This window comes from Streptomyces sp. NA04227, from assembly GCF_013364195.1.
Lineage (GTDB): Bacteria > Actinomycetota > Actinomycetes > Streptomycetales > Streptomycetaceae > Streptomyces.
Window position 1 is genome coordinate 7,068,295 of record NZ_CP054918.1, and the last position, 57,671, is coordinate 7,125,965.

The 57,671-nt window shown below is 72.6% G+C and carries 43 protein-coding genes and 1 pseudogene (2 of these 44 only partly in view); 26 read left to right on the top strand and 18 right to left on the bottom strand.

Annotated elements, in window-relative coordinates; genetic code table 11:
- From HUT18_RS29860 to HUT18_RS29880, 5 genes are all read left to right on the top strand, one after another.
- A protein-coding gene (locus HUT18_RS29860) for a radical SAM protein (protein ID WP_254879114.1) crosses the window boundary here: on the top strand, positions 1–1,193 show its 3' portion. The gene continues 178 nt to the left of window position 1, outside the view; 1,193 of the gene's 1,371 nt are visible here — the last part of the coding sequence; the start codon falls outside the window, past its left edge; the stop codon is at positions 1,191–1,193.
- Between the two features lie 151 nt (positions 1,194–1,344).
- Positions 1,345–1,779 (top strand): SRPBCC family protein, encoded by a 435-nt coding sequence (locus HUT18_RS29865; protein WP_176103643.1) that lies wholly within the window; start codon positions 1,345–1,347, stop codon positions 1,777–1,779.
- 144 nt (positions 1,780–1,923) lie between these two features.
- Positions 1,924–3,198 carry a helix-turn-helix domain-containing protein gene (locus HUT18_RS29870; RefSeq protein WP_176103644.1) on the top strand — a complete coding sequence of 425 codons (1,275 nt, stop codon included), beginning with the start codon at positions 1,924–1,926 and terminating at the stop codon, positions 3,196–3,198.
- A 159-nt stretch (positions 3,199–3,357) separates the two neighbouring features.
- A complete protein-coding gene (locus HUT18_RS29875; protein ID WP_176103645.1) occupies positions 3,358–4,875 on the top strand; it encodes an aldehyde dehydrogenase family protein in 1,518 nt (505 codons plus the stop codon).
- Positions 4,875–5,321: a DUF779 domain-containing protein gene (locus HUT18_RS29880; protein ID WP_176103646.1), complete on the top strand. Its 447-nt coding sequence runs from the start codon at positions 4,875–4,877 to the stop codon at positions 5,319–5,321. Before HUT18_RS29875 ends, HUT18_RS29880 begins: the two co-directional genes overlap by 1 nt.
- A gap of 218 nt (positions 5,322–5,539) precedes the next feature.
- Here the strand turns inward: HUT18_RS29880 and HUT18_RS29885 are convergent, their stop codons facing one another.
- Entirely contained in the window at positions 5,540–6,193 is a 654-nt protein-coding gene (locus tag HUT18_RS29885) for a response regulator transcription factor (RefSeq protein ID WP_176103647.1), read from the bottom strand.
- The gene (locus HUT18_RS29890) at positions 6,190–7,566 is read right to left on the bottom strand and encodes a sensor histidine kinase (protein WP_176103648.1); all 1,377 of its coding nucleotides are present in this window, start codon (positions 7,564–7,566) and stop codon (positions 6,190–6,192) included. The genes HUT18_RS29885 and HUT18_RS29890 overlap by 4 nt, the downstream gene beginning before the upstream one ends.
- 133 nt (positions 7,567–7,699) lie before the next feature.
- Between HUT18_RS29890 and HUT18_RS29895 the strand changes: the two genes are divergently transcribed.
- Both HUT18_RS29895 and HUT18_RS29900 read left to right on the top strand, forming a co-directional pair.
- Positions 7,700–8,608 carry an ABC transporter ATP-binding protein gene (locus HUT18_RS29895; RefSeq protein WP_176103649.1) on the top strand — a complete coding sequence of 303 codons (909 nt, stop codon included), beginning with the start codon at positions 7,700–7,702 and terminating at the stop codon, positions 8,606–8,608.
- Positions 8,605–9,480 carry an ABC transporter permease gene (locus tag HUT18_RS29900; RefSeq protein WP_176103650.1) on the top strand — a complete coding sequence of 292 codons (876 nt, stop codon included), beginning with the start codon at positions 8,605–8,607 and terminating at the stop codon, positions 9,478–9,480. Before HUT18_RS29895 ends, HUT18_RS29900 begins: the two co-directional genes overlap by 4 nt.
- 142 nt (positions 9,481–9,622) lie before the next feature.
- Here the strand turns inward: HUT18_RS29900 and HUT18_RS29905 are convergent, their stop codons facing one another.
- From HUT18_RS29905 to mutA, 5 genes are all read right to left on the bottom strand, one after another.
- Complete coding sequence (locus HUT18_RS29905) at positions 9,623–10,399, bottom strand: trypsin-like serine protease (RefSeq protein ID WP_254878871.1); 777 nt, start codon at positions 10,397–10,399, stop codon at positions 9,623–9,625.
- Between the two features lie 326 nt (positions 10,400–10,725).
- Complete coding sequence (locus HUT18_RS29910) at positions 10,726–11,793, bottom strand: enoyl-CoA hydratase/isomerase family protein (RefSeq protein ID WP_176103652.1); 1,068 nt, start codon at positions 11,791–11,793, stop codon at positions 10,726–10,728.
- Between the two features lie 99 nt (positions 11,794–11,892).
- Positions 11,893–12,900: a methylmalonyl Co-A mutase-associated GTPase MeaB gene (gene meaB, locus HUT18_RS29915; RefSeq protein WP_176103653.1), complete on the bottom strand. Its 1,008-nt coding sequence runs from the start codon at positions 12,898–12,900 to the stop codon at positions 11,893–11,895.
- A 16-nt stretch (positions 12,901–12,916) separates the two neighbouring features.
- Positions 12,917–15,148 (bottom strand): methylmalonyl-CoA mutase, encoded by a 2,232-nt coding sequence (scpA, locus tag HUT18_RS29920; protein WP_176103654.1) that lies wholly within the window; start codon positions 15,146–15,148, stop codon positions 12,917–12,919.
- On the bottom strand, positions 15,148–17,034 hold the full coding sequence (mutA, locus tag HUT18_RS29925; protein ID WP_176103655.1) for a methylmalonyl-CoA mutase small subunit: 1,887 nt from the start codon (positions 17,032–17,034) through the stop codon (positions 15,148–15,150). Before mutA ends, scpA begins: the two co-directional genes overlap by 1 nt.
- A 573-nt stretch (positions 17,035–17,607) precedes the next feature.
- Between mutA and rsgA the strand changes: the two genes are divergently transcribed.
- The gene (rsgA, locus tag HUT18_RS29930; RefSeq protein WP_176103656.1) at positions 17,608–18,750 is read left to right on the top strand and encodes a ribosome small subunit-dependent GTPase A; all 1,143 of its coding nucleotides are present in this window, start codon (positions 17,608–17,610) and stop codon (positions 18,748–18,750) included.
- Positions 18,751–18,805: 55 nt separating this feature from the next.
- Here rsgA and HUT18_RS29935 read toward each other — a convergent pair whose 3' ends face one another.
- Positions 18,806–19,573 (bottom strand): alpha/beta fold hydrolase, encoded by a 768-nt coding sequence (locus HUT18_RS29935; protein WP_176103657.1) that lies wholly within the window; start codon positions 19,571–19,573, stop codon positions 18,806–18,808.
- A gap of 197 nt (positions 19,574–19,770) precedes the next feature.
- Here HUT18_RS29935 and HUT18_RS34030 point away from each other — a divergent pair, with 197 nt between their 5' ends.
- From HUT18_RS34030 to HUT18_RS29955, 3 genes are all read left to right on the top strand, one after another.
- Positions 19,771–21,336, top strand: coding sequence for an AlkA N-terminal domain-containing protein (locus HUT18_RS34030; RefSeq protein WP_254878872.1), 1,566 nt, complete (start codon positions 19,771–19,773; stop codon positions 21,334–21,336).
- Positions 21,333–21,869 (top strand): methylated-DNA--[protein]-cysteine S-methyltransferase, encoded by a 537-nt coding sequence (locus HUT18_RS29950; protein WP_176103658.1) that lies wholly within the window; start codon positions 21,333–21,335, stop codon positions 21,867–21,869. The genes HUT18_RS34030 and HUT18_RS29950 overlap by 4 nt, the downstream gene beginning before the upstream one ends.
- A 171-nt stretch (positions 21,870–22,040) precedes the next feature.
- Positions 22,041–23,252, top strand: coding sequence for a DUF5954 family protein (locus tag HUT18_RS29955; protein WP_176103659.1), 1,212 nt, complete (start codon positions 22,041–22,043; stop codon positions 23,250–23,252).
- A gap of 33 nt (positions 23,253–23,285) precedes the next feature.
- Here the strand turns inward: HUT18_RS29955 and HUT18_RS29960 are convergent, their stop codons facing one another.
- The 4 genes from HUT18_RS29960 to HUT18_RS29975 form a co-directional block, all read right to left on the bottom strand.
- Entirely contained in the window at positions 23,286–23,675 is a 390-nt protein-coding gene (locus HUT18_RS29960) for a PPOX class F420-dependent oxidoreductase (protein ID WP_176103660.1), read from the bottom strand.
- Positions 23,676–23,867: 192 nt separating this feature from the next.
- Positions 23,868–24,773, bottom strand: a complete 906-nt coding sequence (locus HUT18_RS29965) for an LLM class flavin-dependent oxidoreductase (RefSeq protein WP_254878873.1) — start codon at positions 24,771–24,773, stop codon at positions 23,868–23,870.
- Between the two features lie 233 nt (positions 24,774–25,006).
- Positions 25,007–25,492 (bottom strand): DUF456 domain-containing protein, encoded by a 486-nt coding sequence (locus HUT18_RS29970; protein WP_176103661.1) that lies wholly within the window; start codon positions 25,490–25,492, stop codon positions 25,007–25,009.
- Between the two features lie 146 nt (positions 25,493–25,638).
- The gene (locus HUT18_RS29975) at positions 25,639–26,649 is read right to left on the bottom strand and encodes a LuxR family transcriptional regulator (RefSeq protein WP_176103662.1); all 1,011 of its coding nucleotides are present in this window, start codon (positions 26,647–26,649) and stop codon (positions 25,639–25,641) included.
- Between the two features lie 494 nt (positions 26,650–27,143).
- On the opposite strand from HUT18_RS29975, the gene HUT18_RS29980 reads away from it, so the two are divergent.
- From HUT18_RS29980 to HUT18_RS29990, 3 genes are all read left to right on the top strand, one after another.
- The gene (locus HUT18_RS29980) at positions 27,144–29,333 is read left to right on the top strand and encodes a protein phosphatase 2C domain-containing protein (protein WP_176103663.1); all 2,190 of its coding nucleotides are present in this window, start codon (positions 27,144–27,146) and stop codon (positions 29,331–29,333) included.
- A 98-nt stretch (positions 29,334–29,431) separates the two neighbouring features.
- Positions 29,432–31,174, top strand: coding sequence for a pyruvate dehydrogenase (locus HUT18_RS29985; protein WP_176103664.1), 1,743 nt, complete (start codon positions 29,432–29,434; stop codon positions 31,172–31,174).
- Between the two features lie 160 nt (positions 31,175–31,334).
- A complete protein-coding gene (locus tag HUT18_RS29990) occupies positions 31,335–31,808 on the top strand; it encodes an ATP-binding protein (RefSeq protein ID WP_176103665.1) in 474 nt (157 codons plus the stop codon).
- Positions 31,809–31,945: 137 nt separating this feature from the next.
- Here HUT18_RS29990 and HUT18_RS29995 read toward each other — a convergent pair whose 3' ends face one another.
- Together HUT18_RS29995 and HUT18_RS30000 are read right to left on the bottom strand one after the other, a co-directional pair.
- Positions 31,946–32,977, bottom strand: a complete 1,032-nt coding sequence (locus HUT18_RS29995) for a DUF2637 domain-containing protein (protein ID WP_176103666.1) — start codon at positions 32,975–32,977, stop codon at positions 31,946–31,948.
- A gap of 331 nt (positions 32,978–33,308) precedes the next feature.
- Positions 33,309–34,181, bottom strand: coding sequence for a (2Fe-2S)-binding protein (locus HUT18_RS30000; protein WP_176103667.1), 873 nt, complete (start codon positions 34,179–34,181; stop codon positions 33,309–33,311).
- Positions 34,182–34,383: 202 nt separating this feature from the next.
- On the opposite strand from HUT18_RS30000, the gene HUT18_RS34035 reads away from it, so the two are divergent.
- Both HUT18_RS34035 and HUT18_RS30010 read left to right on the top strand, forming a co-directional pair.
- Positions 34,384–35,352 (top strand): GntR family transcriptional regulator, encoded by a 969-nt coding sequence (locus HUT18_RS34035; RefSeq protein ID WP_254878874.1) that lies wholly within the window; start codon positions 34,384–34,386, stop codon positions 35,350–35,352.
- 318 nt (positions 35,353–35,670) lie between these two features.
- A complete protein-coding gene (locus HUT18_RS30010) occupies positions 35,671–37,755 on the top strand; it encodes a neutral/alkaline ceramidase (RefSeq protein WP_176103668.1) in 2,085 nt (694 codons plus the stop codon).
- Positions 37,756–37,916: 161 nt separating this feature from the next.
- Here HUT18_RS30010 and HUT18_RS30015 read toward each other — a convergent pair whose 3' ends face one another.
- Both HUT18_RS30015 and HUT18_RS30020 read right to left on the bottom strand, forming a co-directional pair.
- Positions 37,917–38,699, bottom strand: a complete 783-nt coding sequence (locus HUT18_RS30015) for a hypothetical protein (RefSeq protein WP_176103669.1) — start codon at positions 38,697–38,699, stop codon at positions 37,917–37,919.
- Positions 38,700–38,828: 129 nt separating this feature from the next.
- Positions 38,829–40,538, bottom strand: coding sequence for a PucR family transcriptional regulator ligand-binding domain-containing protein (locus tag HUT18_RS30020; RefSeq protein ID WP_176103670.1), 1,710 nt, complete (start codon positions 40,536–40,538; stop codon positions 38,829–38,831).
- A gap of 366 nt (positions 40,539–40,904) precedes the next feature.
- Here HUT18_RS30020 and HUT18_RS30025 point away from each other — a divergent pair, with 366 nt between their 5' ends.
- The 10 genes from HUT18_RS30025 to HUT18_RS30070 all read left to right on the top strand — a co-directional run bounded on the left by HUT18_RS30025 (position 40,905) and on the right by HUT18_RS30070 (position 55,375).
- Entirely contained in the window at positions 40,905–41,840 is a 936-nt protein-coding gene (locus HUT18_RS30025) for a xanthine dehydrogenase family protein subunit M (RefSeq protein ID WP_176103671.1), read from the top strand.
- Positions 41,840–42,535, top strand: a complete 696-nt coding sequence (locus HUT18_RS30030; RefSeq protein ID WP_176103672.1) for a (2Fe-2S)-binding protein — start codon at positions 41,840–41,842, stop codon at positions 42,533–42,535. Before HUT18_RS30025 ends, HUT18_RS30030 begins: the two co-directional genes overlap by 1 nt.
- Before the next feature lie 3 nt (positions 42,536–42,538).
- Positions 42,539–45,055, top strand: a complete 2,517-nt coding sequence (gene pucD / locus HUT18_RS30035) for a xanthine dehydrogenase subunit D (RefSeq protein ID WP_176103673.1) — start codon at positions 42,539–42,541, stop codon at positions 45,053–45,055.
- Between the two features lie 50 nt (positions 45,056–45,105).
- Positions 45,106–46,311 (top strand): XdhC/CoxI family protein, encoded by a 1,206-nt coding sequence (locus tag HUT18_RS30040; protein WP_176103674.1) that lies wholly within the window; start codon positions 45,106–45,108, stop codon positions 46,309–46,311.
- 1,151 nt (positions 46,312–47,462) lie between these two features.
- The gene (locus HUT18_RS30045; protein ID WP_176103675.1) at positions 47,463–49,820 is read left to right on the top strand and encodes a glycosyltransferase; all 2,358 of its coding nucleotides are present in this window, start codon (positions 47,463–47,465) and stop codon (positions 49,818–49,820) included.
- Positions 49,817–51,040, top strand: coding sequence for an acyltransferase (locus HUT18_RS30050; protein ID WP_176103676.1), 1,224 nt, complete (start codon positions 49,817–49,819; stop codon positions 51,038–51,040). Before HUT18_RS30045 ends, HUT18_RS30050 begins: the two co-directional genes overlap by 4 nt.
- Positions 51,041–51,272: 232 nt before the next feature.
- Positions 51,273–51,644: a hypothetical protein gene (locus HUT18_RS30055; RefSeq protein WP_176103677.1), complete on the top strand. Its 372-nt coding sequence runs from the start codon at positions 51,273–51,275 to the stop codon at positions 51,642–51,644.
- Positions 51,641–52,225 (top strand): 2Fe-2S iron-sulfur cluster-binding protein, encoded by a 585-nt coding sequence (locus HUT18_RS30060; RefSeq protein WP_176103678.1) that lies wholly within the window; start codon positions 51,641–51,643, stop codon positions 52,223–52,225. Before HUT18_RS30055 ends, HUT18_RS30060 begins: the two co-directional genes overlap by 4 nt.
- Positions 52,222–53,211 (top strand): xanthine dehydrogenase family protein subunit M, encoded by a 990-nt coding sequence (locus HUT18_RS30065; RefSeq protein WP_176103679.1) that lies wholly within the window; start codon positions 52,222–52,224, stop codon positions 53,209–53,211. The genes HUT18_RS30060 and HUT18_RS30065 overlap by 4 nt, the downstream gene beginning before the upstream one ends.
- Before the next feature lie 70 nt (positions 53,212–53,281).
- Positions 53,282–55,375, top strand: coding sequence for a xanthine dehydrogenase family protein molybdopterin-binding subunit (locus HUT18_RS30070; RefSeq protein WP_176103680.1), 2,094 nt, complete (start codon positions 53,282–53,284; stop codon positions 55,373–55,375).
- Between the two features lie 48 nt (positions 55,376–55,423).
- Here the strand turns inward: HUT18_RS30070 and HUT18_RS30075 are convergent.
- Both HUT18_RS30075 and HUT18_RS30080 read right to left on the bottom strand, forming a co-directional pair.
- Positions 55,424–55,792, bottom strand: a pseudogene (locus tag HUT18_RS30075) (cupin domain-containing protein); the annotation flags it as partial.
- Between the two features lie 102 nt (positions 55,793–55,894).
- Positions 55,895–57,671, bottom strand: partial view of a GNAT family N-acetyltransferase gene (locus HUT18_RS30080; RefSeq protein ID WP_176103681.1) — the 3' portion only. It continues 1,265 nt past the right edge of the window; only the last 1,777 of its 3,042 coding nucleotides appear in the window; the start codon falls outside the window, past its right edge; its stop codon occupies positions 55,895–55,897.

Consider the following 57,671-nt stretch of genomic DNA (forward strand, 5'->3'; position numbering starts at 1 on the left):
TCTCCTTCGACCACGGCACGCTGCCCGAACTCGGCGCCGCCGCGCTGCGCCGCCCGCCGGAGGAGATCGTCCTCACCGGTGGCCCGTACGACCTGCGCCGCACCGTGGTCTCGGTCCGTGTGAACCCGAAGTCGCCCTACCGCGTCGCCGCGGGCGAGGACGGCATGCTCGGCCTCTACCTGGACGGGTCCCGGATCGCCGACGTCGGCCTGCCGCCGATGCCGGACTACTACCGGCACACCCTGGAGAACGGCAAGTCCGTCATGGAGGTCGCGCCGACCATCCAGTGGGGTTACCTGATCTATCTCACGGTGTTCCGGGTCTGCCAGTACTTCGGTGCCAAGGAGGAGTGCCAGTACTGCGACATCAACCACAACTGGCGCCAGCACAAGGCCGCCGGGCGCCCCTACACCGGCGTCAAGCCGGTCGAGGAGGTCCTGGAGGCGCTGGCCCTGATCGACAAGTACGACACCACCAAGTCCTCCACCGCCTACACGCTGACCGGCGGCGCCATCACGTCCCACATCGGCGGCCGGGACGAGGCCGACTTCTACGGCCAGTACGCCAAGGCCATCGAGGAGCGCTTCCCCGGCCGCTGGATCGGCAAGGTCGTCGCCCAGGCCCTGCCCAAGGACGACGTCAAGCGCTTCCACGACTACGGCGTGCAGATCTACCACCCCAACTACGAGGTGTGGGACCGCCGCCTGTTCGAGCTGTACTGCCCCGGCAAGGAGCGCTACGTCGGCCGTGACGAGTGGCACCGCCGCATCCTGGACTCCGCCGACGTCTTCGGCGCACGCAATGTGATCCCGAACTTCGTGGCGGGCGTGGAGATGGCCGAGCCGTTCGGTTTCACCACCGTCGACGAGGCCATCGCGTCCACCACCGAGGGCCTGCGCTTCTTCATGTCGCACGGCATCACGCCCCGGTTCACCACCTGGTGCCCCGAGCCCACCACCCCGCTCGGCAAGGCCAACCCGCAGGGCGCGCCGCTGGAGTACCACATCCGGCTGCTCGACGCCTACCGCTCCACGATGGACGAGTTCGGCCTCTCCTCGCCCCCCGGGTACGGCCCCGCGGGCCCCGGCCGCGCGGTCTTCTCGGTCAGCTCCTTCATGGACAGCCTGGACCCGTCGCGGACCCCGGTGGAGGACGCTCCGGCCGACAACCGGCCCGTGGGGGAGGGTAGTTGAGGTTGAGGTGACGGCCGGGGTGGCCGACCTGGGCGCAGTGGGCAGGCGCCGGGCCGGCCCCGACGCCCACGCCTCCCTCGAATCCATGTCGGTGCGGCGTGCGGTCCCCGTCCTGCGACCGGGCCGTACCGGCACGTCGTAGGATCCTCCGGTGGCTTTCATCCGGCTTGTCCGTACGTCCGCCCACGATCCGTCCGAGACCTGGCGGCGGCTGACGCAGTGGGAGCGGCACGCGGCGGGGGTGCCGTTGACCCGGATCACCGTGCTCGTCGCGCCGCCCGGCGGGAGGGGCACCCGGTTCGTGGCGCGGACCGGGCTCGGACCCCTCGGCTTCGACGACCCCATGGAAGTGGTGTCCTGGCACCCGCCGTCCGGACCCGACCCGGGCCACTGCCGGATCGAGAAGCGCGGCCGGTTCGCCACCGGCCACGCCGAGATCGCCGTGCACCCGGCGGGCGTCGGCGGCTCGCGTGCCCAGTGGCAGGAGGAGCTGCGGGTGCGGTGGGTGCCGGGCTTCCTCGATCCCGTACTGGCCTTCGCGGGGCGGCGGTTGTTCGGCCGGGTGATCGACCGGTTGCTGGTGTGAACGGGGCGCGCGGTGGGGCCGAATGCTCCCGCTCGCTCCGCGCTCGCGCCGGTCAGCCGAAAGACACCGGTGCGCCGGGCGCGGATCTGCGTCACGATGGGTAGCCCATTGCTTCGCGGACGGTGAAGGAGTCGAGGACAGGCCATGTCAGCGCGTGGTGGACTCCGGCAGCACAGGGCGACGCTCCAGGCCCAATGGTCCCGGTACGTACCGCAGTTGGCGGCCGGGGGCGTGGTGGCGCGGGAGTTCTGGCCGGAAGGCGGGACGGGACCGGCGGCCGCACCGTCCGCCGCCGTCCCGCGCGCGGAGGTCGCCGACTCCTGGCGCCGGTCGCTCGGCACCGTCGACCCGGGCCGCGACAGCGCCCCCGACAGCGACGCGGGCGAGATCCGCGCGCGCTGGACCACCTCGCCGCTGCGGCGGCCGGTCACCGAACTGGCCGGGGAGATGCGCAGCATCGCGGACGCCGGATACATCGCGGCGGTCACCGACGAGTCCGGGACGATTCTGTGGACCTGCGGCGGCCGGGTGATGCGCCGCCGGGCCGAACGCGTCAACTTCGCGCCGGGCGGCTGCTGGGACGAGCCCGCCATGGGCACCAACGCCCTGTCCCTCGCGCTGCACAACGGCCGCCCCAGCACCGTCTTCTCCGCCGAACACCTGGTCGCCGCGCTGCACAGCTGGACCTGCTACTGCGCCCCGATCCGCGACGCCCGCGGCCGCACCCTCGGCGTCCTGGACCTGTCCACCACCTGGGACCGCTCGCACCCGCTGGCCCTGACCACGGTGCGCACCCTGGTCTCCAGCATCGAGGCCCGCCTGCGCACCGGCGAGGACAACTCCCGTTCCCCGCACGGCGCCGTGCGCCTGAACTGCCTCGGCCGCGAGTCCGCGCACCGGGACGGCATCCCGCTGCGGCTGCCGCCGCGCCAGTGGGAGATCCTCGTCCTGCTCGCCCTGGAACCCGACGGCCGCCGCCCCGAGCAACTGCGCCAGGCCCTCTACGGGGACCGGCAGGTCAGCGCCTCCACCTTCAAGGCCGAGGTGTCCCATCTGCGGCGGGCCCTGGACGGGGCGCTGTCCAAGGGCACCTACGCGCTGACCCTGCCCGTCGACTGCGACGCCGTCCAGGTCCTGCACGCCCTGCGGGCACGCGACCTGTCGACCGCGCTGCGCCTGTACCGCGGACCGCTGCTGCCGCACTCCGAGGCGCCCGGCATCGTCGAGTGGAGGGCCCGGATCGACGTGGCCCTGCGCCATGCCGTACTGGAGGACGACAGCCCCGAACACGCCCTGCGCTACGGCGAGTTGGTGCCCTACGACCTCCAGGTCCACGAACACGCGCTGCGGCTGCTGCGCCCCGGCGACGGCCGCCGCGGGCTCGCCGCCGGGCGGCTCGACGCGGCCCTGCGGGACTGAACAGCCGCCGCGCCACCGGTCATTGGCGTGCCCACGTCCGCCAACCTCTCACCAACCTCAGCCGTGCACAGTGGCCCCCGGGCGAGGTGCGCGCGGGCGGGCCGCACACGCCGCGCCCGGCAGCCCCGCATCCCCCGCATCGCCCCGAGGAGAGCCGCCATGGTGTACGCGCAGCCGGGAACCGCGTCGAGCCTCGTCACCTTCGACAAGCGCTACGAGAACTTCATCGGCGGCGCCTGGACCGCGCCGGTCCAGGGGCGCTACTTCGACAACACCTCCCCGGTGAGCGGCGAGGTCTTCACCCAGGTCGCCCGGTCCTCCGCCGCGGACGTCGAACTCGCCCTGGACGCCGCGCACGCCGCCGCCGACGCCTGGGGCCGCACCTCCCCGGCCGAGCGGGCCAACCTCCTGAACAAGGTGGCCGACCGTATCGAGGCCGACCTGGAACGCCTCGCCGTCGCGGAGACCTGGGAGAACGGCAAGCCGGTACGGGAGACCCTGGCCGCCGATCTGCCGCTGACGGTGGACCACTTCCGCTACTTCGCGGGCGCCGTACGCGGCCAGGAGGGCAGCATCGCCCAGATCGACGCGGAGACCGTGGCGTACCACTTCCAGGAGCCGCTGGGTGTGGTCGCGCAGATCATCCCGTGGAACTTCCCGATCCTGATGGCCGCCTGGAAGCTCGCGCCCGCGCTCGCGGCCGGGAACTGCGTGGTGATCAAGCCCGCCGAACAGACCCCGGTCAGCCTGCTGTTGGTGATCGAACTGATCGCGGACCTGTTCCCGCCCGGCGTGATCAACGTCGTCAACGGCTTCGGCGTGGAAGCGGGCAAGCCGCTCGCCTCCAGCCCCCGGGTGGCCAAGGTCGCCTTCACGGGCGAGACCACGACCGGGCGCCTGATCATGCAGTACGCCAGCGAGAACATCATCCCGGTCACTCTCGAACTCGGCGGCAAGAGCCCGAACATCTTCCTGCCGGACGTGCTCGACGCGGACGACGACTACCTGGACAAGGCCGTCGAGGGCTTCGTGATGTTCGCCCTCAACCAGGGCGAGGTGTGCACCTGCCCCTCGCGCGCCCTGATCCACTCGTCCATCTACGAGGAGTTCATCGCCCGCTGCGTGGAGCGCACCCGGGCGATACGCGGCGGCAACCCGCTCGACCCGGCCACCATGATCGGCGCCCAGGCCAGCAACGACCAGTACGAGAAGATCCTCGCGTACCTGGACATCGGCCGCCGCGAGGGCGCCGAGGTGCTCACCGGCGGCGGTACGCGCACCGTCGAGGGCCTGGAGGGCGGCTACTACGTCGAGCCGACCATCTTCCGCGGCAGCAACGAGATGCGGATCTTCCAGGAGGAGATCTTCGGGCCGGTCGTCTCGGTGACCACCTTCGACTCCGTCGACGAGGCCCTGAAGATCGCCAACGACACCCTCTACGGGCTCGGCGCGGGAGTGTGGACCCGCAACGGCAACGACGCCTACCGGCTCGGCCGCGAGATCAAGGCGGGCCGGGTGTGGACCAACTGCTACCACGCCTACCCCGCGCACGCGGCCTTCGGCGGCTACAAGAAGTCCGGGATCGGCCGGGAGAACCACAAGATGATGCTCGACCACTACCAGCAGACCAAGAACCTGCTCGTCAGCTACTCGGACCAGAAGCTCGGGTTCTTCTGATGACGGGGTCCGAAGCCGACGGCACCAAGCGCGGCACCGGGCCCGGGCACGAGGTCGTACGGGTCGAACTGACCGATGCCGCCGCCGCGTTGGTGCGCGCCCTGGTCGCGGTCCACGGTCCCGTGATGTTCCACCAGTCCGGCGGCTGCTGCGACGGCAGCGCTCCGATGTGCTACCCGCGCGGCGAGTTCCGGGTCGGCGCCGCCGACGTACTGGTGGGCCTCGTCGAGCGGGACACCCCGTTCTGGATGAGCGCCGACCAGTACGCCCACTGGCAGCACACCCGGCTGACCGTCGACGTGGTGCCGGGCCGGGGCAGCGGCTTCTCGCTGGAGGTCCCCGAAGGCGTCCGGTTCCTGCTCCGCTCACGGCTGTTCACGGACGAGGAGTACGCGCACCTCGCCGGGCAGCCGCCTCTGCCCCGGGGAGACGGCCCGCCCGGTTGAGCGGCGGGCAACGGGCCGGTTCCCCGGCCGGGCGCCGCCGTCCGCTCCGGTGGCCGGGCGGCGGCGCCCCCTTGGTCGTGCGGGGTCCCGGAGTCGGCGCCGGGACCCCGCACCCGGTGGCCGGCACACCTGTACCCGGCACGCAGATCCCCCAACTCCCTGTTGGATCAGGTCTGTTGGCCCAGGCCCGTCCGGATCAACCGCACGCCCGCTCAGTGCTACGGGGCCACCAGGCCCGCCTCGTAGGCGAGGATCACCAGGTGGACGCGGTCGCGCGCGTCGAGCTTGGCGAGCAGCCTGGTCAGATAGGTCTTGGCGGTGGCGACACTGAGGCAGAGCTCTTCGGCGATCTCGGTGTTGGACAGACCCCGGCCCACCAGGGTGAGCACTTCGCGTTCCCGGTTGGTGATGCCGTCGAGTTCCCTTCGCCCGGGCGGCGTCGCGCCGGGGCGGTCCGCGAAATCCTTGATCAGCCTGCGGGTGACACTCGGCGCGATGAGGGCGTCTCCGGCGGCGACGACACGGACGGCGGCCAGGATGTCGTCCAGCGCCATGTCCTTGACCAGGAACCCGGAGGCACCGGCGCGCAGGGCTCCGTAGACATAGTCGTCCTCGTCGAAGGTCGTCAGGACGACAACCCGCGCCGCGCTCGTGCCCGTGGTGATCCGCCGGGTGGCCTCGATGCCGTCCATGCCGGGCATCCGGATGTCCATCACCACCACATCGGGGGCGAGTTCGCCGGTCAGTCGGACCGCTTCGTGCCCGTCGCCCGCCTCGCCCACCACGTGGACGTCCGCGGTGTCGGTGATGACCATGTTCAAGGCCGCGCGAACCAGAGGCTGGTCGTCGGCGAGCAGCACACGGATGCTCATCGGGCTCCCGTCCTCGTAGCGGCTCCGGCCCCGGCTCCGTTCCCGGCACGGGCCCTGGGCGCTGTCGGCACGGGCAGCCGGGCGGTCACCCGGAAGCCGCCCTCCGGACAAGACCCGGCGCTGAACCGGCCGTTCAGCAGGGCGACCCGCTCCCGCATCCCCACCAGCCCCAGTCCGGCGCCCGTGTTCCCGGTGCCGGCCTCTGCCGCCCGCTTCATGTTCGTCGCGCCCTTCTCGTACGTGCCGCCGCCCCGCCCCCGGTCGACGACGTCGACGACGAGTTCGTCCTCGCCGTAGTCGACTCTGACCCGGCAGCAGTCGGCGTTCGCGTGGCGTACGACGTTGGTCACGGCCTCCTGCACTATCCGGAACGCCGCGAGGTCGAGATCCGCCGGGAGCGGACGGGGGGTGCCCTCACGGCTCACCTCCACCCGGACCCCGGCGGCCGTGGTCGTCGCGGCGAGCCGTTCGAGATCCGCCAGGCCGACGGCCGGGCGCAGCGGCGCCGGTGCACGCCGCCGGGGCCCGTCCGGCTCCGGATCCCGGTGGGCGGCGCCCCGCTTCTCGTCCTCTCGGTCCGCTTCGTCCGCCTGCCGCAGTGCGCCCAGCATCCGTCGCAGTCCGGCCAGCGTCTCGCGCCCCACCTGTTCCACGGTGAGTATCGCTGCGCGGGCCTTCGCGGGCTGCGTCTCCATCACCCGGGCCGCGGCACCCGCCTGGAGGGCGATGATGCCGATGCTGTGGGCGACCGTGTCGTGCATCTCGCGGGCGATGCGCAGCCGTTCGGCGGTGACCGCCTCGGCGGCCGCCCTGGCGTGCAACTCGGCGGTGTGGGCCCGGGCTTGATGCACCGAGTTGCCGACGAGCCAGGCGATGACGACGGTCAGAGCGACGAACGGCTCGGAGGCGGTCCCCGATTCGCTTCCGGTGGCCGACCGCAGGAGGAGGTAGCCGGTCAGCACCCCCAGGGCTGCCGACGCCGCCAGGATCGCGGTGCGCCGGGTCCGGGTGGCGGCGACATGGCACAGGGCCAGGTCCGCGCCCAGAAACTGCAGCGGCGGAACCTCGTTCTGCTGCCAGGCCACCGTCGAGACGACCGTACCGGCGAGCACCAGGCCGTACCCCGACGTCGTTCTGTGGCGCAACAGCGCACAGCCGGCCAGAACAAGGAGGAAGGCAAGGGCGAGCAACAGCAGGGCCGCGGGCGAGTCCAGGCCGTCGCGGGGATAGCTCAGGGAGTACTCGTGGCGGGGCGGCAGCACGACGTACTCGATCACCGGCTGTACCGCTGCCGTGCACCACACCAGCGCCGTCCACAGTCCCGGCGGTATGCGCTTGAGCAGCGGCAACGGCGGAGGCGGTGAGGCGGGCATGCCGCGATCGTAAGGGGGTGCGGGCGACCGGTCATCGGCCCCCGGTCGTACAACCTGGGTCGACATCCGCGCCCGGCGATTGTCCACGCGGGTCCGACGACGAGCGGGAACGCCGGACGGCACTGTGGGCACCGTGATCGAAGTCAAGGCACTCACCAAGCGATACGGCGCCACCACGGCCGTCAAGGATCTGACCTTCAGTGTGCGTCCCGGCGAAGTGACCGGGTTCCTCGGGCCGAACGGCTCCGGAAAGAGCACCACGTTGCGGATGATCCTCGGCCTGACCGAGCCCACCGGCGGCTCGGTCACCATCGACGGCCGGCCGTTCCGCGACCGCCCGCGCGGCCTGCGTCATGCCGGCTCGCTGCTCGACGCGCACGACGTGCACGGCGGGAGGAGCGCGGCGGCGCATCTGTACGCACTGGCGCGCGGCAACCGCATCCCGCGGCACCGGGTCGAGCAGGTGCTGCGCGAGGTCGGCCTTGCCGACGCCGCCCGGCGCCGCGTCGGCGGCTTCTCGCTCGGTATGAAACAACGGCTCGGTATCGCCTCCGCCCTGCTCGGCGACCCACCCGTGCTGCTCTTCGACGAGCCGCTCAACGGCCTTGACCCGGAAGGGGTGCAGTGGGTGCGTGGGCTGTTCAGGGGGCTCGCGCGGGAGGGCCGCACCGTGTTCGTCTCCAGCCATCTGATGTCGGAGATGGAGCACACCGCGGACCGCCTGATCGTGATCGGCCGTGGCGAACTGCTCGCCGCCCAGAGCCTCGCGGAGTTCTCGGCCCGTGGCGACCGGCGCAGCGTCACCGTGACCACGCCCGCCGCGGCCGCCCTGCGCGAACTGCTGACCGCCGAGGGCGCCACCGTGCGAGGCGAGGGCGAGCAGCTCACCGTGACCGGCCTGTCCGCCGTACGGATCGGCGAGATCGCCCGCCGCCACGGCCTGCCCCTGCACGAACTCAGCACCCGCTCCGCCTCGCTGGAGGAGGCCTTCATGGAGCTCACCGCCGACAGTGTCCAGTTTTCCGGAGGAGACCCCCGGTGACCGCGCAAACCCCCACGACGACCGACGTCACCGGCGGCGAGCCCGCCGCCCGTGAACCCGGCGTCCGCCAACTCCCCGCCCGTTTCCGTGACGTGGTCGCCGCCGAGTGGATCAAACACCGGTCGCTGCGCTCCACCTGGATCGCGTACGGGGCCACCGCCCTGGCCGTCGTCGGCGTCAACGCCGGTACCGCCTACGACACGTACAGCCACTGGACGGAGCGGACGTCGAGGGACCGTGCGTCCTTCATCGCTGACGGCATCCCTCTTCAGGAGGCGTTCACCGCGAACGGGGCCCTCCTGATGGCGCTGGCCCTCGGTGCCATCGGCGCTGTGGTGATCGTCGGGGAGTTCAGCACGGGAAGTGTCCGGACGACGTTCGCGGCGGTTCCGGACCGGCGTGCGGTGATGGCGGCCAAGGCCGTTGTCGTGGCGGTGGTGACGACCCTCTTCGGCGTGGTCGTCTCCGGGGTCTCGTTCGCCGTGACGCAGGCGATTCTCGAACGCAGGGACGCGGGCGTCTTTCTGGGCGAACCGGGAGCCCTCCGGGTCGTGCTGGCATCGGCCCTGCTCGCCCCGGTGTGCGCGCTCGCCGGACTCGCGCTCGGCGCCGTCGTCCGGCACACGGCTGCCACCCTGATCATCACCGTGGTGGTCGTCCTGGTCCTGCCGCTGTTCCTGACCGACGGCCGCCGCTGGTCGGCGGTGGCCGGGCACACCCTGCCCTACAAGGCGTGGCTCCGGCTCGTGGACATCCACTACGCGCCGCCCGCCTATCCCTGGAGCACCGGCGGGGCGTGGACCGTCTACGCGGTGTGGGCCTGCGCCGCCGTTGTACTCGCCGTCGTCGGTGTCCACCGGCGGGACCAGTGAGGAGCCCGGCACGCACCTGCCCGTCGGGCTAACGGCCGGCTCCCCGTCCGGGCCGCCGCCCACTCCGGTGGCTGGGTGCCGACGCTCCCTTGGTCGTACGGGGTCCCGGAGTCGGCGCCGGGACCCCGCACCTGGCGGCGGGTCAGAGCTTTCCGGCGGCCTCGGCTATCTCCTCGGCGAAGTGCGAGACGTCCGTGTAGATGCCGGGGTACTTCGGATCGCCGCACCCCTGACCCCAGGAGACGATGCCCACCTGGACGAGCGCGCCCGCCTCGTCCTTGCGGAACATCGGGCCGCCCGAGTCGCCCTGGCAGGAGTCGATGCCGCCCTTGCCCACATAACCGGCGCACAGCTCGGTCGTCGGCTTCAGCTTGTCGCCGTACGCCTTCTCGCAGGTGGCGTCGTCGACAAAGGGAACAGTGGCCTTCAGCAGGTGCCGCTGGCGTTCGCCCTTGGCATCGGCGCCCCACCCGGCGATGGTGAACTCGCCGTCGTTGTACGTGTCGTCGGTGGCGATGGGCAGCGTGGGCAGGTCGAGGGGCTTCTCCAGCTTGATCAGCCCCCAGTCCTGGCCGAGCGGTTCGCCGGAGGGGCGCAGAACCTCGGTGGACTTGACCTTCAGCGCGTCGGGGCTCTCCAGGTCGTTGGTGCCCGCCGTGACCGTGATGGAGGTGTCCGGGCCGGATTCGGGCAGGCAGTGGGCGGCGGTGAGGACGATGTCCTTCGTGTACATGGCTCCGCCGCAGTCCACCGAAAGATGGACCAGGAACGGGAATTCGCCCTGGGCGGCCGGTGTCCCGCCGACGATGGGCTTGGGGGCTGCCTGCGCGGACAGCGGCTGGAGGGAGACCGCGGCAAGGGCCACCGCACTCGCGGCGAGCAGCTTGCGGCCGGGGCCGCGGGGGTCGAGGAGCTTCAAGGCGCTTCCTTTCGTGGGGGGTTGCCCACGGCAGCCCGGACGGGCCGCAGTGTGGGAAGGGGGTTCGCCCTGCGGGGGAAGGGGGCGCCAGGCTGCCGGAGGCATGCACGAGTATCTGGCCCGCGCTCCGGGGCGGGCATCACAGCCGCCCATCGAAAGCCCATCGAAAGCCCGGCGATTGCCGGAGGACGGATGCCATCTGCCGTGCGGCAGGCGGGAGTTGGGCGCGGCGGGCGCCCCCGTACCCGTACGCGGCCACCGAACCATACGCGGCCGCCGGACCCGACCCGCGTGCGTCCGGTCGGGCGGCGGTCAAGTCCCGGACGTCAGAAGGTGAGTTCGTCCCGGCCCTCGGCAAGCGGCCCGAAGTGACGCTCCACCGTCTCCGCGTCGACCTCCTCCAGGGCCGCCGGGGACCACCGGGGCCGCCGGTCCTTGTCGACCACCTGGGCCCGGACGCCCTCCACCAGGTCGGCCGAATCCAGGGTCGCGCACGAGACGCGGAACTCCTGGACCAGGACCTGTTCCAGGGAGTCGGTCCGGTGGGCCCGGCGTACCGCTTCGAGGGTGACCTTGAGCGAGGTGGGCGACTTCGCGAGCAGGGTCTCGGCGGTCTCCTTGGCCTCCGGCAGGCGGGTGGCGAGGAGGCGGGCGACGATCTCCTCCACGGTGGGCGCCGCGTAGCAGTGGTCGATCCACTCGCGCTGCCGGGCGAGTACGCCCTCGGGTGCGTCGGCCCGGTACCGCTCGACGACCTCCTGGGCTCCTTCACGCGCCAAGTCCTCGGTGAGCGCGTCCAGTTGGCCGGAGGGCACGAAGTGGTCGGCCAGGCCGCACAGCAGGACGTCCGCCGCGCCGACCGGGAGGCCGGTGAGGGCCAGATGCGTACCGAGTTCGCCGGGCGCGCGGCTCAGAAGGTAGGTGCCGCCGACGTCCGGGACGAAGCCGATACCGGTCTCCGGCATGGCGACGCGGGAGCGTTCGGTGACGATCCGCAGACTGCCGTGGGCGGAGACGCCGACGCCGCCGCCCATCACGATGCCGTCCATCAGGGCGACGTACGGCTTCGGGTAGCGGGCGATCCGGGCGTTGAGACGGTACTCGTCGCGCCAGAACTCCCGTGCCCGATCGCCGCCTTGGAGGGCCGACTCGCGGATCGCGCGGATGTCCCCGCCCGCGCACAACCCGCGCTCGCCCGCGCCGGAGATCAGCACGGTCGCGAGCGCGGGATCGTCCGCCCAGGCGGCCAGGGTCTCGTCCAGGCGCAGCACCATGGCATGGGTGAGGGCGTTGATCGCCCTCGGCCGGTTGAGGACGAGGTGCCCCAAGTGCCCCTCGGTGCGCGGGAGTACGGGTTCCTCGGCTGCCCCGGTTCGCTCTGGGGTGGTCGTCACCGGCTCGCGGTCCTCTCTGCCGGACGGATACCGCGGGTCACTGCCCGGGGTTCACGTCACTGTGCCGTGCCCTGCTCGCGGATCACTGTAGGGCGCCGCTCACAGGCCGCGTCCCGCCGCCTCCGGCCCGCCGAAGGCCTCCAGAAGCCGCTGCGCGGCCAGGCTCGCGGTCAACTCGCCGTTCCGTACGCCCAGTTCGACCTCCGGGGTCAGACGGCGCACCTCGGGATGCTCGCGCATCCGGGTGAGCAGTTGCTCGCGCACCATCGACCAGGTCCAGTCGACCTGCTGCTCGCGGCGCTTGGCCGTGAGCCGGTCCGTCGACTCCAGGAGGGTGCGGTGCTGTTCGAGGCGTTCCCACAGCGTGTCCAGGCCGGAGCCCTCGCGGGCGCTGCAGGTCAGCACGGGCGGCGTCCAGGCGGCGTCGGCGGGCTGCATCAGGCGCAGCGCGCCCGCCAGTTCACGCGCCGCCGCCTTGGCGTCGCGCTCGTGCGGCCCGTCCGCCTTGTTCACCGCGACGACGTCGGACATCTCCAGGACGCCCTTCTTGATGCCCTGCAACTGGTCGCCGGTACGGGCCAGGGTGAGCATCAGGAAGGTGTCGACCATATTGGCGACGGCCGTCTCGGACTGGCCGACTCCGACGGTCTCCACCAGGATCACGTCGTACCCGGCCGCCTCCATGACCACGATGGTCTCCCGGGTGGCCCGGGCCACCCCGCCGAGCGTGCCCGCGCTCGGCGAGGGCCGCACAAAGGCCGCCGGGTCCACCGCGAGGCGCTCCATCCTGGTCTTGTCGCCCAGGATCGAGCCGCCGGTACGGGTGGAGGACGGGTCCACCGCGAGCACCGCCACCCGGTGCCCGAGCCCGGTGAGCATGGTGCCGAGCGCGTCGATGAAGGTGGACTTGCCGACGCCGGGCACACCGGTGATACCGATACGGCGTGCCCGGCCCGAGTGCGGCAGCAGCTCGATCAACAGGCGCTGGGCCAGCTCCCGGTGATCGGGCCGCGTCGATTCCACGAGGGTGATGGCCCGGGCGATGAACGCCCGCGACCCTTCGAGTACACCCTTCGCATAGCTGTCGAGGTCGATGGCACGCTTCACAGGCCGCGGCACCGGATCACAGCTCGTGGCCGAGCCCGGCGGCCAGGCCCGTGAGGAGGTCGTACGCGGCGTCCGGGATGACCGTGCCCGGCGGGAAGACGGCCGCCGCGCCCATCTCACGGAGCGTCTCGACGTCCTGCGGCGGGATGACACCGCCCACCACGATCGTGATGTCCTCCCGGCCCGCCTCGGCGAGCTCCTTGCGCAGCGCGGGCACCAGCGTCAGGTGTCCGGCCGCCAGCGAGGAGACGCCGACGATGTGCACGTCCGCCTCGACGGCCTGCCGCGCCACCTCGGCCGGGGTCTGGAACAGCGGGCCGACGTCGACGTCGAAGCCGAGGTCGGCGAACGCGGTCGCGATGACCTTCTGGCCGCGGTCGTGACCGTCCTGGCCCATCTTGGCGACCAGGATGCGCGGCCGCCGCCCCTCGGCCTCCTCGAAGGCCTCCACCAGCTTGCGTGTGCGTTCCACGGAAGGTGACGTCCCTGCCTCGTCCCGGTAGACACCGGAGATGGTACGGATCTGGCCCGCGTGGCGCCCGTACACCTTCTCCAGGGCGTCGGAGATCTCGCCGACGGTGGCCTTGGCGCGGGCCGCGTCCACCGCCAGGGCGAGCAGGTTGCCCTCCAGACCGCCGCCGGGCTGGGAACCGGCCTCGGCCGCCGCGGTCAGCGCGCGCAGCGCGTCCTGGCACACCGCCTCGTCGCGCTCGGCGCGCAGCCGCCGCAGCTTCTCGATCTGCTGCTGGCGCACCGAGGAGTTGTCGACCTTGAGCACGTCGATCTGCTCGTCGCTGGCCACGCGGTACTTGTTGACGCCGATGACCGGCTGGCGGCCGGAGTCGATCCGCGCCTGGGTACGGGCCGCGGCCTCCTCCACGCGGAGCTTGGGAATGCCCGCGTCGATGGCCTTGGCCATGCCGCCCGCCTTCTCCACCTCTTCGATGTGCTGCCAGGCGCGGCGGGCCAGGTCGTGGGTGAGGCGCTCGATGTAGGCGCTGCCGCCCCACGGGTCGATGACCCGGCAGGTGCCCGACTCCTGCTGGAGCAGGATCTGCGTGTTGCGGGCGATCCGCGCGGAGAAGTCGGTGGGCAGGGCCAGCGCCTCGTCGAGGGCGTTGGTGTGCAGCGACTGGGTGTGGCCCTGGGTCGCCGCCATCGCCTCGACACAGGTACGGGTGACGTTGTTGAACACGTCCTGCGCGGTGAGCGACCAGCCGGAGGTCTGCGAATGGGTGCGCAGCGAGAGGGACTTGACGTTCTTCGGCTCGAACTGCTTCACCAGCTTCGCCCACAGCAGGCGCGCCGCGCGGAGCTTGGCGACCTCCATGAAGAAGTTCATGCCGATCGCCCAGAAGAACGAGAGCCGCGGCGCGAACGCGTCCACGTCGAGGCCCGCTTCCATGCCGGCCCGCAGGTACTCCACGCCGTCCGCGAGGGTGTACGCCAGCTCCAGGTCGGCCGTGGCTCCGGCCTCCTGGATGTGGTAGCCGGAGATGGAGATCGAGTTGTAGCGCGGCATCTTCTGCGAGGTGTACGCGAAGATGTCGGAGATGATCCGCATCGAGGGCTGCGGCGGATAGATGTAGGTGTTGCGGACCATGAACTCTTTGAGGATGTCGTTCTGGATGGTCCCCGCCAGCTTCTCCGGCGGCACCCCCTGCTCCTCGGCGGCCACGATGTACAGCGCGAGCACCGGAAGCACCGCGCCGTTCATGGTCATCGACACACTCATCTTGTCCAGCGGGATGCCGTCGAAGAGCTGGCGCATGTCGTAGATCGAGTCGATGGCCACACCGGCCATGCCGACGTCGCCGGTGACCCGCGGGTGGTCACTGTCGTAACCGCGGTGCGTGGGCAGGTCGAAGGCGACCGAGAGGCCCTTCTGACCGGCGGCCAGGTTGCGGCGGTAGAAGGCGTTGGACTCCTCGGCGGTGGAGAAGCCCGCGTACTGCCGGATCGTCCAGGGCTGGTTGACGTACATCGTCGGGTACGGGCCGCGCAGGTACGGGGCCACACCCGGGTACGTGCCCAGGAAGTCCAGGCCCTCCAGGTCCTCGCCGGTGTACAGCGGCTTGACGCCGATGCCCTCCGGGGTCTCCCAGAGCAGGTCGGCCTCGCTCTTGCCGGTGCTCTCGCGCACCGCGTCCTGCCAGTCGGCGAGCGTGGCGCCGGACTGCTCGTCCGCGTCGAGGCCGACCTCCGAGAAATTGGGAATGGGGCTCGGCTGCCCCGCCCTTGCCGACATCACGCGACACCCATCTGATCGAGAACCGAGGAGAGGACGGCGACCACGTCGCTGCCCACGAAGACGAACTCGTCGACTCCGGCCCGCTCGTACGCCGTACGCGCCTCGCCGGGCCGGCCCGCGAGGAACACCCGCCGGGCGCCCGCCGACTTCAGTTCCTTGGCGACCGCCTCGGCCTGCTCCGCGTACAGCGTGTCGCTGGAGCACAGACAGGCGATCGTGGCGCCGCTCGCCGTGTACGCGGCGGCGGCGCTCGCGGCGTCGACCGTCACCGGCTCGTGCACCGGCTCGATGCCCGCGGTCCGGAAGAAGTTCGAGGCGAAGCTCGCGCGCGCGGTGTGCGCCGCGGCGCTGCCGAGCGCGGCGAGGAAGACCCGCGGCCGGGCGCCGGTGGCGGCCAGGTGCGCGTCGGAGCGGGCCCGCAGCGCCTCGAAGGCCTCGTCGCGGCGTACCCGCGGAAGGCCGCCTCCGAGCGGCGCGGGCGCGGGCTCGCGCTCGACCGGCTGCTCGTCCAGGTGCGGGAACTCGCTGACACCGGTGACCGGTTCGCGGCGCTTGGCCAGCTTGGCCGAGCGCTCCTGCCAGGTCGCCGCGAGACGCTCGGCGACCAGGCCCGAGCGCAGCGCGGCCAGTTGACCGCCCGCCCGCTCGATCTCCTGGAACCAGGCCCAGGCCGCCCTGGCCAGTTCCTCGGTGAGCTGCTCCACGTACCAGGAGCCGCCCGCCGGGTCGACGACCCGGGCCAGATGCGACTCCTCGATCAGGATGGAGGAGGTGTTGCGGGCGATACGGCGGGCGAAGGCGTCCGGCAGGCCGAGCGCGCTGTCGAAGGGGAGCACGGTCACCGCGTTCGCGCCGCCGACACCGGCGCCGAGACAGGCGACGGTGGTCCGCAGCATGTTCACCCACGGGTCGCGGCGCGTCATCATCACCGGCGAGGTGACCGCGTGCTGGTGCTGCGCACCGGTACCGGCCGGAGCGCCGCTCACCTCGGCGACGCGGGCCCAAAGCCTGCGCGCGGCACGGAACTTGGCGATGGTCAGGAACTGGTCCGCGCTCGCCGCGTAGCGGAACTCCAGCTGTGCGAGGGCCGATTCGACGGACAGGCCCGCCTCGGTCAGCTCGCGCAGATAGGCGACGCCGGTGGCCAGCGAGCAGCCGAGCTCCTGTGCGGCCGAGCCGCCCGCCTCGTGGTACGGCAGCGCGTCCACGGTGACCGTACGGACCTTGGGGTACTCGCGGGCGCACAGCGCGGCGAGTTCACGGGTCTCGGCGAGGCGCCGGTCCAGGCCGTCCTCGCTGCCGGTGCGGGCCACCCGGCCGACCGGGTCGGCGCCGAGGCTGCCGAGCGCGGCTTCCTTGGGCACACCGCGGTCCGCGTACAGCGCGAGCAGGGCGCGGGCGGCCTCGCCCGCGTCGCCGTCGGTGTCCAGGACGACCGGGGCGAGGTCCAGGTAGACGCCGTCGAGCGCGGTGGCCAGGCCGGAGACCGGTACGCCGCCGGGGCCGACCGTGAGCCAGACCGAGGTGACGCCGTTCTCCAGGTCGGCGAGAATCGCCTCGTTGGCGAGCTTCGGGTCGGGCTGCGCGTGGCGCTGGCGCACGTCCCAGCTCTCGACCGTGTTGCCCTCGGGCCGCGAGCCCCGCAGGAAGCTGCCGAAGCCCGGCACACCGACCGGGCCGGAGCCGTCCTCCGCGGTGTACAGCGGCTGGACGGTCAGACCGTCCTCGAGTCGCGTGGCGAGGGCGTCCTCGGCATCTTTTCCGTGGACGTCCTCCTTGCCCGTCTTGCGCAGTACGCCTTCTACGAGACGCTGCCACTGTTCGCGGGAGGCATCGGGAAAGTCGGCAGCCAGGCCGAGTTCGTCGTCGGGGAGCGCGGTCATGCGGCACAGGCTAGGGGAGTGGCCAGCCGAGAAGCAGTGGTGACCCCTGTGACCTTCCCCTCCTTGAAAGGCGGGTGAGCTGGTGCTTGTCGCCCTGTGTCATGACTACCGGACAGTCGGCAGTAGGGGGTCGGACGGGTGCGGCAGGGGAGCGTGCGGAGGTTTTCGCCTCGGCGGATGTCAAGCGAAGCGGACGGCGTCGGTCACTTGCAGGAGGGGTCCGGAGTCCGCCCGACGGCACGGGCGTTCGTATAGCGGACGCCGGAAGAAACGGCGCCTCGCGGAGGTCCCGCGCGGTCGTTGTACGGCGGTTGACGGCGGGCGCGGTTAATTGTGTGGCGCGGTGCGAGGGGACCCCTCTAGAGTGAGCGCGTTCGCAGGGCGGCAGAGAGCCGTCCCCGGTACGAAGAAGGACCCAGGAGGTGTGACCAATGGCTGTTGCCGCGACGGGCGCTGCCCGCATCCAGGAGCTCATCCATCCCACCTCCGTGGCCACCGGCTGACACTCGTCACCACCGCGCGCAAGGCGCGCGCTCCCGGGGCCACCTCGTCACCCCGAACAGGTGCCTTGTAGTGAATCTCTCTTCTGCCCGATCCTCTTCGACCGCTCGACCCTCCTCCCCCCAACTCCCCTCCGCCGCGGACGCCTTGGCCCCCTACGGCTGGGACGACGGCTGGGCGGAGGCATTCGCCCCGTACGCGGCGCAGGGTCTGCTCCCCGGCCGTGTCGTCCGCGTCGACCGCGGCCACTGCGACCTCGCCACCGCCGAGGGTCCGGTACGGGCCGACACGGCGTACGTCACCCCGCACGATCCGCTCCGGGTGCTGTGCACCGGGGACTGGGCCGCCGTCGACCCCGCCGGTGACCCCCGGTTCGTACGGGCCTACCTGGAGCGCCGCACCTCGTTTGTGCGCTCCACCTCCTCCAAGCGCTCGGAGGGGCAGATCCTGGCGGCCAACGTCGACCATGTGATCATCGCCGTCTCGCTCGCCGGTGAGCTCGACCTCGGCCGCATCGAGCGCTTCCTGGCCCTCGCCTGGGAATCCGGGGCCACTCCCGTGCTCGTACTCACCAAGTGCGATCTCGTACCGGACCAAGTGACCCGGTCCCATCTGGTGCAGGACGCCGAACTGACCGCGCCCGGCGTCCAGGTGCTGCCCGTCAGCGCCCGGCTCGGCGAGGGCATCGACGTACTCGCCGCCGTCGTCGCGGGCGGCACCACGGCCCTGCTCGGGCAGTCCGGCGCGGGCAAGTCGACGCTGGCCAACGCCCTGCTCGGCGAGGACGTGATGGAGGTGCAGGCCACCCGCGACGTGGACAACAAGGGCCGCCACACCACGACCACCCGCAATCTGCTCGTACTGCCGGGCGGCGGCGTGCTCATCGACACCCCCGGGCTGCGCGGTGTCGGACTGTGGGACGCGGGGCACGGCGTCGGCCAGGTGTTCTCGGAGATCGAGGACCTCGGGGCGCGGTGCAGGTTCCACGACTGCGCCCACGAGGCCGAACCGGGCTGCGCGGTGCTCGCCGCCGTCGAGGACGGCAGCCTCCCGGTCCGCAGGCTGGACAGCTACCGCAAGCTCATGCGCGAGAACCGCCACATCGTCGCCAAGACCGACGCCCGGATGCGGGCGCAGATGCGGCGCGAGTGGAAGGCGATCAGCGCACAGGGGCGGATGAACGGGGAGATGAAGCGGGGGCGGTACTCCCGCTGAGGGCGGGGCCGGGGCGGGCCAGCGCCGCCGCCCCGGCCCGGCTCCCCGCCGGGTGTCAGGCCGCCAGCGCCGCCGCCGTGGCCCGGGCGAAGCCGTCCGGGTTGTCCAGCATGATGTTGTGCCCGCAGTCCGGGACCGGGACCACGGCCACTCCGGCCTCGGTGAGCGCGTCAGCGCCCGGGAACGGGCCGTCGGCCTCGGGGAGCAGATAGGTGCGGGGGATCTTCAGGTCCAGCAGGAGTTCGCGCATGGTGGGGACGGTGCCGCGGGTGAGGTGGACCGCGCTGCGGTGCAGGGCCTCCCGTCCCGCCAGGCGCATCGTGGACCACCAGTGGGCACCGGCCCGGTCCCGGACGGCCTCCCAGCCGCCCGCCAGGAACTCCCGCTCGGAGTACGCGGCGATGCCGCCGCTGCCCGAGTCGCCGTGCCGGGGTGTGATCGGGTCGAGGTTGGAGTCGATCAGGACCAGGCGCGAGACGAGGTGCGGGTGCCGGGCGGCGAGGACGACGGCCACCGAGCCGCCCATGCTGTGCGCGATCAGCTCCGCGTCGGCGACTTCCGCGGCGGTCAGGGCCGCGGCGAGGGCGTCGGCATGGGCTTCAAGGGTGTAGTCGAAGCCGGTCGGCCGGTCGCTGATGCCGTGCCCGAGCAGGTCGATCAGCAGCGAACGGTGTCCGGCGAGCAGCGGGTGGACGGCGACCGCCGCGAAGTAGGCGGGCGAGGTCGCGCCCAATCCATGGACGTAGACGCGAGACGGCTCCCGTCCCGGCAACTCGGCCCAGCGGATCCGGTCGCCCTCGGGCGTCACGATGGCGTCGCGCACGGTCTGCTCCCCCTGTAGGTACTACGGATGCATCTACTACGAATGCGTCCACGGATGCCTGTACTACGGACATTCCAGCTCGGTGGAGAGGTGAGCACAGCCCTCGGGGCTTGCCGCCTCGCCACCCTCCCCAACCACCCGACGCGATGTCCGATTCCCGCCAGCCCGACCTTCGCCCCGGGCGCACACTGGGAGACATGATCGATGAGGAGACGGGCTACGAGGCGGTGCGCAGCCGTGATGCGCGGTTCGACGGGGTGTTCTTCTTCGCCGTCGCGACCACTGGCATCTACTGCCGTCCCAGCTGCCCGGCCGTCACCCCGAAACGGCGCAACGTGCGCTTCTACCCGACGGCCGCCGCGGCCCAGCACTCCGGGTTCCGTGCCTGCCGTCGCTGCCGCCCCGACGCTGCCCCCGGCTCGGCCGCGTGGGACCAGCGGGCCGATGTCGTCGGCCGTGCGATGCGGATGATCGGCGACGGGGTGGTGGACCGCGAGGGTGTGTCCGGGCTCGCGGTGCGCCTCGGCTACAGCACGCGTCAGGTGCAGCGCCAGCTCACCACCGAACTCGGGGCGGGTCCGGTCGCCCTCGCCCGCGCCCAACGCGCCCACACGGCAAGGGTGTTGCTCCAGACCACCGGACTGCCGGTCACCGAGATCGCCTTCGCCTCGGGTTTCGCGAGCGTCCGCCAGTTCAACGACACGATGCGGGCGGTGTACGACACCACTCCGACCGGTCTGCGCGGCAAGTCCGCCCAGCGGCGGGCCGGTTCGGCCCGGGGCAACCGTCGCGGTCCGAACGGTCACGGCGCCTCCGTGGTGGTGGACCACCGTCCGGCAGCACATGCCGAACCCGCCGAAACCGCAGCCGGAGCCGACGACGTCCACGGTGCGCACGACGCTCACCGCGCGCACGACCCTCACGCCGCGCGCGGTGCGACCGCCCACCCCGGCCGCTACGCCGCGGGCATCCCCCTCCGCCTCGCCCACCGCGGCCCCTACCAGGCCGCCCCCGTCTTCGACCTGCTCGCCCGCGAAGCCCTGCCCGGCATCGAGGAGGTGACCGGCGACCACGGCGCCCGCACCTACCGGCGTACGCTGCGGCTGCCGCACGGCACCGGGATCGTGGCCGTGGCCGAGCGCACCGGCACGAGCGCCGGGACGGGCGCCGCGCACCCCGGCGGCTGGCTCGAAGCACGGCTGCACCTGACCGATCTGCGGGACCTCACCACCGCCGTACACCGGCTGCGGCGCCTCTTCGACCTGGACGCGGACCCCTTCGCGGTGGACGAACGCCTGGGCGCCGACCCGCGGTTGGCGCCGCTGGTCGCGGCCCGCCCCGGGCTGCGCTCGCCGGGCGCGGCCGAACCCGAGGAGTACGCGGTACGCGCCCTCGCGGGCCCGGCCGTCGCCGCGCGGCTGCTCGCCGAGTACGGCACCGAACTGGAGCGGCCCTGCGGCAGCCTCACCCATCTCTTCCCCGCGCCCGCCGACCTCGCGGGGGTCGAAGGCCCGGTGGGCGCGCTCGCCGGGGCGCTGGCCGACGGCTCGCTGCGCCTCGACGCGGGCGCCGACCGCGAGGAGGCGCACCGCGCCCTGCTCGCGGTGCCGGGCCTGGACGCGCGCACCGCCGCACTGATCCGCACCCGGGCACTGTCCGACCCCGATGTCCCGGTCCCCGGTGAGCAACTGCCCGAGACCTGGCGACCCTGGCGTTCCTACGCACGCCAACACCTGTACACAGAACGGGAGTTCAGCTCATGACCAGCACCGCACCCCGGTCCGCGGCAGACCGCCGTCCGGCCGCGGCGGGCCTCACGTACTACACCGTGCTCGACAGTCCGGTGGGCGAACTGCTGCTGACGGCAACGGAGTCGGGCGCCCTCACCTCCCTGTCCGTACCGGGGCAGAAGGGCGGACGCACCCTCCAGCCCGGCTGGCAGCGCCGCCCCGAGGTCTTCACCGCGGCGCGGGAACAGCTCGCCGCCTACTTCGCCGGTGAACTCACCGCGTTCCACCTGCCGTTGGCGACCAACGGCAGCACCTTCCGCGAGCAGGTGTGGGCCGCCCTGGACGAGGTCCCGTACGGCTCGACCACCAGCTACGGCGCCCTCGCCGCCGGGATCGGCGCCTCCCGGGCCGCTGTCCGCGCGGTCGGCGGCGCCATCGGCGCCAACCCGCTCCTCATCGTGCGCCCGTGCCACCGCGTCATCGGCGCGGACGGTTCACTGACCGGCTACGCGGGCGGACTTGAGCGCAAACGACTGCTGCTCGATCTCGAGGGAGCCGAGGTCTGAGGCGCGGCTCCGGGAATGCCGGAGTGCGTGTCCGAAACCGTACGGTCGCCGTGATCGTCGGCGCCCGTGGCGCACCGGAAGTATCGGCCCGGATGCGTTCCGTATCGGCCAGCTTCGGGGGGCCCTCGTCGTTTTCGCCCCAACAGGCCTGCTGGTGGGCATCCTTGAGCCATGGTGGATAAGGAAGGTGAGATTCCGGATCTCCGTACCATCCGCATGGGCGGGCCCCAGGGCCCCGTCGAAGCGGTCGCGGACGTCGAGGCGTGGCAGGCCCGTGAGCGGTATCCGGGATTTCTGTCGCTGGGCCTCGCGGTCTTCGGAGTGGTGCGCCAGAACGAGTCCGGCGGCTGGGACGTGCTCGACTCCTTCACCGGTCTCGCGCCCCAGGACGGCAGAGACTCCATGGGGTCCCAGTTCCGGCGCCGCGCGCAGCAGGCCGAGAAGATCGGCGACAGCGCCGCGCACGCCGCGTACATGAAGGCCGCCGTCCGGATGGACTGGGAGGCCGTCGACGCGGTCGACGTGTGCGGCGAGCGCTACCGGGTGGCACGGGCGGAACGCTTCGTACGCACCGGGCCCGACGGCCCCGAGCCCCCGCGCCCCACCGACCCGGACCCGATGCCGCCCGGCGAGGCCTACCGCGCCCGCCGGTCGGTGGAGGGGCTGACCCTCGATCCCGCCACGCCGACCGGGATGTCCGAGGGCATCCTGAAGATGGAACTGCTCTCCCTCGTACGGGCCCCGGGCGGCGCGCCCCCACAGGTGCGCGCGGACTCGTTGCGCGCGGCGCGTACCCACCCCGGCGGCGTGCTGATCCCGGCCACCTTCATGGTCGCCGAGTACTGCGACGGGCACTGGCTGCCGGACGCCGCGGACACCTGCAACACCCCGCAGGACGCGCGGGACAGCCTGGCCCGCAGCCTGCGCGTGACGATTCCGTGGGAGCGCGGGCTGAGCGAGCGGGAACAGGAGCCGTACCGGGCCGCGGCGGACCGCTACGACGCCCGTCCCACCGACGAGTTGGAGGTCGAGGGCTGCCGGTACCGCATCGTGCGGGTCGAGCGGCTGGTCCGGTTCGGGCCCGGAGGCCCGGAGGGTCCGCGGCCGTCCGACCCCGATCCGCAGCCGCCCGTGATGGTGCAGAGCCGGCAGCTCGGGCTGATCGACGAGAACGGCGAGAAGTGCCCGGGAGCGGACGACGACGAGGACGAGGAGACCACCGACCCGCGTGCGGGGCTGAGCCCCGAACAACAGCGGCTCTGGGATCTCATCATGGGCGAGGAGGCCCGTCTGAGGTCCGTCCGCGAGGAACGGGAGAGCCACAAGGCCAAGGTCAGGGGCGAGTGGAAGGCAAGGGAACGGGGCGAGGGCAAAGGGCGGTAGCCGGGGGAGAGTTGGGGCCGCGCGCGGGAGGAGTCAGTCCGCGTCCAGGCCCCAGCTGTGCACCCACCGCGGATGGACCCGGATCACCTCCTCGCTGAAGTGCGGGCCCAAGTCGTGTGATCCGGTGAGCAGTTCGGCCTCGCCGCGGATCTCCACCCCGCGCACATGCCACGGTTTGACGCTCACGATGTCGTCCACGACCAGCGAAAGCCGGGGATTGGTACGGAGGTTGCGCCACTTCTTGCTGGTGCCCATGGCCATGCCGCCGATGAGGATCGTCCCGTCGTCCTGCGGAAAGAACCCGACAGGATTGGCCTGTGGCTGTCCCGCGGTGTCCACGGTGGCGAGCCTGCCGAGCCGTTGCGAGCGCAGATAGGCGCGCTCGGCCTCACTGAACCCGGGAAACCGGTCGAATTCCGTCATTCCTCGATGGTGACAAACCGAGGGCGGCCGCGCACGGGAGTTGCCGCGACTGCTCACGGATCGGACACCGGCCGCGGGCCGCCGGGGGGGGCGGGACGGGGCGCGGCAGTACGAGCGCTCCGTCCCGCCCCCCGGGCTGTTCCGTACCGTCCAGGTTGCCCCGGTGGCCCGGTCCGTTCGTGAACGCGCCGGTCAGAACACCTGCCCGGCCAGCACGTCGAGCTGGTCCGGGTCCGTCGACCAGCAGTAGAGCATCACCTCGTCGGCGCCGATGGCGCGATAGGCGTCGACGGCCGCGCGGATCTCGGCCGGGTCGGTCAGGAGCCCGTCGGCGGCGTACCGCTCGGCTTGCGCGTCGAAGGCGTAGTAGCGCAGCAGATTGCGCCGGGCCTCGGCGGCGAAGCGGGGGCCCGCGGCGACATTGACCTGGGCGACCAGACGCGGGGCGCCGGTGCGGCCGTGCCGCTGCCAGGACTGCTCGGCCGCGCGGAACAGGCCGTCCATGTAGCGGGGCGGCAGCGCCGCGCCGAGGAAGCCGTCGCCCCACCGCCCGACGCGGTCCACGGCGGCCGGGGCGAAACCGCCGAAGAGCACTTCGGGGCCGCCGGGCGTCGCCGGGAGCGGGCCGATCGGACCGGTCTCCGCGTCGTACGGCTCGCCCGCCCACAGCCGCCGCAGCACGTCCATCTGCCCGTCGAGCCTGCGCCCGCGACGGCGAAGGTCGACACCCGCGGCACGGCAGTCGTCGGCGCGCCCGCCGACACCGATGCCGAGCGTGAACCTGCCCCCGGCGAGCCGGTCCAGGGTGGCCGTCTGCTTGGCGAGCAGGGCGGTGCTGTGCAGGGGCGCGAGCAGTACCTCGGTCTGTACGCGGATACGGGAGGTGGCGCCCGCGAGCAGGGCGAGCGTCACCAGGGGCTCGGGGTTGTCGTACACGAGCCGGTCGAGCAGGGCCAGGGTGCGAAACGGGGTGGCGTCCGCGCGCCGGGCCCAGTCGAGCAGCAGCGCGGGATCGTCGACGGGGAGGCCGATGCCGAGGTTCGGGGGGCCCGCGGGGGCGACGGGGCGCACGGAACGTACGGATTCTGCGGGAAGCACGGAAGGAACTCCTTGGGAAGGGCATGCGGAATCGATGCCGCCCCTCCGTTCCCGTCGTCTCGTACGACACGGGCTTGCTTCCGTACTGCGGCGTACTTCCAGGAAGCGTCACTGCTCAGAGTGGGGCCAGCCTAGGCACCGGCTCGGGCGCCCGGCCAATGGTTTTCTCGCGGCTGTTGCGACCCCGGAGCCGTTGACCGCTCGCGGCTCCCGGCCCTGTGCCGGCGGACCGGTCAAGGGCCCCACATCAGCGCGCCCAGCCATGCGCCCATGATCAGCAGGCAGGCGAAGAGCTCGGTGAGGACGTCGGAGCCGCCGTGGCGCATGGCGGTGCGGGTCGCGGCGACGGCCCGGCCGTGGCCGCCGAGCCGCAGCCGCTCCGAGAGGTAGCCGCCGAGCAGGAAGCCGGGCAGGGCGCCGACCACGGGCAGGACGAAGAAACCGATCAGGGCTCCCGCACCCGCGCTGACGATCATCCGGCGGTCGGCGCCCGAGGCGCGCAGCCGCCGCGGTGGGAGCTGCCAGCGCACCGCCTGGGTGACGAGCAGCACCGCCGTGGCGCCGCCGACCACGGCCCAGGCCAGGCCGTGCGGATCCTGGAGCGCCCACCACACGACCGCGGCCCAGACGAACCACGAACCCGGAACGCCCGGCACAAGTACCCCCGCGAGGCCGATCAGCATCACGGCCGCGACCAGCAGGAGTTCCCACGCTCCCATCTCTCCAGCCTGCCGGAGCCGTGGAGGACCCGCAGATCGCGGCCGGTGCCACCGTGCGCCCGACTCCTGGCGCGGGCACAGGCGCGGGCGCGTGAGCGGGCGCGCGCGCCCCGCGCAGGCGGCTCACACGCCGTGACCGAACCGTCTCACGACCTCGGAGAGGCGGTTCGCTGCCCGGGGATCCGGGCGATCCACTGCCGCTCGTAGGCATGCCAGCCGAGCTGGAGCCGGGTGGTCACCCCGGTCAGTTCCATCAGGCGCTTGACGCGGCGCTGCACGGTGCGCAGCCCCAGGTCCAGCTGCTTGGCCACACTGGCGTCGGTGAGACCGGCGAGCAGCAGCGAGAGGATCTCCAGATCGGTGGCGTCCGGAGCGGCGGGCTCCTGCTCGGACACCGGCCCGCCCGCCCCGAGCCGCAGTGGGAGCGCCTCCCGCCAGACCGACTCGAACAGGGCGAGCAGCGTGTCGAGCAGACCGCTCGGGTGCACGAGCAGCGCGGCGGGTTCGGCGGCCCGCCCGGTCAGTGGCACCAGGGCGAGCGAGCGGTCGGCGATCACCAGCCGCGAGGGCACCCGGTCGGTCACCCGCACCAGTTCCTCGCGGCCCAGTGCCGCGGTCACCTCGTCGAGCGCGACCGGCAGCGAGAGCACCGAGCGCTCCACCACGACCCGGCGCAGGACGCCCCGGTGCGCCGGATCCGGCGCGGGCCGGGCCGCGGCCTCGACCGCTCCGGGCGCCGTGAACAGCGCACAGACCTCGTGCCGCGCGCCCACCTGAACCTGGACGAAGCGCTGCGCCACCGCGCCCGCCCCGGTGACCACCTCCACCAGATCGTGCGCGGCCGGTTCCGCGGCGCGGACCCGGTACTCCTCGGCGAGCTGGGCGGCGACCCGCTCCGCGCGCTCCAGATCGCCGCGCTGCTGGGCGAGCAGCGCACCGAGGGCGACCCCCGGCGGCGCGGCGACCCACCGGCCGGGCCGCGCCGAGGAGCGGGCCGCCAGACCCTGCCGCTCCAGTCGGCGCAGGGCGCGCTCGGTGGCGTACTCGCCGAGCATCAACCGCCGCGCCAGCTCCGGCACTTCCGCCGCGCCCACCGCGACCAGCGCGCGGTACGCCGACTCGTGCACCTCGTCCAGACCTATCGCACCGAGCGTCACGGTGCCCCTCCCCACAGTCTCGACGGCCGCCCCCACCCAAGGCTCCGAGTCCGCACACGCCGCTCCGGGGAGCGGAATGCGGACACGTCGCCGCGACGACGCGGCTCCTGCCTGGCGGGAAGCGGCCACGGCGCAAACCCGCCGTGCGGGGCCATCATCCCCGCACCACCCGCATCTTTGCCATGGTGCGGTCACTTCTCACTCGGTCCCTGTCCACCATGCGGTCACCACCTCGTTTGGGAGTGGCCGGAATCGGCAGACTAGAAGGGATGCGAAGGGCGGCCGCCCGGATCCCGGCTCTCACCGACGGGTCTTCGGTCACGCGCCCTGCTCCGGCTGTGCCGAGCCGGAGCGCGCAGTCGACCGCCGGGCAGCACTGCCGTGGGGGGTGGAGCGGCCCGGCGGTCTTGAACCCCTCCCCAACGTTTCCCCGCAAGAGTGCGATTTTCGTGAGGGCCGGATAGCCGCACCTCCCCGCGGTGACAATGGTGGGTATGAGGCAACAGGGGGACAGGCAGCAGGGCCACGAGGACGACTGGTGGGGCCAGTTGTACGGCGAGGGCGCCCAGGACACCGGCGGCGCACACACCGGCGACACCCTCGACGACCGCTTCGCCTCCGCCCGCGACACCCTCGGCAGGGGCAGGCGGATCCCGTACCCGAGCAGACCGACACCCGACGGCCCCCGGGGTGACGGCACGGGCCCCGAGACACGGGCGCCGCGCGTACCGCCGTCGTACGACGCCGTGGACGAAAGCGCCCTGCTCGAACCCGACGCGGAACTGCTGCCCGAGGGCGGCGCACTCCTACCCGGAGAGGGCGCACTCTCGCCCGGGAACGGTGAACTCCCGTCCGAGGGTCGCGAACTCCGGCCTGACGCACGCGAACTTCGCTCCGACGAAGGTGAACTCCCGTCTCCGCCACGTGTGTCCGTCCCCGGTCCGCGGTCGGAGAGCGCTGCCGCGCCTGCGAAGGACCCGTACGACGACAGTCAGCGCTCCGAGGGGTCGCCGGAGGGCGCGGGCGATGACCGGCGGCCGACCGATCGTGAAGTCGACACCGACACCGACATCAACACCGACATCAACACCGACATCAACACCAACGCCGGTCAGAGCGAAGGCAGTTCGGATGCCCGCCGACGCGGAGACAGCGGAGGAGACACGGGTGGCGATCGCCAAGAGGCCGAGCCGCGCGCGGAGTTCGGCCCGACCTCCGTCAAACCCCGTGTGAGCGAACCCTGGTGGGAGCGCCCGGAACCCGCGGTGACCCGCGACCCCACCCTGCTCGACCTCCCGCACGCCGCAGCGCCCCAGGCGCCTGCGACCTCGCCGCGCACCGAGGCCGCACCGCGCACCGAAGCCGCACCGCGCACCGAGGCCGCACCGCCCACGCCCCCCGCCGCACCATCCCAGGCCGAACCCTCGACGCCCACACCCCACAACACCCCCAACTCCCGCGAGCCTCACGGCAGTCGGACCAGTCCTCCTACGCCACCTCCGGTCACCCCCACCCCCACTCGCCCCGCTCCCGCGAAATCGAAGAACCCGAACTCGACCCCGCCGGACTTCCCCGCCCCCTGGGAGCCGCAGTCCGTCTGGCAGCAGCCGCGGACCTTCACCACGCGGCAGCCCGTACAGGAGGACGTGCGGGACGCGGAGGGCGCGAAGGAACCGCAGGACGGGGCACAGGCGGTCACCGTCGACGAAGCGGCCGCGCCGGACGACGGCCGACGGCGGATCACGTACGTCGGGGACGGGCCGCCCACCTACGACCCCGAACCCACCACCCTCCCCGCCGTCGACCCGGAGGCCATGGACGAGGTGGTGGCCGACACGGTGCTGGACGGCGCCCGGTACGGGTCGGGCGTGCTGCGGGCGGTGTCGGTGCGCGGTGACTCGGCGCGCTATCGCGGGGAGCCGCGCAGGGACAGCCTGCTGACCGCGCGGTTCGGCAGCGGGGACGAGGGGCTGATACTGGTCGCGATGGCCACCGGCGCACGTGCCAGGCCGGGTGCCCACCGGGCGGCGGCCGAGGCCTGCGCCTGGATCGGGCAGGCGGTGGGCCGCAGCCACAAGCGGCTCGCCGACGACATAAGGGCGGCGCGGCGCGGCGACCTCAAGTCGGGACTCCAGCGGCTTACCGACCGCAGCCTCGGCAGGCTGCGCTCCCGCGCCTTCGAACTGGGCGTGGAGCCGGACGGCTACACCGCGACCCTGCGCTGTCTGCTGCTGTCCGCCGACCCCGACTGCCGCACCCGGGTCTTCTTCGGCGTCGGCGGCGGGGGACTGTTCCGGCTGCGCGACGGACAGTGGGAGGACGTCGAACCGAGCCCCGGCGAGACGGGCGGCGAAGCGCTGCCCGGCTTCGGCGCGGTGCCCGGCCAGGACCCCCGTACCGCGCTCGGGGTCGGCGCCCCGCCGAGCGGATACACGCCCGCGACCGAGCGCCCCCGCGACCCCTTCCGGTTCCGGGCCTCGCTGGCCCGGCCGGGTGACGTCCTGCTGCTGTGCACCGCGGGCCTGGCCGAACCCCTGCGCGGCGAACCCGCGCTCGGCGACTGTCTCGCCGGGCGGTGGAGCGCGGCGGAGGTGCCCGGACTCGGCGACTTCCTCGCCGACGCGCAGGTCCGGGTCAAGGGCTACGCCGACGACCGTACGGCCGCCGCCGTGTGGGAGGCGTGAGCGCGCCGGGTGTGCGTTGATGGACGGGCGGCGTCCGGGTCCCCACGGAGCCCGGACGGCCTGCGGTCCGCAGCGGTCCACCGAGGGGTGCGTGAGTGATGGCCAGGCAGAACATCGCCGAGCAGTTCGTCGACATCCTGGCGAGGGCGGGCGTGCGGCGGCTGTACGGGGTCGTCGGCGACAGTCTCAACCCGGTGGTGGACGCCGTCCGGCGCCACCCGGCCATGGACTGGGTGCACGTCCGGCACGAGGAGAGCGCCGCGTTCGCCGCCGGGGCCGAGGCACAGATCACCGGACGGCTCGCCGCCTGCGCCGGCTCCTGCGGCCCGGGCAATCTGCACCTCATCAACGGCCTGTACGACGCCCACCGCTCGATGGCACCCGTACTCGCCCTCGCCTCGCACATCCCCTCCAGCGAGATCGGCCTCTCCTACTTCCAGGAAACGCACCCCGACCAGCTCTTCCGTGAGTGCAGCCACTACAGCGAGATGATCTCCAGCCCCAAGCAGATGCCCCGGCTGCTGCAGACCGCGATCCAGCACGCGGTCGGACAGGGCGGGGTCGGCGTGGTCACCCTGCCCGGCGACGTCGCCGACCAACCGGCGCCCGAGCGCGCGATGGAGCATGCCCTGGTCACCTCGCGCCCCACGGTGCGCCCCGGGGACGCGGAGATCGAACGGCTGGCCGCGATGATCGACGAGGCCGACAAGGTGACCCTGTTCTGCGGCAGCGGCACCGCGGGCGCGCACGCCGAGGTGATGCGGTTCGCCGAGAAGATCAAGTCACCGGTCGGACACGCCCTGCGCGGCAAGGAGTTCATCCAGTACGACAACCCGTTCGACGTCGGCATGAGCGGCATGCTCGGCTACGGCGCCGCCTACGAGGCCACCCACGAGTGCGACCTGCTGATCCTGCTCGGCACCGACTTCCCGTACAACGCCTTCCTGCCCGACGACGTGAGGATCGCGCAGGTCGACGTACGGCCCGAGCGGCTCGGGCGACGGTCCCAGCTCGACCTCGCCGTCTGGGGCGACGTACGCGAGACCCTGCGCTGTCTGACGCCGCAGGTCTCGCCGAAGACCAACCGCCGCTTCCTGGACCGGATGCTCAAGAAGCACGCCGAGGCCCTGGAGGGTGTGATCAAGGCGTACACCCGCAAGGTCGACAGGCACGTACCGCTGCACCCCGAGTACGTGGCGTCCCTGGTGGACGAACTCGCGGCACAGGACGCCGTGTTCACCGTCGACACCGGGATGTGCAACGTCTGGGCGGCGCGCTATCTGACGCCCAACGGCCGCCGCCGCATCATCGGTTCCTTCTCGCACGGCTCGATGGCCAACGCCCTGCCGCAGGCGATCGGCGCGCAGTTCACCGACCGCTCCCGCCAGGTGGTGTCGCTGTCCGGCGACGGCGGATTCTCCATGCTGATGGGGGACTTCCTCACCCTGGTGCAGTACGACCTGCCGGTGAAGGTGGTGCTGTTCAACAACTCCTCCCTGTCCATGGTGGAGTTGGAGATGCTCGTCGCCGGTCTGCCCTCGTACGGGACGGCCAACAAGAACCCCGACTTCGCCGCGGTGGCCCGTGCCTGCGGTGCGCACGGGGTGCGGGTGGAGAAGCCGAAGCACCTGGCCGGCGCCCTCAAGGAGGCCTTCGCGCACCCCGGGCCCGCCCTCGTCGACGTGGTCACCGACCCCAACGCGCTGTCCATCCCGCCGAAGATCAAGGCCGAGATGGTCACCGGCTTCGCCCTGTCCGCCTCGAAGATGGTGCTCGACGGCGGCGTCGGCCGCATGGCGCAGATGGCGCGTTCCAACCTCCGTAACGTGCCGCGCCCTTGACACCCGGGCGGGCGTGACCGTTGCCCACCCCGGAATGAATCCTCGGCGACATGCAGGAGACCAAAGCTCCGGACAGGAGTGGCCGGGCCCGGGGCTGGAAATGCATTGCGGTGTACCTGTTCCAGCAGGAGGGATCGGCAGCGGCATGCAGGCGGGGGTCATGACGAGGCAGATACGAGGAGCCGGTTCCACCGGACGACAGGGCGGGCGGCCACATCTGCCGCGCCCCGGGGGAACGGCACGGACCGACGGTCGTGCGGAGCTGGTAAGGACACTCAGACGCGCGGATCTACGCGCGGTGCCCGGTGTCCGGCGGGAGATACGCGAACTGGTCTCCGGCTGGGGCAAGTCGGCCACGGCCGACACCGCCGAGCTCCTGACCAGCGAACTGGTCACCAACGCCCTGGTGCACACCGAGGGGGACGCGGTCCTCACGGTGCGCCTGGAGGCTCACCAACTCCGAGTGGAGGTAAGGGACTTCGCCCGGCGCAGGCCGGAGCCGCGTGCGGCCAGGGCCGACCACGACACCAATGGCCGGGGGCTGCACCTGGTGCGCTCGCTCGCGCGTTCCTGGGGCGTCGACCCGGACGGGCAGGGCAAGACGGTGTGGTTCGAACTCCGCGACGAAAGCTGACGGTTCCGCGACGGGGGCTCACCCGGGGAGCGAACTCCCGGGCGTGCGGCGGGACTTGCACCGCATGGCGAACGCGGCGCGGCCCCGGCACCTGGTGAGGTGCCGGGGCCGCGCCGCGTGGTGCGAGTCGTGAGCGCTCAGGCCCACTGCTGCTCGAGGTCCTTCAGCTTGCGCTCAAGGGAGTCGAGGCGCGGCAGGGCCATTGTGTCGTCCTCCGCGGTGAGATCGACGACCGGCGTGGTGCTCTTGCCGCTGCCGACCGCGGCCAGCGAGGCGCGGGCACGCACCGGGAGTTCGGGCGCCACCGGAGCGGCGGTCTCGGGTGCCGCGGCGCTCGTCTGCGGCAGTTCGACCTGGCGGCCGCCACGGCCGCCACGGCCTCCGCGCCCGTAGCGGCCGAGGGCCTTGATGTGGGCCTTCTGGAGCTTCTCGTGGTCGCGGCGCTGCTGGCGCTCCTGCTCCTTGATCTTGCGTTCGTCGCGCACCTCGTCGACGGCCTCGTCCAGGGTGCGGACGCCTTCGAGCAGCATGAGCGACCAGGCCGCGTAGGTCTCCCGCGGCGCGCGCACCCAGCGCACGATGCGGATCTGCGGCAGCGGACGGGGCACCAGGCCCTTCTCACGCAGAGCCGCCCGGCGGGTCTGCTTCAGCGCGCGGTCGAAGAGGACGGCGGCCGACAGCGACATACCGGCGAAGAACTCCGGAGCGCCCGCGTGCCCGGCGCCGCGCGGCGCGTGCACCCAGTTGAACCAGGCCGCGGCACCCGCGAACGTCCACACCAGGAGCCGGGAGCCGAGCGCCGCGTCACCGTGGCTGGCCTCGCGCACCGCGAGGACCGAGCAGAACATCGCGGCGCCGTCGAGTCCGAACGGGACCAGGTACTCCCAGCCGCCGGACAGGTTCAGGTTCTGCTGCCCGAAGCCGACCAGGCCGTGGAAGGACAGCGCGGCGGCGACCGCGGCACAGAGGAAGAGCAGCACGTACGAGAAGCCCGCGTACAGCGTCTCCTTGCGGCGGCGGCGTTCCTCGCTGCGCTCCCAGGAGTCGTCCGCGCCGGTCTGCTTCGCGCTCGACGCACCCCGTGCCCGTACGTGTACCGCCGCCGCGACGCCGACGCCGAGGGTGGCCCCCGGCACCAGCCAGTACAGCGCCATGTCGTTCAGAGTCATCCGGGGTCCCTCGCAAGGCAGTAGGACGTATCGGGCGTCATGGTGGCCCATCTGCCGCCGCCGCCGGAGGCTTTCGGCCAAGTGCACGCCGAATGGAGTGGAAGCAGCGGGGAATCACTCGAACTCCCGCTCGCACGGGGAGAGTTGAGTTCGATCAAGAGTACACGCAGGAGTGACCCCGATCGCACATGTGTGACGGGCGGACCGTTTCGGCAGACAAGAGGGACGGCCGAGGGCGTACGAATCGAGCCGACGGCCGGAACGTGTACCGCCAAGCGGTGGGGATAGGCCAGTCGCGGTAGCGGCCGAAGTCGCGTGCGGGGAGGTCCCGTCAGCCCGCGAGGGCGGCCGAGCGGGTGCGGCGGGCGAGCCGTTCCGCGTCGCAGATACGCGGGCAGGTCTGGCAGATCTCTTCGGGGCGCAGGGTGTAGAAGAGGCAGCAGGTGATCCGGTCCCGGGTGAGCTCGGGCGCCCGGCCGGGGGCCGCGGGCAGTTCGCGGAAGGCGGCCGAACCCGCGTAGGGGAGGGTGCCGCCCGGCAGCAGCAGGGTCAGCTCCTCGCGGGCCCGCTGCTCCTCGCCGAGCATCCGGCCGAGCGTCCACAGCCCGTCGGTGATCTCGTCGGTGGCCGTGCCCCACAGCGACCTGCCGCGGCGGCGCATCAGGGGGCCGAAGCGGTCGAGCAGCGGGGTGAGGTGCTCGGTGAGCGCCGCGAGCAGTTCCGTGCGCAGCGCCTCCTCGTCGGCGACCACCCGGGCCCCCGGCTGGTGCGCTGCCGGATCGTCGGGCAGACAGGCGAAGGATCCGGTCCGCAGGGCCAGGTGCCCCTGCTCACGGTGGAAGGTGACCTCCGACACCGGCAGGCGCGGCACACGGCGGTCCAGGAACCAGGGCACGGTGAGCAGCAGACAGCCGTACCAGGCATAGCGGTGCAGGCCGAAACCGGCGATCACGTCGGGCCGTCCCTGCTGTCCGTAGTCGCGCCGGATCTGTGCCGCGTCCCAGGCGAGATACGTGTCCAGGGCCGCGCCGCCCGCCGCCAGCTCGGCGACGGTCACCCAGCCCGGGCCCTCCGGCAGCCGTTCGTCCTCGGCGAGCTCGGTCACACGCAGCCAGGGGCACACCTCGTCGAGGCGTGCGTAGGCGTGCGACAGTGCGGTGCGGTGAGCGGGGGCGGAGCGGGACACGGTGACGTCCTGGGGCATGGCGCTGTCCTCGTAGACGTGATCGTCAACAGGTAAGCCTTACCTTACCCATAATTCTCGTGGTGTGACCTTTCGGGGGCCTGCGCCTATCGTTCTCGCGTGCGGCGGCCACGGTCGCGAGCCCGGCCGAGGAGGCCGGAGCGCAGCGCACGGAGTGTGCGGAGTACGGAGTACGGGACCGGGCGACACCGAGGAGGGCCGCGTGGAGAAGGCAGTCGCGTACGGCGCCGGTGCCACTCGTGGTCCCTCGGGGGCCGGGATGGACGGTGTGAGCGGGCCCGGCGGCATCGCGGGGACGCCGGTCGCGGGACTCGCGGCGGTTCCTTCGCCGGAGGCCTCCGGCGCCGATGAGAGTCGGTACCGTCCGGTCGGACGTGTCCCCACCCAACCCGGCCCGGCGCAGGACCAGGTTCCGCTCCAGGGCCGGACGCCGCGTCGCGATCAGGTACCGGCGCAGCCGACCCCGACCCCGACCCCGACCCAGCCCCGGACCCCGACCGAGGGCGGGGCCGCGCCGGGAGCCGATGCCGAGTCCCCCCGTCGTGTCGTACGGCGGAACTCGGTGCGCGGGCAGATCCTGGACGCGCTCCGAAGTGCGCTGGTGGAAGGGGAGTTGCTGCCCGGCCAGGTGTACTCGGCGCCCGCGCTCGCGCAGCGGTTCGGTGTCTCGGCGACCCCGGTGCGCGAGGCCATGCAGCAGTTGCACACGGAGGGCGCCGTCGAGGTGGTGCCCAACCGCGGTTTCCGGGTGCTGGAGCGCACGCCGCGTGAGCTGACCGAACTGGCCGAGGTGCGGGCCCTGATCGAGGTGCCGGTGATGCTGGACCTTGCTCACAGCGTCCCCGCCGAGGACTGGGCCTCGCTGCGTCCGCAGGCGGAGGCGACCGTACGGGCCGCCGCCCGGGGCGACTTCGCCGGGTACGCCGAGTCCGACCGGGCCTTCCATCGCGCCATGCTCTCGCTCTCCGGCAATCTGCAACTGGTGCAGGTCGCCGAGGATCTGCACCGGCGCGCCCAGTGGCCGCTGGTCAGCGGCCCGAGCCCGCGCAGGCGCGCCGATCTGCTCGCCGACGCCTCCGAGCACACCGCCCTGCTCGACGCCCTGGTCGCCCGTGACCTGCGCGTGGTGCAGGAACTGGTCCGCGAGCACTTCGCGGGCGCGGCGGGCTGAGTCTCTCCGGGGCACGCCGCCGCCTCGCCGCCCCCGCCCTCCGCCGCTCGCGTCTCACCCTCGCCACTGTTCGAGCCCCTCGTCGGCTGCTTCCGTTGCTGGTCTTCTTCCCCTAAAACCTCGTGTCCGAAGTCTTGTCGTGGCCGGAAGTGGCATGTACGAATACAAAAAGCTGAACAAGATTCATCTTTGGGTTCTGGTCCGGGTTCGGGTTCTCGGGTGCTCGGCCATGGGCGCAGGTGCCTCGCGGCGAGGCTGAGCGCCGGCCAACTCCCTTTCCCTGCCCGGTACTTCACTCACGTGGTCGAGGAGACGCAGATGGCGAGGAACGACCGTTCCGGACGCAGCAGGCGTACGGTCCTGAAGGCGGGAGCCGGCACGGGGATCGGCCTCGCGGCCGGGGCCGTGGCGGGCACGGTGCCCGCGCGGGCGCAGACGCGCGGCGGGGCACCGGAGGCCGCGGCGGGCGAGGGCGGGTATCTGGTGGGCCGCGGCATCGCGGACGCCACCGGTGAGATCGCCGAGGTGGGCCTGATGGGCTACGGGCGCTTCGACCAGCAGGCCGAGGGGCTGCACACCCGGCTGCGGGCGCGCTCGTTCGTGGTCGTCGACCGGGCGAGCGGCAGCCGGGTCCTGCTCTGTGTGGTCGACTCCCCGATGATCTTCGAGAGTGTGCACCAGGCCGTACTGCGTGAACTCCAGGCGCGCTTCGGCGAGTTGTACACCCACCGGAACGTGATGCTGACCGCCACGCACACCCACGCGGGCCCCGGTGGCTGTTCGCACCACGTCCTGTACAACCTCACCACCTTCGGCTTCCACGAGAAGACCTTCCAAGCGGTGGTGGACGGCATCGTCGAGTCGGCCGAGCGCGCCCACGCCGACCTCGCCCCGAGCCAACTCGTCCTGACGCACACGGAGTTGACGGATGTCAGTGCCAACAGGTCACGGGCGGCGTTCGAGCGGAACAAGGCCGACATCAAGCGGTACTTCCCGGACGCCATCGACCCGCTGAGCACGCTGCTGCGCGTCGAGCGCGACGGCGAGGCGGTCGGCGCCGTCAACTGGTTCCCCGTGCACGGCACCAGCATGTCCGGGGACAACCGCTACGTCAGCGCCGACAACAAGGGCTGTGCGGCCCACCATTGGGAGCGCGAGGTGGCGGGCGTCGACTACCTGGCGGACGGCCCGCCGGCCTTCGTCAGCGCCTTCGCACAGACCAACAGCGGCGACATGTCACCCAACACCGACCTCCAGCCGCCCACCACTCCGGCCGACTTCGCGCGGACACGGCAGAGCGGACTGCGCCAGTACGAGGCGGCGGCGGGCCAACTGACCGACCGGGGAAGGGAGATGACCGGGCCGGTCGACGCACGGCTCGTCTATGTCGACCTGTCCGATGTGGTGGTGCGGCCGGAGTTCACCGGCGACGGGCTCTCGCACCGGACCTCGTCCCCGTGCATCGGTGCCGCCATGGCCGCCGGCAGCGTCGAGGACGGCCCGGCCTTCCCCGGCTTCGCCGAGGGCGAGAACCCCTTCTGGGACGCGGTCAGCGACTCCCTCGTCTACGAGGCCTCGCCCGCCCTGAAGGAGGCGCAGGCGCCGAAGGGCATCTTCGTTCCGGTCGGCGAGATCAACAAGGTCTGGCCGTGGGTGCAGGAGCAGGTGCCCGTACAGCTCGTGCGGATCGGGCGGTTGTACCTGATCGGCATCCCCGGCGAGGTGACCATCGGCGCCGGGTACCGGTTGCGGACGGCGGTGGCCGAGGCGGTGGGCGCGGAACTCGAGGACGTCCTGGTCGCCGGGTACGCCAACTCCTACATCCACTACGTGACGACGCCCGAGGAGTACGACGCCCAGCACTACGAGGGCGGCAGCACCCTGTTCGGACGCTGGCAGCTCCCGGCGCTCACCCAGACGGCGGTGGAGCTGGCCGACGCCCTGCGCGAGGGAAGGGAGGTGCCACTCGGCCCTGTGGCCCCCGACCTCTCGAAGGGTCAACTCGCGCTCCAGCCCGGCGTGGTGCTCGACGCGCCTCCGCTGCTCAAGCGGTTCGGCCAGGTCCAGGTGCAGCCGCTGGAGACGTACGCGGCCGGGCAGCGCGTCGAGGTCGTGTTCGTCGGCGCGCACCCGGGCAACGACCTGCACCGCGGCGGCACCTTCCTGGAGGTGCAGCGCCTCGCCGACGGCGACTGGCGGACGGTGGCCGACGACGGCGACTGGTCCACCAGGTTCCGCTGGCAGCGCGACGGCATCGCCGCCTCCAAGGTCACCGTCACCTGGGACGTCCCCGAGGGCACGACTCCCGGCAGCTACCGGGTGCGTTACCACGGCGAGGCGAAGCCGCTCATCGGGAAGATCGAGTCGTTCAGCGGGACTTCGGCGATCTTCCGAGTGCGCTGAACGCTCGTCCGAAAGCCGACCAGAACGCCCACCCGACAGCCGGACGGAGAGTCCGGCCCGCGTGGGCGGCCCCGAGGCCCGTGCCCGCTGTCGCCCCGCCCCCCGTCCGGGGCGACAGCGGGCACGGGCCGTTGGTGGGTGTGGGGCCGTCCGCCCCGCCCTCAGGCCGTCGCCGCCGGTGGCGCCAGTTGTCCCGCGAGCCAGACCGGGACGCCGCCGAGCAGCCGCAGCAGGCGCTTCGCCTCGGCACGCAGGCGGGTCGCCTCGGGCTCCGACTCGACCTCGGCCAGGGCGGCGAGCGCGGGTGCCGCGCCCACCAGGTAGCCGAGTTCCTCCCGGATCCGCAGGGACTCCGCGAAGCCGTGCCGTGCCTCCGCCAACTCGCCCTCGCGCAGGGCGATTCCGGCGAGGTGGCGCCAGGTGAAGGAGAGCAGGAGCTCGTCGCCGTGGGCGGTCGCGCCCGCGTGGGCGCGCCGGTACGCGGCCCGTGCCGCCTGCCGGGAGTCGCCGAGGTTCTCGGCGATGAGCCCGCGCCGGAAGTCGAGGAGGGCGCGGCCGCGCGCCCCCGGGGCGATGAGCGCGGCGGCCCGGCCGAGCGCCGCGCGGGCCTCGTCGGAGCGGTCGCGTACGCCCATGAGCGTGGACGCGTAGGCGAGATGGCCGCGTTCGCAGGCCGCCGCGCCGCGTTCGTCGTCCTCGCGGGCCACCGCCTCCGCGAGTCTCAGCGCGTCCTCGGCCTCGCTCCAGCCCTGCATCGTGTACAGGCAGCGCTCCACCAGGAGCGAGGCGCGGTGCAGCGCGGCACCGGGCTCGCGCGCCGCGGAGGGTTCCAGCAGCGCCGCGGCATCCGCCCAGCAGGCCCGGGAGCGCAGCCGCCATACCGCGGTCTGGAGTGGATCGTCGCTTGCGGTCGTTCCATCACCAGACAGGGCGGTATACGCCACGTTGGGCCTCCCGAACGTTGCCTCGGCATCGAGTCGTGGCGGCATCTCAGCATGGAAAAGCGGGCCAGGCCAGGGGGCTGGGTGAAAAAGTTCACAAAGTATCCGGACGGTGCCGGTTGCTTTTGGACTTCAACTCATGCGCAGAGCAAGGAAGAAGTCCAGCTTGTCCTCCAGACGTGCCAGGTCACGGCCGGTCAACTGCTCGATACGGCCCACTCGGTAGCGCAGTGTGTTGACGTGCAGATGAAGCCGCGCCGCACACCGCGTCCAGGAGCCGTCGCAGTCCAGGAACGCCTCCAGGGTGGGCACGAGTTCGGCACGGTGCCTGCGGTCGTAGGCGCGCAGCGGGTCGAGCAGCCGGGCGGTGAAGGCGCGGCGCACATCGTCCGGTACGAACGGCAACAGCAGTACGTGGGAGGCCAGTTCCTGGTGTCCGGCGGCGGTGACCCGGCCCGGACGCGCGGCTGCCACCCGGCGGGCGTGCCGCGCCTCCTCCAGGGCGCCGCGCAGCCCCTCCGCCGAGTGCACGGCGGCGCTGACCCCTATGGTGAGCCGCCCGTCCTCGGCGAGCCCCGCCGCGAGCGGCCCGCTCACCGCGCTCAGCAGCGTCCCCGCGTGCAGGCCGGAATCCGACTCCTCGCCGCCGCGCCCGGACAGCGGCACCAGCGCGACCGCCTCCCCGTCCGTGTGCGCCACGGCCAGCCGGTCGCCGCGCTCAGTGCCGCCGGGCGCGGGCGCGTCCGGCAGCGTCTCCTCAAGGAGCGCCTGCGCCACCGGACCGCAGTCGATGTCCCGTGCGCCCGCACCGCTCCCGTCGTCCCCGGTGCCCGCGTCCCCGGCGGGGGAGTCCCACTCGACACGGGCGACCACGACCTGCCAGTGCGGTGCGGCGCCGACCCCGGGCAGCAGTACCGGGGCCGCGACCCGCAGCCGGGCCGCGATCTCCGCGGGCGGCGCCCCGGTCTGCACGAGGTCGAGGACCTCCTGGGCGAGGCGGCGGCGCACGGTGCGCGAGGCGTCCCTGCGGTCCCGTTCCACCGCGATGAGCTGGGTGACCCCGTGCAGCAGGTCGAGGCGTTCGGCGGGCCAGTCGGCCGCGTCCGCCCGCACCGCGAGCAGCCAGTCCGACAGCACGCTCTCACGTATGTCCCGTCCGGCGGTGTCGCTGCCGCGTACCGGGAACAGCGAGTACACGGTGTCGTCCACGGTCACCCGGTGCGGCGCCCGGTGCCCGGCACGAGCCGCGCGCAGGTGTTCCGCGGCCAGGCGCGCGCCGAGTTCGGGCGCGAGCGCGGGCCCGGCCGGCTGTGAACCGGCGATCAGGCGCCCCGCCGGGGAGAGCACCCAGGCGCGCAGGTCCAGGTCGGAGCCGAGCAGATCGAGTACGACCCCGGGGCCGCCGCCCGCCGGACCCGAGGAGATCATCCGTCGGTGCCGGTCCACCACGGCGGCCAGGTCGCCCGCGCGCTCGCCCGAGACCTGGCGTACGACATGCTCGGTGATCGTCGCGAACGCCACCGACTCGTGGACCGCGAACAGCGGGAGGCCGTGCCGCGCACAGGCCTGGACGAGGTCCTCGGGGATGTCGCCGAGTTCGGCCTCACCCACGGCGAGCGCGGCGACCCGGGCCTCGACGAGGATCCGTACGAAGGGCTCGGAGTCCGCGGCCGCGTGCCGCCAGGCCAGGCCGGTGAGCACCAGCTCGCCGCCGGAGAGATAGCGGCTCGGGTCGCGCAGGTCGGTGGTCATCACCCCGCCGACCGTGCGGTCGAGCTCGCTGCCGCCGCCGAGCAGCCTGAGGCCCAGCGCATCGGTGTCGAGCAGGGTGCGCAGCCGCATGAGGTGCCGCCGATCTTGTCGAGGTCCGCTGGAGCAGGTCCGGTCCGGTTGCCGCGTGTCGGAGGTGGCCGCGGAACCGGCGGCGCGCGGCCCCGGCGACGGCCCTGACCAGGCCCGCCGCGGAGCAGCTCGGACGTCCCGCGATTTCTTGACGAAACAGCGGTGTTTCCGCGCGCCGTTCTTCAGATGAATCTACAAGATGGGGTCCGTGGCCAGCCAACTCCTTCATGCCTTCGGTGACTGACCGGGAGCGGTGGATCGGAGGTCTACTGGACACAGACGTTCAGGCCCCTCGTGCCGCCGGGCACCGAGGCCATGTGTCGTGCCGCACCGCGGTGTGCGGCCACGCGAGGAAGCGAGCGGCCGATGGAGTTCCTTCGTCCCACGAGCTGGCCCGAGGCGCTGGCGGCCAAGGCCGCGCACCCCGACGCGGTGCCCCTCGCGGGCGGCACCGATGTGATGGTCGAGCTCAACTTCGACCACCGCAGGCCCGCCCGGCTGCTCGACCTCGGCCGGGTGCGGGAGCTCTTCGCGTACGACCGGTACGACCCTCACGACCGGTACGAGGGGGACGACGAGGAGACCGGCAGCGGCGGCCGGGTGCGGCTCGGCGCCGCCGTCCCGTACCGGACGATCATCGACGAGCTGCGCGGCGAGTTGCCCGCCCTCGCCCTCGCCGCACACACCGTGGCCTCCCCGCAGATCCGCAACCGGGGCAGCGTGGGCGGCAACCTCGGCACCGCCTCGCCCGCGGGGGACGCCCACCCCGCGCTGCTCGCGGCCGGGGCCCGGATCGAGGCCGCCTCGGTACGCGGGACCCGGTGCATCCCGATCGACGAGTTCTTCACCGGCGTCAAGCGCAACGCCCTGGCGCCGGACGAGCTGATCCGGGCGGTGCACATCCAACGGGCAACGGGGCCACAGCAGTTCGCAAAGGTCGGCACCCGTAACGCGATGGTCATCGCGGTCTGCGCGTTCGCCATGGCCCTGCACCCCGACCGGCGCACGGTCCGTACCGGAATCGGCTCCGCGGCGCCCACCCCGGTGCGGGCGGCGGAGGCGGAGGACTTCCTCACCGGAGTGCTCGACGAGCACCGGGCCTGGGACCGGGCGGCGCCGCTGCCCGACGCGGCGGTACGGCGCTTCGGCGAACTGTGCGCCGCCGCCTGCCGCCCCATCGACGACGTACGCGGCACCGCCGCCTACCGCCGTCACGCGGTGGCCGTCCTCGCCCGCCGCACCCTGAACCGCACCTGGGAGTCGTACCGGGCGGACGCCCGCACCAGCGAAGGAGCCGCCTGATGCGCGTGAACCTCACCGTCAACGGGCGCGCCCTGCGGGCCGACGACGTCTGGGAGGGCGAGAGCCTGCTGTACCTGCTGCGCGAGCGTCTCGGCCTGCCCGGCTCCAAGAACGCCTGCGAGCAGGGCGAGTGCGGCTCCTGCACGGTCCGCCTCGACGGTGTGCCCGTCTGCGCCTGCCTGGTCGCCGCCGGACAGGCCGAGGGGCGCGAAGTCCTCACGGTGGAGGGGCTCGCGGAGTTCGCGCGAGGGCGTGAACGCCCGAGCGGGCGTGGGGAGTTGGGCAGCCAGGCGGCCGGGGCGGACGGACTCGGGAACGCGAACGGGGGCGCGGACGCGGCCGGGGCGGACAGGCTCGGGAGCGCGGCCGGGCACACCGACGGCGACGGCCCCGAGGCCCGGGGGAGCGGCACCCCGCTCGACACGGCCCGCCGGTGGAGCGCCCGGCCCGCCGATCCCGGAGCGGCCCAACTCGCCCCGGTCCAGCGGGCGTTCCTCGATGCGGGTGCCGTCCAGTGCGGGTTCTGCACGCCCGGACTGCTGGTCGCCGCCGACGAACTGCTCGAACGCTGCCCGCGCCCCTCGGACGCGGACATCCGGGAGGCGCTCTCCGGCAATCTGTGCCGATGCACCGGCTACGAGAAGATCATGGACGCGGTGCGCCTCGCCGCGGCCCGGCAGAACGGGGAGGCCTGAGCCATGCCGAGCAGCCCGTCCCGCACGACGCACTCCGCGTCTCCCGCGCCCGGGGCGCACGCGCCCGCCGCACCGGCACCGGGCCGTGCCGCGCGCCCCGCACCCGGTGCACGCCAGCCCGCCGCATCGGCCCCGGCGCCGGGCCGCGCCGTACACCCCACGCCCGTCGAGGAGTTGACCGCCCGCGGCCGCGTCGGCGACAGCGCGCCGCGGCCCGACGGCGTCCTCAAGGTCACCGGCGAGTTCGCCTACGGCTCCGACCTCTGGCACGAACAGATGCTCTGGGGCCGCCTGTTGCGCTCGCCGCACGCGCACGCGGAGATCGTCTCCGTCGACACCGCCGAGGCGCTGGCCCTGCCCGGGGTGCACGCCGTCCTCACCCACGAGGACCTGCCCGCGCGGGTGAAGGAGTACGGCCTGGAGATCCGCGACACCCCCGTACTCGCCCACGACCGGGTGCGCCACCACGGCGAGCCGGTCGCCCTGGTCGCCGCCGACCACCCGGAGATCGCGCGCCGCGCCGCCGCCCGGATCCGCGTCGAGTACCGCCAACTGCCCGTCATCACCGACGAGTCGGGTGCCACGGCCCCGGGCGCGCCACTGCTGCACCCGAACCGCGAGGACCGGTTCGCCGTGCACAGCCCGCATCCCAACATCGTGCACCGGCAGCCGATCGTGCGCGGCGACGTGGCCGCCGCGGCGGCCCGTGCGGACGTCGTGGTGTGCGGCGACTACGAGTTCGGGATGCAGGACCAGGCCTTCCTCGGGCCCGAGTCGGGGCTCGCGGTGCCCGCCGAGGACGGCGGGGTCGACCTGTACGTGGCGACCCAGTGGCTGCACTCCGACCTGCGCCAGATCGCGCCCGTGCTCGGCCTGCCCGAGGACCGGGTGCGGATGACGCTGGCCGGTGTGGGCGGCGCCTTCGGCGGCCGCGAGGACCTGTCGATGCAGATCCACGCCTGCCTGCTCGCGCTGCGCACCGGACGGCCGGTGAAGATGGTCTACGACCGCTTCGAGTCCTTCTTCGGCCATGTGCACCGTCACCCCGCCCGGCTGCACTACGAACACGGCGCCACCCGGGACGGCCGCCTCACCCACGTACGTGCCCGGATCGTTCTGGACGGCGGCGCCTACGCCTCCACCTCGGGCGCCGTGGTCGGCAACGCCGCCTCGCTCTCGGTCGGCCCGTACGAGGTCGAGAACGTCGATGTCGAGGCGCTCGCGCTCTACACCAACAACCCGCCCTGCGGGGCGATGCGCGGCTTCGGCGCGGTGCAGGCGTGCTTCGCCTACGAGGCGCAGATGGACCGGGTCGCGGCGGAACTCGGCCTGGATCCGGTCGAGTTCCGGCAGATCAACGCCATGCGCCAGGGCAGCGTGATGCCCACCGGGCAGTCCGTCGACTCCCCGGCCCCGGTCGCCGAACTGCTGCGCCGCGTCAAGGAACGACCGCTGCCGCCCGAACGCCCCTGGCAGACCCCGGACGGCACCGACATCCGCCAGTTGCCCGGCGGCCTGTCCAACACCACCCACGGCGAGGGCGTCGTACGCGGCGTCGGTTATGCCGTCGGCATCAAGAACGTCGGATTCTCCGAGGGGTACGACGACTACTCGACCGCCCGGGTCCGTCTTGAGGTCCGCGCGGGCGAGGCCGTGGCCACCGTGCACTCCGCCATGGCGGAGGTCGGACAGGGCGGGGTGACCGTTATCGGTCAGATCGTCCGCACCGAACTCGGTGTGGAGCAGGTGACCCTCGCCCCCGCCGACACCTCCATCGGCTCCGCGGGCTCCACCTCCGCCTCGCGCCAGACGTATGTCACCGGCGGAGCCGTACGCGAGGCCTGTGCGCGGGTGCGTGCCGAGGTGCTCGCCCGGGGCCGCCGCACACTCGGCGCGCAGGACGCCCTGTGGGCGCAACCCGGTCTGCGGCTCGAAGGCGGCAAGGCGGTGGCCGCGAACGGGCAGGTGCTCGCCGGACTCGCGGAGGTGCTCGGCGACGGGGCCGTAGAGCACGAGGTCGAGTGGCGGCACCGGCCCACCGAAGCCTTCGACCCGCACTCGGGGCAGGGCACCGGACATGTGCAGTACTCCTTCGCCGCCCACCGGGCCGTGGTCGACGTCGACACCGAACTCGGCCTGGTGAAGGTGGTGGAGCTGGCCTGCGCGCAGGACGTCGGCAAGGCGGTCAACCCGGACCAGGTGGTCGGCCAGATCCAGGGCGGCACGGTGCAGGGCCTCGGCATGGCCCTGATGGAGGAGATCCTGCTCGACCCGGCCACCGCCCAGGTGCGCAACCCCTCCTTCACCGACTATCTGATCCCGACCCTCCTCGACACCCCGCCACTCCCCGTCGACGTGCTCGAACTCGCCGATCCCCACGCCCCGTACGGCCTGCGCGGCGCGGGCGAGGCGCCTACGCTGTCGTCCACCCCGGCCGTCCTCGCCGCGGTCCGCGCGGCCACCGGCCTCGCGCTCCGGCGGACGCCGGTGCGTCCCGAACACCTGACGAACCCGGACTGACAGCTCCCGCCGGCCGCCCCGTACCCACCCGCCCGCACCCGGAGGACACCGTGCTCGACCTCGCCGCCGAACTGGCCGCCTGGACCGCCGAGGGGCGCGAGTTCGCGGTGGCCACCGTGGTCGCCGTACGCGGCAGCGCGCCCCGCGGCCCCGGCGCGGCGCTGGCCGTCGACTCCGGAGGGACGGTGGTGGGTTCGGTCTCCGGCGGGTGCGTGGAGGGCGCGGTCTACGAGCTGTGTGCGGAGGCGCTGGGGAGTGACGGCGAAGGACCCGCACTCGGCGACGACGCGATGGGGGAGAGCGGCTCGGGCCGTGGCGGGCAGCGGCCGGTTCTCGCGCACTTCGGGTACGACGACGAGGACGCCTTCGCCGTCGGCCTGAGCTGTGGCGGCGAACTCGACGTCCTGGTCGTACGGGTGCCCTCGGCCGGGCCGGAGCGTGAACTCCTGTGCACCGCCTTCGAGTTGGCGCGCTCGGCGCGGGGCGTCGCGCTCGCCCGGGTGGTCGAAGGGCCCGCCGAACTCGTCGGGCGGGCGCTGCTCGTGGGCGCGGACGGGAGTGTGCGCGGCGGCTTCGGCGGGCCCGCCGCCCTGGACGCCACCGCCGTCGCCGAGGCCCGCGCACTGCTCGACACGGGGCGCACCGGCACTGTACGGATCGGCGCCGAGGGCTCGCGCTGCGGGCAGCCGGTCACCGTGCTCGTGGAGTCCTCGGTGCCGCCGCCCCGCCTGGTCGTCTTCGGCGCGGTCGACTTCGCGGCCGAACTGGTGCGGGCGGGCAAGTTCCTGGGATTTCACGTCACGGTCTGCGACGCACGGCCCGTCTTCGCGACCCCGGCCCGATTTCCCGAGGCCGACGAGGTCGTCGCCGAATGGCCGGACACTTATCTCGCGCGCACCGAGACCGACGCGCGCACCGCCCTGTGCGTACTGACCCACGACGCCAAGTTCGACGTACCGCTGCTCGACATCGCGCTGCGGCTGCCGGTCGCCTATGTCGGTGCCATGGGTTCGCGGCGCACCCACCTGGACCGCCTCGCCCGGCTGCGGGCCGCGGGCCTCGGCGAGGACGAACTCGCCAAGCTCCATTCGCCGATCGGCCTCGATCTGGGCGCCCGCACCCCGCAGGAGACCGCGCTGTCGATCGCCGCCGAGATCGTCGCGGCCCGCCGGGGCGGCAGTGGCGTTCCGCTCACGGGCGGTCACCGGCCCATTCACGCCGATCCGGCGGCGAGTTCCGCGGGCCCGGCCGAATAGGAGAAGAGCGGAACGCCTGCGCCAAGCCCGCCGCAAAGTTCCACACTTCCCACGCAAGGCCCTGGTCAAGGCATTTCGTGCACCGACGGCTCCGGTGCCGTGACCCGTACCAACCAGTAAAACGTCACAAATCTCTGGAAATCTCCCTGTGTTCGGGTGGGTTACGCACAGACACCGCCCGCGCGTAATGAACGTGTTACGCCGATGTGGGTGTGGTGTCACAGTGCCGTGTGAGGCTAACGTTGCTGCCCGTCACCACCGGGTGTGGTGATGAAAGACCACCACAACCCGACGGTCCTCCCCCACAATCCGACCAGGATGGGACCACAGATGCAGAATCCACTGGAGCGCGCACGCGCACTCCGGGGGCCTGTCGTTTCGCGCCTCAATGAACTGCGGCGCGCGGTGAAACGCCGAACCCCCCACACGGCCATCGGCCGGCAGCCAGGGCGGCCTGCCGGACCGGCGCTCTTCGCCGGACCGGTCCCCGCACAGCGCGCGGTCTGCGCGCACCGCGGCGGGGCCCAGCCCCAGACGCTCAACTGCACGGCCGAGCACAACGGAACCCCAGCCACCGCCGCCCCGGCAGCCAAGCAGCGCGGCGCGGCCGCCATGGCGGCACTACGCACACTCATCGGGCACGGACTCGCCCGGCGCACGGGCCGGACCGGGCCCGCCGCGGCCTGTCCGAACTGCTGCGTCCCGTCGACCGGACGACGAAGAACCGGCTCCGCGCGCTAGGCCGTAGGCCCTGTCCGCGAAATCTCGCCCGCCCTCAGGGGGAACGGCGAGATGGCGCGGACACGACCATGCCTCCGCCGGGTGTCCCCGGGCTGCCGGTCCTGACCAGGCAGGCAGCCCCTCGCCGTCGCCATCCTCACGACGGCTCAGCCACTACGCCGCATCGACGGCGACGGCCGCCCGCACCCGCCCCGCGCAGCACGGCATACACATCCTCTTTGGGCCGAAGACCGACCGACCACCGGGACTGTGCCCCCACTCCGCATGGCGCCGCGAGCTCGATTCCCCCCTCAATCGAGCTGCCGCCCTGCGACCGAACCTCCCGCCACCCCCCACACTGACGGCGAGCGCGACGGCGCACCCCCTGGTCCTGCCGGACTTCGACGACACACATATGGAAGGAAATCCAGGTGCTCATCTCGCACCAGTCCGGCCCCCAGGCGCCCGCGCCCCGGACGACCACCGAACCCCGTAACGGCCCGCCCCCACAGAGCGCCGTTCAGCCCGGCACCGTACTCGCCGTCGGTTTCCCGGGCCCCCGTGTCGACCGCGTCATCGAGAACCTCGTGGCCACCGGGCACGAGGTCAGGCACAGTGTGCCCGGCCAGATAGGCCCGCACCTCCAGCAGACCCCGCCCGACGCCGTGGTCGCGCTCAGCGAGCCCCGCGAGGGCCACGACGTCATACGGGAGGTGCGCACCGCACCCGGCGGACGCGCGCTGCCGCTGCTCGTACTCACCGAGAACACCGCGCCCGCCCAGGTCGTCGACGTACTCCGGCACGGCGCCGACGACTGCCTCCCCGAGACCGCCGACCCCTTCGAACTCGCCGCCCGTATCGAGGCCAAGCGGCACCGGGTCCCGGTTCCGGTGGAGAACCTGCTGCTCGACCCGCGGACCGGGCTCTACTCCCGCTCGCACTTCCTCGACGAACTCAGCAAGGAACTCGGCCGCCCGGCCAACGGCCGGATGAGCGGTGTGGTCGCCGTGGTCGAGGTCGCCGAGATGGCCTCCCTCGAGTCACGGCTCGGCCCGCGCGTGCGGCGCGAGGTCGCCGAGCGGCTCGCCCAGGTCGCCGAGAAGCTCGGCAGCGCGTGCGACCGCTTCGGCTGGGACGAGGACGGGCACCTGCTCATCCTGCTGCCGGGCGTCGACGAGGACACCGCCACCCGCACCCTCCAGCAGTTCGCCAACGCCGCGGCGGGCACCCGCTTCGTCGTCGCCGACGAGAACGTACGGCTCACGCCCGCCATCGGCTGGACCCCGCTGACCAGCGCCGAGGAGGACCCCGAACAGGCCGTGGAGCAGGCGCTCGACGCCGCGGCCGAGGCGCTGAGCCACCGCGACCTCAGGCCGGTCCGCTTCGTGCCCTCGATGCGCGGGCCCCGCCACCGCCGCCGCTCCTCGGTACGCGGCCTGCGCGCGGTGCTCAACGCCCTGTCCCCGCTGGTCGTCCTGTTCATCGGCGCCGGACTGCCGTTCTGGCTCTACACGCAGACGTACGCGATGGGCTTCGACCTCGGCTCGATCATGTACTGGGTGGTCGTCGCCGGACTGATCGTCTCCGCGCTGCTGATCATCGTCGAGTGCCTGTTCTCGCTGGACGCCCCGCCGCGGCCCAGCAAACCCGGCCAGCCGTATCCGCCCGCGAGTGCCGTGATCGCCGCCTACCTGCCCAACGAGGCCGCGACCATCGTCGACACCGTGGAGTCCTTCCTGGCCCTGGACTACCCCAACCACCTGGAGGTCGTCCTCGCCTACAACACCCCGCACCCGCTGCCGGTCGAGGACACCCTGCGCGAGATGGCGCGCCGCGACCCGCGCCTGGTCCTCATGGAGGTGCCGGGCAGCACCTCCAAGGCGCAGAACGTCAACGCCGCGGTGACCCGGGTGCGCGGCGAGTTCGTCGGCATCTTCGACGCCGACCACCACCCGGCGCCGGACGCCTTCCGCCGCGCCTGGCACTGGCTGTCCAACGGCTACGACGTGGTGCAGGGCCACTGCGTCATCCGCAACGGCGACAGCTCCTGGGTCGCGCAGCTGGTGGCCGTCGAGTTCGAGGCCATCTACGCGGTGAGCCACCCGGGCCGCACCCGCCTGTACGACTTCGGTGTCTTCGGCGGCTCCAACGGCTTCTGGCGCACCGACGCCCTGGCCCGTACCCGGATGCACGGCTCGATGCTCACCGAGGACATCGACTCCACCATGCGCGCGCTGCGCGAGGGGATCCGGTTCACCGTGGACCGCGCCCTCATCTCCCGCGAACTGGCGCCCACCAACCTGAAGTCGCTGTGGAACCAGCGCTCCCGCTGGGCGCAGGGCTGGCTCCAGGTCTCCCTCAAACACCTCTGGAAGGCGCTGCGTTCGCCGGTCTTCGACCGTCGGCAGAAGCTCGGCCTCCTCGTCCTGCTCGGCTGGCGGGAGATGCAGCCCTGGCTGACCCTCCAGATGCTGCCGGTCCTCGGCTACGCGATCTGGAAGGAGGACGGGCCCGGCAACCTCGACTGGACCGTGCCCATCTGCCTGCTCGCGATGGCGTTCACCCTGTCCGCCGGGGTCATCCAGGCCGCGTTCGCCTGGCGCCTGGCGATACCCGAACTCAAGAAGCGCCGCCGGTGGTTCTGGAGCTACATGCTGCTGACCTCCGTCTTCTACACGCACTTCAAGAACATCCTGGCCCGCCAGGCCTGCCTCAAGGAGGCGCTCGGCGAGCGCCAGTGGCGGGTCACCCCGCGCTCCGCCACCGCCAAGGCGGGTGAGCAGACGTGAGCACCGCGACCGCCGCGGCACCGGCCCCGGCCAAGAGCGCCCCGCGCGCACCGGGTCCGCGCGGCAAGGCCGACGAGATCCAGGGCTTCCGCGGGATCGCCGCGCTGAGCACCGTCGTCTTCCACGTCTGGCAGCTCTACTACCGCTACGACGCCGAGGGTTCCCACCCGCCCGTCGACAACACGTACGTCGCCTCGCTGATCTCCCTGGAGGTCATCGACTTCTTCTTCGTCACCTCCGGCTATCTGCTGACCCTCGCCTACGCGCGGGCCGCGATCGACGGCGGTTCCACCCGGCCCGCCGGGGACTTCCTGTTCCGCCGGGCCATCAGGATCGTGCCGCTGTACTTCATCGCGGTCCTGTTCGTGTGGTCGACGCGCAACTCCACCCTCCCCGGCAACTGGCTCGACCTGGTCGAACACCTCACGTTCACGCACGTCTTCGACCGGGAGCAGATCTTCTTCACCCTCGGCCCGGCCTGGTCGCTGTCGCTGGAGGTGGCGTTCTACCTGTTCCTCGTCGTGGCGGGCCCGCTCGCGGTACGGGCCTGCAAACGGTTCACCCTGCGCAGCACCCGGGTCGCCTTCTGCCTGGGCGCCTGCGCGGTGCTGTTCACGCTGCCGCTCGTGTGGATCTCCGTCGCGCACTGGGGCATGCACATCCCGCACACCGACTGGCCGGTGTACTTCGGCCCGCAGGCCCGCTTCGGCGGATTCGCGGCCGGAATGGCGCTGGCGGTGATCATGGTCGCGCTCGGTGACCGCGGACTGCTGCGCGGCCGGACCTCGGTCCTGCTCTCGGCACTGGCCATCGGCGGCGCGTACTACCTGTCCGTCGACTCCAAGCCGGAGAACGTGACGTTCACCTTCTACCACCCGCTCACCAGCCTGATGTGGATGCTGCTGATGTACAGCGTCGTGCACACCGCGGCACCCATCCGCTGGCACGCAGTGCTACGGATGCGCTGGCTGGGCTACGCGGGACTGATCAGCTACAGCCTGTTCATGTGGCACGAGCCGGTGATGCTGTGGCTGCACGACTTGGGGGTGCTTCCCGAGTCGCAGAACATGTTCTGGGTCGGCGCCCTGATCGTGGTCGCCCTCGCGGTGGCGGCGGCCGTGGCCAGCTACTGGCTCATCGAGTACCCGTGCAGCATGCTCGGCAGGCTCCGGGACAAGTCCGGCGGGAAGCGCGAGTTCTACCCGGAGCTCGCGCGCTAGCCGTCCGTACGCCGGGAGCCCGGTGACCCCACGACCTCCGGTGCGAGGAGTCCGTCCAGGACCCCGCGCACCGGAGGTCGCGTCGTTTTCCGGGACCTCGCGCGAACCCGATCGGCCGCTCAGGTCGCAGACTCGCCGCGCGGGGCTGAGCCTGGGAGTGGCGCACCGGTGAGCACACCGGCCGGTGTGCTCACCGAGCAGGTTCCGCCAGGAAGCAGGAAGGAAGCATCCCGTGAACCGAGCGGACGATCCCGCCGCGCAGGTCGTGGTGGAAATCGGCGGCAAGGCGGGCCGGGACGCGCACACCGTGTTCTGCGCGCTGCGCACCGCCTACACCTCCGACCGGGAGGCCGACGACGAACCCCAGCAGTCGGCCGACGGCCGTACCACCGTCTGGGCGGCCACCTTCGACGTGTCCGAGGTGCACGAGGAACCCGCGCCCGCGCGCCTGGAAGAGCCCGTGACGGCCACCGTCCAGGGCGGCTACCAGGCGGTCGACAACCTGCGGCGCACCCTCGGCTCCGCCTTCGCGGTGCGCGTCGTCGGCACCGCGGCGGGCGACCAGGAGAAGGAAGTCCAGCTGGAACTGGAGAGCCACCCGTGACCCGAGCCGCCCCCTTGCGCGGCACCGAGAGCCGCCCGCCCGACCACTCGACGGTGACCCTGCGCGTCAACGGCACCGCCCACGAGCTCTACCTCGACCACCGCAGCACCCTGCTCGACGTGCTGCGCGAAAGGCTCGACCTGACCGGCACCAAGAAGGGCTGCGACCACGGCCAGTGCGGCGCCTGCACGGTGCTCCTGGACGGCCGCCGGGTCAACAGCTGTCTGCTGCTCGCGGTCGCCCAGGACGGCGCCCGCGTCACCACCGTCGAGGGCCTCGGCCGCAGCAGCGCCCCGCACGCCCTCCAGGAGGCCTTCGTCGACCGCGACGCCCTCCAGTGCGGCTACTGCACCCCCGGCCAGATCTGCTCCGCGCTCGGCATGCTCGACGAGGCCGAGCGCGGCTTCCCCTCGTACGTGACCTCCCCGGACGAGCCGCCCGGGGCGCCGGTCGCGCTCACCCCGGACGAGATCCGCGAACGCATGAGCGGCAACCTGTGCCGCTGCGGCGCCTATCCGCGGATCGTCGAGGCCATCCAGGACGTGGGGGACTTGGGCGACGTGGGGGGCGAGGCACCGTGAAACCCTTCGCCTACGTCAAAGCCGCCACCCCCGACGAGGCGGTGCGGGCCTGCGCCGCCAGGCCCGGCGCCCGCTACCTGGCCGGTGGCACCAACCTCGTCGACCTGATGAAGCTCGGCGTGGAGAGCCCCGAGGTCCTGATCGACGTCAGCGGACTGCGCCTGGACGGTGTCGACGAACTGCCCGACGGCTCGCTGACCATCGGGGCCACCGCCCGCAACAGCGAGGTCGCCGCACACCCCCTGGTACGCGGCCGCTACCCGGCCCTCTCCCAGGCGCTGCTCTCCGGGGCCTCGGGACAGCTGCGCAACGCCGCGACCACGGCAGGCAACCTGCTCCAGCGCACCCGCTGCACCTACTTCCAGGACACCGCCAAACCCTGCAACAAGCGCCTGCCGGGCTCGGGTTGCCCGGCCATCGACGGCGCACACCGCGAACTGGCCGTACTCGGACACTCGGTGCACTGCGTCGCCACCCACCCCTCGGACATGGCGGTCGCACTCGCCGCCCTTGACGCCACCGTGCTGCTGCACGGCCCGGACGGCGAACGCACCGTCCCGGTCACCGACTTCCACCGGCTGCCCGGCGACCGGCCCGAACGCGACACCGTCATCCGGCCCGACGAACTGATCACGGCGGTACGGGTGCCGCCAGCCCCCGAAGGTTCCGTCTCCCGCTACCGCAAGGCCCGCGAACGCGCCTCGTACGCCTTCGCGCTGGTCTCGGCGGCCGTGGTGCTCGACGTGCGCAACGGCGTCGTCCACCACGCGGCGCTCGCCTTCGGCCAGCTCGCGCACCGGCCCTGGCGGGCCCGCGCCGCCGAAGAGGTGCTGCTCGGCGCGCCCGCGCACCCGGACACCTTCACCCGCGCCGTGGACACCGAACTCGCCGCCGCCCGGCCCCTGCGGGACAACGGGTTCAAGGTCACCCTGGCCCGCAACCTCGCCGTCGGCCTGCTCGCCGAACTCGCCGCCGAGAACGCCTGATTCGGGTCCGGCGCCCGGCCCGTAGCCCACACCCCGTACCGAGCGGGACCCCCTCACCCGTGGAGTCGCCATGAGCACCCAGCACGCCCTCGGCGCACCCGAGGCCCGTACCGAGGCCCTCGACAAGGCCATGGGCGCCGCCCGTTACGCGGCCGAGCACACCCCGCCGGGCTGCGCCCACGCCCGGCCGGTGCCCGCCTCCATCGCCCGCGGGCGGGTGGCCGGGGTGAACGCAGCCGACGCGCTCGCCCTGCCGGGTGTGATCGCCGTGCTCACCCACGAGAACGCGCCGCGCCTGTCCCCGCCCGACGACCCGACGCTCTTCGTCCTCCAGGACCCCCGCGTCCCGCACCGCGGCTGGTTCGTGGCCCTCGTCGTCGCCGAGACCCCCGAGGCGGCGCTCGAAGGTGCCGCCGCGCTGCACATCACGTACGACATCGAGGCCCACGACGTGACGCTCACCGCGGGGCACTCGGCGCTGTACGTGCCCGACGAGGCCAATGGGGGCTTCCCGGGCGCCAGCGAGCGCGGCTCCTTCGACACCGCCTTCGCCGAGGCGCCGCTGCGCGTCGACGCGCGCTACGACATCGGCCCGCTGCACAACCATCCGATGGAACCGCACGCCTGCACCGCCCAGTGGCGGGACGGGCGGCTCACGCTGCACTACTCCAGCCAGGGCTCGACCACCGCGCGCGATGTGGCGGCCGCGATGTTCGGGCTCGACCGCGGGCAGGTGACCGTCGTCTCCGAGCACGTCGGCGGCGGCTTCGGCTCGAAGGGGACGCCCCGGCCCGAGATGGTGCTCGCCGCCATGGCGGCCCGGGAGATCCGGCGCCCGGTCAAACTCGCCCTGCCCCGGCGGATGATGGCGCCCGTGGTCGGCCACCGCGCCCCGACCTTGCACCGGGTGCGGCTCGGCGCCGACGCGGACGGTGTGCTCACCGCCCTGTCCCACGAGGTCGCCACGCACACCTCGACGATCAAGGAGTTCGTCGAACAGGCCGCCGTCCCCGCCCGGGTCATGTACGCCTCGCCGAACAGCCGCACCGTCCACCGGGTCGCCCCGCTCGACGTGCCCTCGCCCTCGTGGATGCGGGCCCCGGGCGAGGCACCCGGCATGTACGCGCTGGAATCGGCGATGGACGAACTCGCCCTGCTCGTCGGCATCGATCCGATCGAACTGCGGCTGCGCAACGAGCCGGACGTGGAACCCGACAGCGGACGGCCGTTCAGCAGCCGCGGCCTGCCCGACTGCCTGCGCGAGGGCGCCCGCCGCTTCGGCTGGGACCGCCGCGACCCGCGCCCCGGCGCGACCCGCGAGGGCCACCTGCTCCTCGGTACCGGAGTGGCCGCCGCCACCTACCCCGTCCTCCTCGGCCCCTCGCAGGCCGAGGTGCACGCCGACCCCGACGGCACCTACCGGGTACGGATCAACGCCACCGACATCGGCACCGGCGCGCGCACCGTGCTCGGCCAGATCGCCGCCGAGGTGCTCGGCACCCGGCCGGACAACGTGCACATGGACATCGGCAACAGCGACCTGCCCAGCGCCTCGCTCGCGGGCGGCTCCTCCGGTACCGCCTCCTGGGGCACCGCCGTCCACAAGGCCTGCCTCGCCCTGCGCTCCCGCTTCGAGGAACTCGGCGGACAACTCCCCGCCGAGGGCGTGAGCGCACGCGGCGACAGCGCGGAGGAGAGCCGCGAGGTACTGCCCTACGCCCGGCACGCCTTCGGCGCGCACTTCGCCGAGGTACAGGTCGACGCGGTCACCGGGGAGACCCGGGTCCGGCGGCTGCTCGGCATGTACGCCGCCGGGCACATCCTCAACCCCCGTACCGCACGCTCCCAGTTCATCGGTGGGATGACGATGGGCCTGGGCATGGCCCTCACCGAACACAGCACCGTGGACCGCCTCTTCGGGGACTTCGCCGAGAGCGACCTGGCCGCCTACCACGTACCGACCCACGCCGACGTCCCCACCGTCGAGGCCTACTGGCTGGACGAGGAGGACCCCTACCTCAACCCCATGGGCAGCAAGGGCATCGGCGAGATCGGCATCGTGGGCACGGCGGCCGCCATCGCCAACGCGGTCTGCCATGCCACCGGTGTCCGCGTCCGCGATCTGCCGGTGACACCGGACAAGCTGCTCGCGGGGCTGGGCTGAAGCCGGGCCGAACCCAGGGGTGACGCTTCGAAGACCGTCCCCGCTGCCTCAGCTCTGGTGGTCGTCGTCCTCCGGCCGGCCGAACTCGGCGGCGGGCTCGGTGGCGTAACGGCTCATCACCTGGATGTGGGCCTGGGGAGTCGGCCTCCGGCCGCTCGTGATCATGCCCTGGAGGTCCCGGAAGTACTGCACATAGAGGTCCGGCGTGAACATGCTGAGCATGACGGCCGGTTCGTCGGCCGGGTTGGCGAAGGTGTGCGGGGCTCCGGCCGGGACCATCACGAAGGTGCCCGCGGTGGCGTCGTGGTCCTTGGTCCCGACCGTGAAACGCACGGTGCCGGACAGGACGTAGAAGCCCTCGTCGTGCCGGGCGTGACGGTGCTGCGGCGGTCCCGGGGTGTGCGGGGCGAGGACGGACGCGTTCCTGGATCTGTCCACGCCCGTCCATGCCTGTGCAGGTGTGTGCGTGCACGCACACACCTGCACAGGCAGCTTGTCCGGACGCCCGTTTCGCTCCGCTCACTTCGCGGCGAGAAACGCCAGCCGGGCTCGCTTCGCGGGCAAGTGGACCTCGGGCAGGTCGATTTCGGGCAGCAGCGCCTCGGGCCCCAGCGTGAAGCCGACCCGGACGAGCCGCGCCAGGGCCTTCTCGTTCTCGGCGTCGGGTTCGACGACGATACGGCGGTGGGTGCCGCCGACGAGCGTGAAGGCGAGCAGGACCTGCACCAGGGCGCGGGTGAAGCCGCGTTCCACGCCGCTCGCGGCGGGCGAGATGAGCAGGTGCGCGCCCAGGTCGCCGGGCAGTACCGGGTAGCACGCGCCGACCCGGTCCGCCGCCGGGTCGTAGGTCTGCAGCAGCGCGACCGGTTCGTCGTCCCGCAGTACCAGGAAGGCGTGGTGGGTGGTGAGGGCGTCCAGGTGTGTGTAGGTCGCGAGGACCTGTGCGCGGCTGTGTCCGCCCATGCCCCAGAAACGCGCGCGCTCGGCGGTGACCCAGGCGTGCAGGACGTCCAGGTCCGCGGCGGGGTCGACGGCCCGGACCTGGAACTGGCCGTATCCGTCGATCTGTTGGGTGTGGAGAGCCGGGCGGGACGCGGCGGATGTGCCCGAGGGGGTTTGCGAGGTCATATGAAGTCTCCTTGCGGCGACGGGAGTTGAACTGCTGGTGCTGGTGCTGGTGCTGGTGCTGGTGCTGGTGCTGGTGAGAGGTGCTTTGCGGGGCGATCTGTGGGGTGAGTTGCGCGGGGAGGGGAGAAGGGCCGAGAGGGTGGGGGAGTGTCGGCCCGTGGTGGTTGCCGTCGGTGCGGTGTGGGGCGGCGGGTGGGGAGGCCGCGGCTCGGGGGAGGGCAGGGGCGTGGCGGGGGCCGAGGAAGTCAGGCGTGACCAGTCGCTGATCACGGGAAGCAGGCCGCCTGTGGCCCAGAGCGGCAACTGGTCGCGGTGATGGGGGTTTTGGGGCACTCCGGAGGCGCCGAGCGGGACGATCCAGAGACTGTTGTCGCGGTCGGCCAGGTCCCAGACATAGCGGGCGGCTGAGGAACGGGCGCTCAGATGTGTGACCCCGGGGAGACTGGAGGTGGACAGTACGCACTCCAGGTCGCCGGAGAGCCCCGGCCACTCCTCCTCGCCGCCGGGCAACGCCCGCCAGGGAGCGAGACGGTGGGCCTCGCCCCAGCGCTCCGGGCCACGGTCCTTTGCCGCGCCCTCCGCTGCCGCCTCCTCAAGTGCCGTACGGACGAGAGAAGTTGGCTCCAGATCGGGGACTGCGCCGTCGGCGAGCAGGGCTTCCAGGGCGAAGGCGATACGGGTGGTGAGGTCCAGCCAGGGCCGGAACACCGGTGGCAGTTCGCTCGGTCCGGCCAGTGGGGCGAACCAGGGGTGACGGGCGAGCCGGCGCACGGCCGCCGCCCGCAGCCGCGCGTACGCCATGGCCTCGGCGCTCTCCGCGTCCATGCGCCGGTTCCAGCCGAGCAGCCGGTCGCGCAGTGCCGAGGCGAGCGGGCTCAGCGCGGGGCCCTCTCCGCCGAGCGCGCCGAGGAGCCGCAAGAGGGCGTTGTCGTAAGGGAGTTGGGTGTCCGTGTGGATCTCCGCCATGTCCTGCGGTGACCACCGCTCCCGGCGGGCGAGGAGGGTGCGGATGCGTTCGGCCCGGTGCGGCGGGGCGAAGTCGACCCCGAACGGCGCCGCGATGCCCCGCTCGTTCGCCATCACCGCGCTGCCGCGCACCTCGCCACGCGGCAGCGGCACGTGCCACCCCCGCCAGGCGTACCGCGACTCCCAAGCCGGTACCGGCACA

Excerpts from the sequence above, each read along its gene's own strand:
- HUT18_RS30010 (WP_176103668.1), top strand. The coding sequence starts at position 35,671 with ATGGCGAGGAACGACCGTTCCGGACGCAGCAGGCGTACGGTCCTGAAG.
- HUT18_RS29960 (WP_176103660.1), bottom strand. The coding sequence starts at position 23,675 with ATGACGGAATTCGACCGGTTTCCCGGGTTCAGTGAGGCCGAGCGCGCC.
- HUT18_RS29885 (WP_176103647.1), bottom strand. The coding sequence starts at position 6,193 with ATGAGCATCCGTGTGCTGCTCGCCGACGACCAGCCTCTGGTTCGCGCG.
- HUT18_RS29985 (WP_176103664.1), top strand. The coding sequence starts at position 29,432 with ATGGCCAGGCAGAACATCGCCGAGCAGTTCGTCGACATCCTGGCGAGG.
- HUT18_RS29880 (WP_176103646.1), top strand. The coding sequence starts at position 4,875 with ATGACGGGGTCCGAAGCCGACGGCACCAAGCGCGGCACCGGGCCCGGG.
- HUT18_RS29890 (WP_176103648.1), bottom strand. The coding sequence starts at position 7,566 with ATGCCCGCCTCACCGCCTCCGCCGTTGCCGCTGCTCAAGCGCATACCG.
- HUT18_RS30025 (WP_176103671.1), top strand. The coding sequence starts at position 40,905 with ATGGAGTTCCTTCGTCCCACGAGCTGGCCCGAGGCGCTGGCGGCCAAG.
- HUT18_RS29875 (WP_176103645.1), top strand. The coding sequence starts at position 3,358 with ATGGTGTACGCGCAGCCGGGAACCGCGTCGAGCCTCGTCACCTTCGAC.
- scpA (WP_176103654.1), bottom strand. The coding sequence starts at position 15,148 with ATGTCGGCAAGGGCGGGGCAGCCGAGCCCCATTCCCAATTTCTCGGAG.
- HUT18_RS29970 (WP_176103661.1), bottom strand. The coding sequence starts at position 25,492 with ATGGGAGCGTGGGAACTCCTGCTGGTCGCGGCCGTGATGCTGATCGGC.
- HUT18_RS29955 (WP_176103659.1), top strand. The coding sequence starts at position 22,041 with ATGGTGGATAAGGAAGGTGAGATTCCGGATCTCCGTACCATCCGCATG.
- HUT18_RS29870 (WP_176103644.1), top strand. The coding sequence starts at position 1,924 with ATGTCAGCGCGTGGTGGACTCCGGCAGCACAGGGCGACGCTCCAGGCC.
- HUT18_RS34030 (WP_254878872.1), top strand. The coding sequence starts at position 19,771 with ATGATCGATGAGGAGACGGGCTACGAGGCGGTGCGCAGCCGTGATGCG.
- HUT18_RS30030 (WP_176103672.1), top strand. The coding sequence starts at position 41,840 with ATGCGCGTGAACCTCACCGTCAACGGGCGCGCCCTGCGGGCCGACGAC.
- HUT18_RS29990 (WP_176103665.1), top strand. The coding sequence starts at position 31,335 with ATGACGAGGCAGATACGAGGAGCCGGTTCCACCGGACGACAGGGCGGG.
- mutA (WP_176103655.1), bottom strand. The coding sequence starts at position 17,034 with ATGACCGCGCTCCCCGACGACGAACTCGGCCTGGCTGCCGACTTTCCC.
- HUT18_RS29980 (WP_176103663.1), top strand. The coding sequence starts at position 27,144 with ATGAGGCAACAGGGGGACAGGCAGCAGGGCCACGAGGACGACTGGTGG.
- HUT18_RS29995 (WP_176103666.1), bottom strand. The coding sequence starts at position 32,977 with ATGACTCTGAACGACATGGCGCTGTACTGGCTGGTGCCGGGGGCCACC.
- HUT18_RS30070 (WP_176103680.1), top strand. The coding sequence starts at position 53,282 with ATGAGCACCCAGCACGCCCTCGGCGCACCCGAGGCCCGTACCGAGGCC.
- HUT18_RS29950 (WP_176103658.1), top strand. The coding sequence starts at position 21,333 with ATGACCAGCACCGCACCCCGGTCCGCGGCAGACCGCCGTCCGGCCGCG.
- pucD (WP_176103673.1), top strand. The coding sequence starts at position 42,539 with ATGCCGAGCAGCCCGTCCCGCACGACGCACTCCGCGTCTCCCGCGCCC.
- HUT18_RS30020 (WP_176103670.1), bottom strand. The coding sequence starts at position 40,538 with ATGCGGCTGCGCACCCTGCTCGACACCGATGCGCTGGGCCTCAGGCTG.
- HUT18_RS30000 (WP_176103667.1), bottom strand. The coding sequence starts at position 34,181 with ATGCCCCAGGACGTCACCGTGTCCCGCTCCGCCCCCGCTCACCGCACC.